General features: G+C 37.4%; 56 protein-coding genes, 1 pseudogene and 5 riboswitches. Of the genes and pseudogenes, 6 read left to right on the top strand and 51 right to left on the bottom strand.

Annotated elements, in window-relative coordinates:
• Window positions 1–88 precede the first annotated feature (88 nt).
• The 13 genes and pseudogenes from DFR79_RS10825 to DFR79_RS10770 form a co-directional block, all read right to left on the bottom strand.
• Window positions 89–424, bottom strand: a pseudogene (locus DFR79_RS10825) (aldehyde ferredoxin oxidoreductase N-terminal domain-containing protein); the annotation flags it as partial.
• 9 nt (window positions 425–433) lie between these two features.
• Window positions 434–552: riboswitch (molybdenum cofactor riboswitch) on the bottom strand.
• 73 nt (window positions 553–625) lie between these two features.
• Window positions 626–1927, bottom strand: a complete 1302-nt coding sequence (locus DFR79_RS10820; RefSeq protein ID WP_133515508.1) for a radical SAM protein — start codon at window positions 1925–1927, stop codon at window positions 626–628.
• Between the two features lie 62 nt (window positions 1928–1989).
• Window positions 1990–3321 (bottom strand): DUF438 domain-containing protein, encoded by a 1332-nt coding sequence (locus DFR79_RS16245; RefSeq protein WP_133515507.1) that lies wholly within the window; start codon window positions 3319–3321, stop codon window positions 1990–1992.
• A gap of 176 nt (window positions 3322–3497) precedes the next feature.
• Window positions 3498–4301 (bottom strand): hydroxyethylthiazole kinase, encoded by an 804-nt coding sequence (thiM, locus tag DFR79_RS10810; RefSeq protein WP_208107535.1) that lies wholly within the window; start codon window positions 4299–4301, stop codon window positions 3498–3500.
• Window positions 4247–4951: a thiamine phosphate synthase gene (thiE, locus tag DFR79_RS10805; protein ID WP_133515506.1), complete on the bottom strand. Its 705-nt coding sequence runs from the start codon at window positions 4949–4951 to the stop codon at window positions 4247–4249. The genes thiM and thiE overlap by 55 nt, the downstream gene beginning before the upstream one ends.
• 29 nt (window positions 4952–4980) lie before the next feature.
• Complete coding sequence (gene thiD / locus DFR79_RS10800) at window positions 4981–5820, bottom strand: bifunctional hydroxymethylpyrimidine kinase/phosphomethylpyrimidine kinase (RefSeq protein ID WP_133515505.1); 840 nt, start codon at window positions 5818–5820, stop codon at window positions 4981–4983.
• A gap of 62 nt (window positions 5821–5882) precedes the next feature.
• Window positions 5883–6380, bottom strand: coding sequence for an energy coupling factor transporter S component ThiW (thiW, locus tag DFR79_RS10795; RefSeq protein WP_133515504.1), 498 nt, complete (start codon window positions 6378–6380; stop codon window positions 5883–5885).
• 125 nt (window positions 6381–6505) lie between these two features.
• The gene (gene thiC, locus DFR79_RS10790; RefSeq protein WP_133515503.1) at window positions 6506–7792 is read right to left on the bottom strand and encodes a phosphomethylpyrimidine synthase ThiC; all 1287 of its coding nucleotides are present in this window, start codon (window positions 7790–7792) and stop codon (window positions 6506–6508) included.
• Window positions 7793–7962: 170 nt separating this feature from the next.
• A riboswitch (TPP riboswitch) is annotated at window positions 7963–8064 on the bottom strand.
• Between the two features lie 16 nt (window positions 8065–8080).
• Window positions 8081–8611, bottom strand: a complete 531-nt coding sequence (thiT, locus tag DFR79_RS10785; RefSeq protein WP_133515502.1) for an energy-coupled thiamine transporter ThiT — start codon at window positions 8609–8611, stop codon at window positions 8081–8083.
• 43 nt (window positions 8612–8654) lie between these two features.
• Window positions 8655–8759: riboswitch (TPP riboswitch) on the bottom strand.
• A gap of 64 nt (window positions 8760–8823) precedes the next feature.
• On the bottom strand, window positions 8824–8967 hold the full coding sequence (locus DFR79_RS16135; RefSeq protein WP_166638035.1) for a hypothetical protein: 144 nt from the start codon (window positions 8965–8967) through the stop codon (window positions 8824–8826).
• 89 nt (window positions 8968–9056) lie between these two features.
• The gene (locus DFR79_RS10780) at window positions 9057–9458 is read right to left on the bottom strand and encodes an SHOCT-like domain-containing protein (RefSeq protein ID WP_133515501.1); all 402 of its coding nucleotides are present in this window, start codon (window positions 9456–9458) and stop codon (window positions 9057–9059) included.
• A gap of 94 nt (window positions 9459–9552) precedes the next feature.
• The gene (locus tag DFR79_RS10775) at window positions 9553–9927 is read right to left on the bottom strand and encodes a DUF2089 domain-containing protein (protein WP_133515500.1); all 375 of its coding nucleotides are present in this window, start codon (window positions 9925–9927) and stop codon (window positions 9553–9555) included.
• A 230-nt stretch (window positions 9928–10157) separates the two neighbouring features.
• A complete protein-coding gene (locus DFR79_RS10770) occupies window positions 10158–12086 on the bottom strand; it encodes an SLC13 family permease (protein ID WP_133515499.1) in 1929 nt (642 codons plus the stop codon).
• A gap of 227 nt (window positions 12087–12313) precedes the next feature.
• Between DFR79_RS10770 and DFR79_RS10765 the strand changes: the two genes are divergently transcribed.
• On the top strand, window positions 12314–14068 hold the full coding sequence (locus tag DFR79_RS10765; protein WP_243727779.1) for a SulP family inorganic anion transporter: 1755 nt from the start codon (window positions 12314–12316) through the stop codon (window positions 14066–14068).
• Between the two features lie 137 nt (window positions 14069–14205).
• Here the strand turns inward: DFR79_RS10765 and hydE are convergent, their stop codons facing one another.
• The 4 genes from hydE to DFR79_RS10745 all read right to left on the bottom strand — a co-directional run bounded on the left by hydE (window position 14206) and on the right by DFR79_RS10745 (window position 18770).
• Window positions 14206–15249: a [FeFe] hydrogenase H-cluster radical SAM maturase HydE gene (gene hydE, locus DFR79_RS10760; protein WP_133515498.1), complete on the bottom strand. Its 1044-nt coding sequence runs from the start codon at window positions 15247–15249 to the stop codon at window positions 14206–14208.
• Window positions 15250–16536 (bottom strand): [FeFe] hydrogenase H-cluster maturation GTPase HydF, encoded by a 1287-nt coding sequence (gene hydF / locus DFR79_RS10755; protein WP_133515497.1) that lies wholly within the window; start codon window positions 16534–16536, stop codon window positions 15250–15252.
• A gap of 390 nt (window positions 16537–16926) precedes the next feature.
• Window positions 16927–18375 (bottom strand): [FeFe] hydrogenase H-cluster radical SAM maturase HydG, encoded by a 1449-nt coding sequence (hydG, locus tag DFR79_RS10750; RefSeq protein WP_133515496.1) that lies wholly within the window; start codon window positions 18373–18375, stop codon window positions 16927–16929.
• Between the two features lie 137 nt (window positions 18376–18512).
• Window positions 18513–18770 carry a TM1266 family iron-only hydrogenase system putative regulator gene (locus DFR79_RS10745; RefSeq protein WP_133515495.1) on the bottom strand — a complete coding sequence of 86 codons (258 nt, stop codon included), beginning with the start codon at window positions 18768–18770 and terminating at the stop codon, window positions 18513–18515.
• Window positions 18771–19250: 480 nt separating this feature from the next.
• On the opposite strand from DFR79_RS10745, the gene DFR79_RS10740 reads away from it, so the two are divergent.
• From DFR79_RS10740 to DFR79_RS10730, 3 genes are all read left to right on the top strand, one after another.
• Window positions 19251–20210: a TAXI family TRAP transporter solute-binding subunit gene (locus tag DFR79_RS10740; protein ID WP_133515494.1), complete on the top strand. Its 960-nt coding sequence runs from the start codon at window positions 19251–19253 to the stop codon at window positions 20208–20210.
• Between the two features lie 132 nt (window positions 20211–20342).
• Complete coding sequence (locus DFR79_RS10735; protein ID WP_133515493.1) at window positions 20343–20846, top strand: DUF1850 domain-containing protein; 504 nt, start codon at window positions 20343–20345, stop codon at window positions 20844–20846.
• Between the two features lies 1 nt (window position 20847).
• Window positions 20848–22782 (top strand): TRAP transporter permease, encoded by a 1935-nt coding sequence (locus DFR79_RS10730; protein WP_133515492.1) that lies wholly within the window; start codon window positions 20848–20850, stop codon window positions 22780–22782.
• 68 nt (window positions 22783–22850) lie between these two features.
• Here DFR79_RS10730 and DFR79_RS10725 read toward each other — a convergent pair whose 3' ends face one another.
• The 29 genes from DFR79_RS10725 to DFR79_RS10585 form a co-directional block, all read right to left on the bottom strand.
• Window positions 22851–23477, bottom strand: a complete 627-nt coding sequence (locus tag DFR79_RS10725) for a ThuA domain-containing protein (protein WP_133515491.1) — start codon at window positions 23475–23477, stop codon at window positions 22851–22853.
• A gap of 84 nt (window positions 23478–23561) precedes the next feature.
• A complete protein-coding gene (locus DFR79_RS10720) occupies window positions 23562–24776 on the bottom strand; it encodes a pyridoxal phosphate-dependent aminotransferase (RefSeq protein WP_133515490.1) in 1215 nt (404 codons plus the stop codon).
• Between the two features lie 49 nt (window positions 24777–24825).
• Window positions 24826–25737: a diguanylate cyclase domain-containing protein gene (locus DFR79_RS10715; RefSeq protein WP_133515489.1), complete on the bottom strand. Its 912-nt coding sequence runs from the start codon at window positions 25735–25737 to the stop codon at window positions 24826–24828.
• 77 nt (window positions 25738–25814) lie between these two features.
• Window positions 25815–27011 (bottom strand): M20 metallopeptidase family protein, encoded by a 1197-nt coding sequence (locus DFR79_RS10710; protein ID WP_133515488.1) that lies wholly within the window; start codon window positions 27009–27011, stop codon window positions 25815–25817.
• A 13-nt stretch (window positions 27012–27024) separates the two neighbouring features.
• Window positions 27025–28710: a methyl-accepting chemotaxis protein gene (locus DFR79_RS10705; protein WP_133515487.1), complete on the bottom strand. Its 1686-nt coding sequence runs from the start codon at window positions 28708–28710 to the stop codon at window positions 27025–27027.
• Window positions 28711–28773: 63 nt separating this feature from the next.
• On the bottom strand, window positions 28774–29202 hold the full coding sequence (locus DFR79_RS10700) for an ATP-binding protein (protein ID WP_133515486.1): 429 nt from the start codon (window positions 29200–29202) through the stop codon (window positions 28774–28776).
• A gap of 31 nt (window positions 29203–29233) precedes the next feature.
• Window positions 29234–29587 carry an STAS domain-containing protein gene (locus DFR79_RS10695; RefSeq protein WP_133515485.1) on the bottom strand — a complete coding sequence of 118 codons (354 nt, stop codon included), beginning with the start codon at window positions 29585–29587 and terminating at the stop codon, window positions 29234–29236.
• 88 nt (window positions 29588–29675) lie between these two features.
• Window positions 29676–31019, bottom strand: coding sequence for a PP2C family protein-serine/threonine phosphatase (locus DFR79_RS10690; protein WP_166638034.1), 1344 nt, complete (start codon window positions 31017–31019; stop codon window positions 29676–29678).
• 106 nt (window positions 31020–31125) lie between these two features.
• The gene (locus DFR79_RS10685) at window positions 31126–31437 is read right to left on the bottom strand and encodes an STAS domain-containing protein (RefSeq protein ID WP_133515483.1); all 312 of its coding nucleotides are present in this window, start codon (window positions 31435–31437) and stop codon (window positions 31126–31128) included.
• Window positions 31438–31504: 67 nt separating this feature from the next.
• Window positions 31505–31705 (bottom strand): ferritin family protein, encoded by a 201-nt coding sequence (locus DFR79_RS10680; protein ID WP_133515482.1) that lies wholly within the window; start codon window positions 31703–31705, stop codon window positions 31505–31507.
• A gap of 183 nt (window positions 31706–31888) precedes the next feature.
• The gene (locus DFR79_RS10675; protein ID WP_133515481.1) at window positions 31889–33430 is read right to left on the bottom strand and encodes a complex I subunit 5 family protein; all 1542 of its coding nucleotides are present in this window, start codon (window positions 33428–33430) and stop codon (window positions 31889–31891) included.
• 3 nt (window positions 33431–33433) lie between these two features.
• On the bottom strand, window positions 33434–34966 hold the full coding sequence (locus tag DFR79_RS10670) for a complex I subunit 5 family protein (protein ID WP_133515480.1): 1533 nt from the start codon (window positions 34964–34966) through the stop codon (window positions 33434–33436).
• 3 nt (window positions 34967–34969) lie between these two features.
• Window positions 34970–36505 carry a complex I subunit 5 family protein gene (locus DFR79_RS10665; protein ID WP_133515479.1) on the bottom strand — a complete coding sequence of 512 codons (1536 nt, stop codon included), beginning with the start codon at window positions 36503–36505 and terminating at the stop codon, window positions 34970–34972.
• Window positions 36505–36840, bottom strand: a complete 336-nt coding sequence (locus DFR79_RS10660) for a sodium:proton antiporter (RefSeq protein WP_133515478.1) — start codon at window positions 36838–36840, stop codon at window positions 36505–36507. Before DFR79_RS10660 ends, DFR79_RS10665 begins: the two co-directional genes overlap by 1 nt.
• The gene (gene mbhE / locus DFR79_RS10655) at window positions 36840–37568 is read right to left on the bottom strand and encodes a hydrogen gas-evolving membrane-bound hydrogenase subunit E (protein WP_243727781.1); all 729 of its coding nucleotides are present in this window, start codon (window positions 37566–37568) and stop codon (window positions 36840–36842) included. The genes DFR79_RS10660 and mbhE overlap by 1 nt, the downstream gene beginning before the upstream one ends.
• Window positions 37569–37581: 13 nt before the next feature.
• Window positions 37582–37824 carry a Na(+)/H(+) antiporter subunit B gene (locus DFR79_RS10650; protein ID WP_133515476.1) on the bottom strand — a complete coding sequence of 81 codons (243 nt, stop codon included), beginning with the start codon at window positions 37822–37824 and terminating at the stop codon, window positions 37582–37584.
• A complete protein-coding gene (gene mnhG / locus DFR79_RS10645) occupies window positions 37824–38165 on the bottom strand; it encodes a monovalent cation/H(+) antiporter subunit G (protein ID WP_133515475.1) in 342 nt (113 codons plus the stop codon). The genes DFR79_RS10650 and mnhG overlap by 1 nt, the downstream gene beginning before the upstream one ends.
• The gene (locus tag DFR79_RS10640; RefSeq protein WP_133515474.1) at window positions 38165–38422 is read right to left on the bottom strand and encodes a monovalent cation/H+ antiporter complex subunit F; all 258 of its coding nucleotides are present in this window, start codon (window positions 38420–38422) and stop codon (window positions 38165–38167) included. Before DFR79_RS10640 ends, mnhG begins: the two co-directional genes overlap by 1 nt.
• Complete coding sequence (locus DFR79_RS10635; protein WP_133515473.1) at window positions 38419–38925, bottom strand: Na+/H+ antiporter subunit E; 507 nt, start codon at window positions 38923–38925, stop codon at window positions 38419–38421. The genes DFR79_RS10640 and DFR79_RS10635 overlap by 4 nt, the downstream gene beginning before the upstream one ends.
• Window positions 38926–38942: 17 nt before the next feature.
• Window positions 38943–40109 carry an iron-containing alcohol dehydrogenase gene (locus DFR79_RS10630; RefSeq protein ID WP_133515472.1) on the bottom strand — a complete coding sequence of 389 codons (1167 nt, stop codon included), beginning with the start codon at window positions 40107–40109 and terminating at the stop codon, window positions 38943–38945.
• 162 nt (window positions 40110–40271) lie between these two features.
• A complete protein-coding gene (locus DFR79_RS10625; RefSeq protein ID WP_133515471.1) occupies window positions 40272–41285 on the bottom strand; it encodes a glycerophosphodiester phosphodiesterase family protein in 1014 nt (337 codons plus the stop codon).
• Window positions 41286–41323: 38 nt separating this feature from the next.
• Window positions 41324–43216 carry an LTA synthase family protein gene (locus DFR79_RS10620; protein WP_243727778.1) on the bottom strand — a complete coding sequence of 631 codons (1893 nt, stop codon included), beginning with the start codon at window positions 43214–43216 and terminating at the stop codon, window positions 41324–41326.
• 192 nt (window positions 43217–43408) lie between these two features.
• Window positions 43409–44689 (bottom strand): nickel-dependent lactate racemase, encoded by a 1281-nt coding sequence (gene larA, locus DFR79_RS10615; protein WP_133515470.1) that lies wholly within the window; start codon window positions 44687–44689, stop codon window positions 43409–43411.
• An 82-nt stretch (window positions 44690–44771) separates the two neighbouring features.
• Window positions 44772–46190 carry an FAD-binding oxidoreductase gene (locus DFR79_RS10610; protein WP_133515469.1) on the bottom strand — a complete coding sequence of 473 codons (1419 nt, stop codon included), beginning with the start codon at window positions 46188–46190 and terminating at the stop codon, window positions 44772–44774.
• Window positions 46190–47188, bottom strand: coding sequence for an electron transfer flavoprotein subunit alpha/FixB family protein (locus DFR79_RS10605; RefSeq protein WP_133515468.1), 999 nt, complete (start codon window positions 47186–47188; stop codon window positions 46190–46192). The genes DFR79_RS10610 and DFR79_RS10605 overlap by 1 nt, the downstream gene beginning before the upstream one ends.
• Before the next feature lie 12 nt (window positions 47189–47200).
• Window positions 47201–48037: an electron transfer flavoprotein subunit beta/FixA family protein gene (locus DFR79_RS10600; RefSeq protein WP_133515467.1), complete on the bottom strand. Its 837-nt coding sequence runs from the start codon at window positions 48035–48037 to the stop codon at window positions 47201–47203.
• Between the two features lie 34 nt (window positions 48038–48071).
• Window positions 48072–49742, bottom strand: coding sequence for an L-lactate permease (locus tag DFR79_RS10595; RefSeq protein WP_133515466.1), 1671 nt, complete (start codon window positions 49740–49742; stop codon window positions 48072–48074).
• A gap of 574 nt (window positions 49743–50316) precedes the next feature.
• Window positions 50317–51027, bottom strand: coding sequence for a FadR/GntR family transcriptional regulator (locus DFR79_RS10590; protein WP_133515465.1), 711 nt, complete (start codon window positions 51025–51027; stop codon window positions 50317–50319).
• A gap of 17 nt (window positions 51028–51044) precedes the next feature.
• Window positions 51045–51863, bottom strand: coding sequence for an MBL fold metallo-hydrolase (locus DFR79_RS10585; RefSeq protein ID WP_133515464.1), 819 nt, complete (start codon window positions 51861–51863; stop codon window positions 51045–51047).
• Window positions 51864–52028: 165 nt separating this feature from the next.
• Here DFR79_RS10585 and DFR79_RS10580 point away from each other — a divergent pair, with 165 nt between their 5' ends.
• Together DFR79_RS10580 and DFR79_RS10575 are read left to right on the top strand one after the other, a co-directional pair.
• Window positions 52029–53165, top strand: a complete 1137-nt coding sequence (locus DFR79_RS10580; RefSeq protein ID WP_133515463.1) for an MBL fold metallo-hydrolase — start codon at window positions 52029–52031, stop codon at window positions 53163–53165.
• Between the two features lie 57 nt (window positions 53166–53222).
• Entirely contained in the window at window positions 53223–53441 is a 219-nt protein-coding gene (locus tag DFR79_RS10575) for a DUF3006 domain-containing protein (RefSeq protein WP_133515462.1), read from the top strand.
• A gap of 43 nt (window positions 53442–53484) precedes the next feature.
• Here DFR79_RS10575 and DFR79_RS10570 read toward each other — a convergent pair whose 3' ends face one another.
• From DFR79_RS10570 to DFR79_RS10550, 5 genes are all read right to left on the bottom strand, one after another.
• Entirely contained in the window at window positions 53485–54003 is a 519-nt protein-coding gene (locus DFR79_RS10570; protein ID WP_133515461.1) for a hypothetical protein, read from the bottom strand.
• A gap of 11 nt (window positions 54004–54014) precedes the next feature.
• Window positions 54015–54090, bottom strand: a riboswitch (cyclic di-GMP riboswitch).
• A 270-nt stretch (window positions 54091–54360) separates the two neighbouring features.
• A complete protein-coding gene (locus tag DFR79_RS10565) occupies window positions 54361–55134 on the bottom strand; it encodes a CsgG/HfaB family protein (RefSeq protein ID WP_243727777.1) in 774 nt (257 codons plus the stop codon).
• Window positions 55135–55162: 28 nt separating this feature from the next.
• Window positions 55163–55579 (bottom strand): curli assembly protein CsgF, encoded by a 417-nt coding sequence (locus DFR79_RS10560; RefSeq protein WP_133515459.1) that lies wholly within the window; start codon window positions 55577–55579, stop codon window positions 55163–55165.
• A gap of 42 nt (window positions 55580–55621) precedes the next feature.
• Window positions 55622–56152: a hypothetical protein gene (locus DFR79_RS10555; protein WP_133515458.1), complete on the bottom strand. Its 531-nt coding sequence runs from the start codon at window positions 56150–56152 to the stop codon at window positions 55622–55624.
• 208 nt (window positions 56153–56360) lie between these two features.
• Complete coding sequence (locus tag DFR79_RS10550) at window positions 56361–57011, bottom strand: hypothetical protein (protein ID WP_133515457.1); 651 nt, start codon at window positions 57009–57011, stop codon at window positions 56361–56363.
• A 32-nt stretch (window positions 57012–57043) separates the two neighbouring features.
• Window positions 57044–57130, bottom strand: a riboswitch (cyclic di-GMP riboswitch).
• Between the last annotated feature and the right edge of the window lie 92 nt (window positions 57131–57222).

The following is a 57222-nucleotide window of genomic DNA, read 5'->3' as shown; positions in this document are numbered from 1 at the left end:
GAATGGATGCCCAGGTTTGAAGGCTTTGTTTTAGCAATATTTTTGTAAATTTAGTTCGTTTTGAATTATTTTAGACTTTTCGCAGTGCAATCATAATATCATTTCCACTAAATCTTAATTCCGCTCCAAAAAATCCACCAGAGTTACTGCTGGCAATAGTCCCTGTGAGAGGCCCTTTGGTGACAACCATATAGCGGCCACCGGTAGAAGCTGCTGTTCCAGTTAAAAGTCCAGTCGCATAAATCAGCTTATTCTCCGGACTTAATGGATCAACTTTTGGATCAATTTCATCATATAGAATTTTTGATGCTAAACCTCTACCCCCAAGATAGTTTTTAACATTTTCACCTGTAATTGTTTCTCGCTTAATTTCTTCCTTTGTTAAGTCTACTCGCAAAACCTGATACTCATAAATTTTACCCATTAATTATACCTCCTTTAAAATTACTCTTCTTTCCAAGCACGGGAGGCTGAGTCATTTCTTCCTCAACCCGGCGGTCCAGTCACCATAGAAAATTCCACAGGCAAAAGGACTCGAAGGTATATTATTAATATTCAGTATTTAGAGCTCAATTCCTGCTTAATTTTTAGAAAATTATTTATTTTTAGATTAAATTTTAATTAATTAAGGACACTGGATGACTCCTCGAGCCCAGAGACAGTCTCCACAGACCGGGAATTCGTTGCCGTGGCAGTCTTCTTCGTTTTCTTTAGACATCTCACAGCCAGAACACTGAGTACAGTCTGAAAAAGGAAATTCCTTAACTTTTTTGCGAAAATCCTTAAATTGCTCCTTATTCCAGATTTCTGAGAGAGATTCTTCCGTTATTTTTCCCAGAGAATATTTATTGATATGTTTTTCTCGTTCTCTAATATAGAGGTCATAGCTGTGCATTAAAGCTATACAGGGGCTGACCTCTCCCTGCCAGTTGACTGCAATTGAGCCATCTTCTACAAATTTACAGTAACCACGATGCGGATTAAATGGAACCTGGGTTGTGCTGATCGAACTTGACTTTCCTCCCACTGCAGATAGATCACGGATAATATCTTCTCTCAAATCAGTTGGCGGCAGATAAATCTCCGGCCTGTGTTCAGTTCTTATTTCAGGTTGAGAGCGGCTGATAGAAAAAGAATAAAGTATCTCATCTGTCATATCTTCAGTATAGGGCAGTAAATTTGTTAGAAAAATAAATGAGGCTCCCATCCTGAAGGCAAGTTTGCGCAGGTCCTTAAGTTCATCCACATTGGATTTCATTATTACATATTCAATTCCAATCTCACACTCTTTCTGTTTTTTATTCCGCAGACTGCGAAAGTTCTGTACATTTTCAATTACAGTTTTTAAATCTGCACCGGAACGAATATCAGCCATAGTTTCCGGAGAAGTCCCATCTACAGAAACGACCAGGCTGTCCAGGCCGGCTTCAAGTAGGGCTTCTGCTTTTTCCTGATCCAGCAAAAGACCGTTGGTAATTATCTGAGTTTTCACTCCCAGCCGGGAAGCCAGCCCAATCATTTCTGCAATCCGAGGATGAAAAAGCGGTTCTCCAATTCCCCAGAAAGAAATTTTCTCCAGCCCCTTAAAATCTTTAAGCTCCTCTATTAATTTCGAATAAGCTTCCATCTCCATAAATCCCATCTCTTCATCCCAGGAATGCCGGACACAGGTTTTACAGTTCAGGTTGCAGTCACTCGTTGGTTCAATATAAATTCTTGTCAGTCTGGGATCAGCTCTTTCGATATAGATCCCATCCTGATTAAATTGAAGCTTAACTTCAGTCCCGGATTCAAGACCTATTTTTTCTTTTAATTCTTCCGGCAGTTCAAGCTTACCATCTTTTAATTTAAGTTCCACTGTTTCCGGGAGTTCTCCCGTTAAACCAGCACTGCGCCAGAACTGTGGATTATTGATTAAAAACTGCATAATTTGCCCCTTCCCGCTGCTTTCATTATTTTAAAATTCTACTGAGGACTTTATTCTTATTTTTATTCCCAGTCAAGCAGCCTCTGTTCACCTTCCAATTCTCTAAGTTCAGTTAAATCCTGACTGACTTCGATTGTGCCCCGATAATTTCCATTATCATCTCTTAAAGCATAATACTCAATTAAAACAAATTTACCTTTCATTTGAATCCAGAAACGGGCTTTATCTTTCTCTCCTTCTTTAAAAGCAGTTAGAATTTTTTCCACAATATGAACACTTTCCGGTGGATGACAGTTCTGAACTGTCCTGCCGATAATAGCTTTAGAGCGGGGAAAAAATCTCTCTTCCGGGTTGGAGAAAAATTTAACCCGGTCATTCTGATCAACGTATGTGATATCAAGCGGCAGCTTATTAATCATCATTTTTAATTCTTCCAGACTCAAATGACCTGTCCCCAGACCCAGCATCACACCTTCTAAAGGAATTCCCCCGGTCACAGTATCTGATTCCATTTCCGGCAGGGAACCCGGATGAGTATAATTAGAATCTTCCCCGGGATGGGATCCAGAATGAGCCTGCTGACCTGAACTTTTCTTTTTCGAATCTGAGTTTTTAGCTTTTTTAGTTAAAATATTTTTTTCTGGTGGGTCAATATAGACATAGCCCATCTGCAGACTCTGCTGCTGAATCTGTTTCCATTCTTTTAAAGTTAAGGTTTCCACTGCTACCGGAAACACTACATTTTCTTCTTTAAAAATCATTCTGTACATTAACATTAAAATTTCACCAAGGAGCTGTCTGATCTCCAGATTAAAATTTTCTCTGTCGCTGAGCAAATTTAGCAGTTTCTTTAAGTTTTTGCGGATATCATCATGCAGAGACCACATAACTTTTAAGGGCCGATAATTTTCCCATTCTTTCTCCAGATAGGGAAAGAGTATATTCTCCTTTCTAACAAAATGCTTATCAAATTCCTGCAGCTGAACGGTCAGACTGCGTAAATTCTCGATTTCTTCCTCTTTTACCGCTTCTGAATCAAATTCTATCTTTTTAATATTGTCTTTGAATTTCCGCAGCAGTTTTTCCAGTTCTCTATTTTCCTGCATTAAATAATAGAGGGGATGGCCTTCCTCTGGCTTATCCCACTCATATTTTTCCAGCTGTGGATTTAAAACATTCATTATTTTCTCTATATCATCTTTGATCTCAGCCGGTTTGATACCTTTTTTAATCTGCAAATCCTCCATGGCAATCATGTCATGGGGAGTTACATTTTCTATTGCTTCCTGATATTTATCTATCAGTTCTTTTCCATTTTTACCGGCCATCATTCCCAGCGAAAATTCCAGCAGCTGCTGGACTCTCTGTTCATTATTATTTATAAATTCGGACATCAAATCAGCCTCCAGTTAATTAGTTTTAATTTTTAGTTAATTTTATTTTATCTTTTCTGCTATCTTTTTGCAATGGCTGATGTGCTTTTAGACAGAAAAAAACCAGCCCTGGACCGGGACTGGCTTAGTTTGAAAAAGTTATAATGGAAATAAATAATATGTTGGAAATAATAAGACTACCTTAATAAATAAATCTGGTCCATAAATTCAATTTTGAATCTGGCAGGAGTGGCTTCTTTTTTTGCTGCTTTTTCGCCGGCAAGAGAATAATAATAGACTGCTGTTTTGGCTGCCTCAAATAAAGATAAACTTGAGCTGCCGGCAGCTGCAGTAAAGACTGCCAGGGTTGAGCCCAGCATACAGCCGGTGCCTACAACTTCTCCCAACAGTGGATGGCCTCGATCAACTTCTGTAAGCTGACTACCATCAGAAATTAAATCAACTTCTGAACTTACCACAACTACTGCCCCCAGCTTCCGGGCCAGCTCCCCTGCACTTTTTCCAATATCGCTATATTCACCAATTGATTCTACACCCTTGACCTCAGCAGCTTTCCCGGCCAGAAAAGAAATTTCTCCTTTATTACCCTTAATCAGGTCAATATTCAGCTCCGATAATATTTTCTGAGCTGCTTCAGTTCTAAATTTCGTTGCTCCAACTCCAACCGGATCTAAAATGATGGGAATTTCCAGTTCATTTGCTCTCCTGCCTGCTTTCAGCATCGAATCAAGCTGCCGGGAAGAAATTGTACCCAGATTTAAAACTAAAGCTGCTGCATTTTCTACCATCTGAGCTGACTCCTCTGCTGCCGGGGCCATCACCGGCAGAGCTCCCCAGTTCAAAGTTAGATTAGCACAGTCATTAACAGTTACATTATTGGTAATATGATGAATCAGGGGCTTTTCTGCTTTAATGATTTTTTTAATTAGTTTCCAGTTCTGAGAAAATTCTGCTGCAGTTTTATCATTTTCTGCTGACAATTTACTGCCCTCCTTTTTGATTTTGCTTCTCTAATAATCTTTTTAAATTCTCGGGTTTCATTTTCTATTCTTTCCGCCCTGGTCAGAGCTGTGATTACCGAAATACAGTCAGCACCACTTTTAATTACCTGAGTCGCATTATCTTTAGTCAGGCCTCCAATTGCTATCAGCGGTAAATCAGTCCTCTGTCTGATTTCGGCCAACCTCTGCAGACCAATTCCATTTTTATCTGAATTGAGCTGCTTGGATTTAGTTTTAAAAATTGCTCCCACACCCAGATAATCTGCTCCCTCAGCCTCAGCTGCTGTGATTTCCTGATTCTGCCAGGCAGAAAGGCCAATAATCTTATCCGGCCCTAAAATTCTGCGGGCAGATCGCAGAGGCAGGTCGCTCTGCCCCAGATGAACCCCATCTGCATCTAAGGCCTGGGTCAGATCAAGCCGGTCATTGACTATAAAGGTAATTCCGTGCCGGACACAGATTTTTTTAATCTGCTGTCCCAGCTGGAATTTCTCCCGCAGGTTTAAATTTTTCTCCCGCAGCTGAATTACATCTACCCCTGCAGCTGCTGCTTCTCTAACTACTTCAAGACTTTTTCTGCCGGCTGATAAACTCTCTTCCGTAATTAAGTAGAGATCCCAGTTTAGCATTTTATCTTTCCTCCTATGGTGTTATTCTGCTAGACAAATTTAAGAGAACTGCTGATTGGTTCTTCCTGCTGCTTTTCAAGCTGCCAGAGATGGTTAACCGGGCTATTACCCTGACCAACAGGAAAGTGATTTTTGATGGCCCCGGTAATAAATTCCTTTGCTTTGCCCACTGCTTTTTCCATCTCCATTCCTCGAGCCAGATTAGAAGCAATTGCAGCCGAAAGTGTACAGCCAGTACCGTGAGTATTCTTTGTTGGGATATATTCTGCTTCAAATTCAATAAACTGACTGCCGTCATAAAGTAAATCAACAGCTTTTTCTGTGAGCTCTGCTTTACTGCTGTGGCCGCCCTTAATCAGTACATAGCTGCTGCCGTATTTGATCAATTCTTCAGCCAGATAATGAGAATCAACAGCTTCCTCTGGAGCGACTCCTGCCAGCACCCGTGCTTCATGCAGGTTAGGTGTAATAATTTCTGCCAGTGGAAAAAGTTTTTCCCGATAGGTCGTTACTGCCTCTGCTTCTAAAAGCAGATCTCCACTGGTGGCTACCATAACCGGATCCACTACCAGATTAGGCAGAGAAAATTCTTTGATCTTTAAAGCTACCTCTGCAATAATTTTACTGTTGGCCAGCATCCCGGTTTTTAAAGCGGAAAATTCTATATCTCTTAAAACAGAATCCAGCTGGGAAGCAACCGCCTGTGCCGAAAGGGTTTTGACATCCTGAACCCCCAGCGTATTCTGAGCTGTGACTGCAGTAATTACAGAGGCTCCATAAACCTGATGGACAGTCATTGTTTTTAAATCGGCCTGAATCCCGGCTCCTCCTCCCGAATCAGAACCGGCAATTGTCAAAACCTTTTTCAAATTAATCAGCTCCTTTTACTGCTATTTCAATCTTCTAATCTAAAAAAACAATTTCTACTTTTTTAGTTTAAATCTTCAATAAATGATAGTTTATCTGCTTTTTCTACTGCTTTTAAGAATAAATAGGCGATTACCGCTCCTCCGGCTGCACTCAAAGAAAAGGGAATGACAAAGAAAAAGACTGCCGAACTGCTGCCCATCAAAAAACGGGCAATCGGATAGGCGGCCACTGCTCCCAGAAGCCCTGTTCCAACTAACTCTCCTGCCAGGGCCCAGCGCTGATCTTTAAACTTTTGATAAAGCAGTCCGGCAATTAGGGCCCCGATCATACTGCCCGGAAAAGCCAGCAGAGAACCAGTGCCCAGCATATTTCTGAGCAGAGAAATTGCAAAAGCATTCCAGACTGCATAGGCCGGCCCCAGTAAAACAGCAGATAAAATGTTAATTAAATGCTGAACCGGAAAAGCTTTGGCCACTCCCACCGGAATGTAAATCAAGTGTCCTGTCATTGTTCCCAGAGCAATTAAAAGTGCAGAAAAGGTCAGTTTTTTATTATCCATTTTAATCATCCTTTCAGAATTAATTTAATATTTTCTTTGATAATTAGTTTTATAGTTAGTTTTGGTCGCCGCCAATCTTCTTTAATTTTTACTTGAATTCTACTAAATTACAATTTAAAAATTATTTAACTAAGCTGCTGATCCACTATTTTCATTGCACAGTAGGAACCACACATTGTACAGGCATCTTCGGCTTTTAAAGACTGATTATGTTCTTTTCTCGATTCTCTCAATTTTTCTGGAGCCAGAGCCAGTTCAATCTGTTTTTCCCAGTCCAATTTCTTTCTGGCTGCTGCCATCTGATTATCTCTCTCTTTTGCTCCCTTAACTCCTTTTGCAATATCTGCTGCATGGGCTGCAATTTTGCAGGCAATTACTCCTTCCCGCACATCATCAATATCCGGAAGACCAATATGTTCGGCTGGAGTTACATAACAGAGAAAATCTGCTCCCGCCGCTGCCGCTGCCGCACCACCAATTGCAGCTGTAATATGATCATAACCGGCTGCAATATCTGTAACCAGAGGTCCCAGCACATAAAAAGGAGCTTCCTTACAGAGTTCTTTCTGCAGTTTAATATTTGTTTCAATCTGATCATAGGGCACATGGCCCGGACCCTCTACCATTACCTGAACATCTGCTTCTCTGGCTCTATCCACCAGCTCTCCCAGCACTAAAAGTTCATGGATCTGAGCTCTATCTGTTGCATCTGCCAGGCTGCCAGGACGGAGAGCATCACCAAGACTTAAAGTTACATCATTTTTATAGCAGATTTCTAATAAGCGGTCATAGTACTCAAAAAGTGGATTTTCCTGATCATTATGCAGCATCCAGGCTGCCATAAAGGAACCACCACGGCTGACAATATCAGTTACCCTGCCTTCAGCTGCCAGATGCCGGAGAGTTTCCAGTGTCAGACCACAGTGAACAGTAATAAAATCGACTCCCTCTTCCACCTGTTTCTCAATCACTCCAAATAATTTTTCCACTTCCATTTCAATTATTCCCCGGCCGGACTTTACGGTTTCTACAGCTGCCTGATAAATAGGTACTGTTCCCACCGGCAGTTTGGAATTATCTAAAATAGCCTTTCTGGTTTCTTTAATCTTATCTCCGGTTGAGAGATCCATAACCGCATCTGCACCAGCTGCAGCTGCTGCCTTTAATTTTTCTAATTCATTTTCAATCTGATTACAGTCTTCAGAGGTTCCAAAATTAGCATTAACCTTTGTTTTTAAACCCTTTCCAAAAGCTACAGCTTCCAGATTACTGTGATTTATATTTGCCGGAATCACAATTTCTCCTGCTGCCACTTTTTCTCTAATATATTCTGCACTTACCCCTTCCGCCGCTGCTGCCTGCTTCATCTCTGCACTTATCTCACCTTTTTTTGCTCTTGTTACCTGAGTCATAATTGTCAGCTCCTCTTATTTTGAATTGTTTTTTATTTTAATTGTTCTTAATTTGAAATTTTACTACTAAATGATTATTTTAAATCCTCAATTTTAAATTCTCTAAAATACAAAAAACACAGCCCCCAACTAAGGAAACTGTGTTTAATAACTTAAGCAATTATTAAAATAATCACTGCTGCACAACTCCCTTCGCTGGTATTATCCAGATCAGGTCCTGAGGGTCAAAGCATCTGCTTTCTCTCAGCCGTAAGGCTCCCCTGTAAATATTTAATTGTATCGATTGCATTATTTGTTTTCTAAGGCCTTCATTACAATTATCAGTACAATATAGGTAACTATAGTAGTCGGAATCAAAAATGTCGCATTATAAACTGTGGAATAAACCCAGACATTCTGTCCTTCTGGTGCATAACTGCTGAAAAAGATTACTCCTGACAAGATGTGAACAATTAACCTTAATGCCGAGGCCACTACCACCGCCCAGAACATTTTAAGAGGCTGAATAATTTCATCTTTTCTGATCTTAAACATTCCTGCTACTCCTAAAACCATATAGGGCAGAGGATAATCCATAATCAGCTGAACTGGATGAATAATATAAGCTCCAAACATCAGCTGCAGCAGTCCATAGGCCAGACCACCAAACATTCCTGCACCCAGACCCCAGCGAAAAGCAATTACAAAGATCGGCAGCATTTCTAAACTAACCGAACCACCCTGAGGCATCCGCCAGAGCTTGAGGAAATTAAGCACAACTGCCAGAGCAACAGCCACCCCAATTTCGGCCATCATTCTTGTTGAAAATTTATTTTGCATAATAAAAACCCTCCTGATTTGTGAGGAGCAAACCGGAGGGTTTAATGTCTTTATATCGCCTACCTACGCCTGCATTACCAGGTTCAGGTTAATGGGTCGATGATTGCTCATCCTCTCAGCCTCCAGTTTGGCTCCCCAGTCTTTAATTTTTTTAAATCTAGTCATATCGAAATCTCTATCTAGCTGTATTATACAATAGTAGTTTAAATTAATCAAATGAAATCTTGATATTTTTTCCTTAGCTCTAAAAAAACCTGCTTACCATCTAATAATTCTGCACCATTTTTTATTTCATTTTCTGCTTCAGCTAGTTTTTGATATAAATCTAGTTTAATTTCTTCTTTAGTTTGAGGCATAATATCATCCTCTCGTACTCATAATTTAAATTAATTATATAATTTAATTATCATTAAGGCAATTTTTATTCGGAAATTTTAAAAAAAGACTACTCAACCCGAATTATCACAGTTTCATTTTCATCATCAACTCTTAAAATTTCTTTTTCTTCCGAAAGGTCATCAATAGTTTTGGTCAGCGAATCTAAATCAATATCCTTTGCCGCCATTTTATCTTTTGCCGACTGAGGCACAAAATTCAAAAGGCTTTTTGCAATTCCAAGTGGTAAAGACATATTCACCTTATCTTTTCCAGCTTCATTAACAATTATTCTTAAGTGTCTTTTCTTTCCAGCCTGCCCAATTGCACCTTCATTTCTGCTTTTTAACTGAACAGCTGTTGACTGCCCGGACTCTTCTTCACCTAAAGCAGCCAGTAATTTCTCAGTTTCTTCAGCATTAATCTTACCATCCTGCAGCATTTCTAAAATTCTCATTTTCTCTTCTTTCATCATTTTCAACTCCCTTTTAATTTTAATAGTTTATATTTTTAATTAAGACACAGCTTAAACAATACAAAATCATCGCTCAAAATCAAAATTCAACTTAAATCTCTTTTAATTTCTGAGCTGCCTCAACCGCTTCAATTTCTCCCGCTTCTAACAGATCCAGAATCTCTCTTCTTTTTTCCTGCTGTTCTTCCTCAACAAAATCATCTTCATAGCCTAAAGTCTTAATTAACTCATTCAGCTTATTTCTAACTGTGGGATAGGACATCTCGAGCTCTTTTTCCATATTTTTGATATTGCCTCTAGTTTTAATAAAAATCTTTAAAAACTGCTGCTGCTCATAATTTAATTGAAAAAGCTCATCCAGGTAAAAATCACCGCTGATTTTAGTCTGACAGTTATTACATTTTAGTTCAGTCACATTCAATTTTCCTTCACAGGTAGGACATTTAGATGGAATTGGATAACTCATTTAACTTCACCCCGCTTTCTTATTTAATATTATAAAACAAAAATTAAGATTTGTAAAGTATTTTTTAAAAAAATTAATTATATTAATAAAAAAATTAAATATATTAATTTAGGTATCAAAAAAGCTGAAGCAACCAATTTAAAGTTGATTGCTTCAGCTTTTGCAGAAAATAATTATTTTTAAAATTATTTTATTTTAGAACAGATAATATTTTAGATTATTTAAATCACTTAAAAACCCCAGATCATTCTGACCAGCAGGGGAACTATTACAGTCATCATCAGCTGCAGCGGAGCACCTGCAATAATAAAATCTCTAAATTTAAATCCACCCGAACTATAAACCATAAGATTGGTTTGATAGCCAACTGGACTGGCAAAAGCAGCACTGGCAGCAAAGGTAGTAGTAATTACAAAAGCAAAAGGATTGATACCCAGCTGTTCTGCAGTTCCCACTGCAATCGGCAGCATTAAAAGTACACTGGCATTATTACTAATCAGGTTTGTTAAAAGAGAAGTCAGCAAATAAATAACCATCAAAATAAATACCGGCGAGAGCACAGAAGTTAAATTATTTATATTAACAGCAATATAGGCAGCTGTACCTGATCTTTCAATTGCCATGCCCATTGGAATTAAACCTGAGAGCAGAAAATATACATCCCAGTCAATGGCATCAAAAAAATCATTTTTATTGATACAGCCACTAAAAGCCATCAAAAAAGCTCCACTTAAAGCAGCGATCGCAACCGGCAGTAGGCCAAGGGAAACAGTACTTATAAAAAACACAAGGATTGCCAGAGAAATATACATTTTTTTCTGATCAAATAAATTTGGATCATATTCTCGATCGATAATAAAATTATTATTTTTTCGTAATCTAGCCAGAGTTTTTTCGGTAGCCAGTAATAGCAAAAGGTCTCCTGGCTGAAAACGATAATCCTCCATTTTCTGATGAGTCAGTTCTTCCCCACGTCTTAAGGCCAGAACATTACAATTATATCTTTCCAGAAAGTTAATCTCCTTTAAAGTTTTATTGACCAGAAAGGAATGAGCAGGAACCACAACTTCCACCAGGGTTTCACCAGCCAGCGGCTGCTCAATTGCATCATCATCAACAACCATTTCCGGCAGGGTTTTCATCCCCTTGCTTCTGGTCAATTCCAGTAAAGTATCCTGTCTGGCTCTAATAATTAGATGATCTCCAACTCTGACCGTTTTTGCATTTAAGGGCTCCATAAACTGTTTGCCATTGCGTATAATTCTAATGATATCATAATCTAATTCCTTATCTTCAGTAATTTCTTCAAAACTTTTACCCACAAAGTTGCAGTCTTCTCCAACTAAAACCTCTGTCAGATAAGCTCGTACTTCGTATTCATCAGTTAAATCATCTTCAACCTCCAGTCTTGCCGGAACAAGCTTAAAACCAACTGTCAGCAGGTAAATAATACCGATAATTAAAACAATAATCCCCAGCAGCGAAAATTCAAACATCGAAAAGGGGTGCCCCAGCATTCTTTCCGAAACCTGACTTGCCAGCAGGTTAGTAGAAGTACCAATTAAAGTTACGGTTCCTCCCAGCATTGCTGCATAAGAGAGGGGAATCAATAATTTAGAGGGAGACACATTAGTTTTGCGCCCCAATTCTCTGACCATCGGAATCAGTGCAGCCACCACAGGCGTATTATTAATAATTCCTGAGGTAGAACCTGTAAAAATAGAAATCAGGGCAATCTGTCTTTTAGGATTTTTACCTGTTATCTGAGAAATTCTATCTCCCAAAAGCTGTACTGCACCACTGCGCTGAATACCGGCACTAAAAACAAACATTGCCATCACAGTGATTGTAGCCGGATTACCAAAACCAGATAGTGAGTCTTCTACAGATAATTTGCTGTACTGATTAAAAATAGTGAGAATTATTGGTACCAGTAATGCTAATAAGCTAATTGGCATCGGTTCCCAGACAAATAAAACCAGCAGGAGAGCAATTACAATTAAAATAAAAATTATACTGCTGTTCAGCTGCTTCTGAACCTTAAATTCCTCCACTGGTCCATTCATTTGTGGGTTCTGAGCAGATATATTTAAAGTAAAAATCAGTAAAATCAACATTAAAAACAAAATTATAGAATATTTCTTTTTAGTTAGAAACATTTAAGCACCTCTTTTCCTTAAATAATCATTATCCAGACTTAGATCTTTACACTTAATTTTAACAAATTTCAATTTCTTTTTCTAGGATATAGAAAAATTTGATAACTAAAATTCAGTTTGCAGATAAATTAATTTTAAAAGTTTTCAAATTCAATTGAAACTTTCATGCTGGCCTGTTAAACTAGAAGCAAAGTTTGATTATAATAAAAAAACTGAGGTGAATCACCTTGCAAATTATAAAAGATTTAATTAAAAAATATAGTGGTGATATGTTGAGTGGTTTAACTACTGCTACTATTGCACTACCGCAGAATATGGCCTATGCTTTAATTTTAGGAATCAATCCCATTTATGGTATTTACGCTTCTATTTTCTCTATGTTTACTGCTTCTATCTTTAATTTTTCCTCTTATGTAATTGTGGGCCCTACAAATATGTTGACAGTGGCTCTTTACAGTAGTTTAAGCAGCTTTCAGGGAGAAAATTATCTGCAGGTCATATTTTTAACCACCTTTTTAATCGGTCTCTTTCAATTTTTACTGGTCAGTTTTAACTTAAGTGAATTAATAAAATACATTTCCCACCCGGTGGTGGTTGGGCTTTCACACGGAGCAGCTGTATTGATTCTATTTTCTCAAATAGAAAATTTTACAGGTGTCAGTGTCAGTGGCTCAAATGTAATCACCAAAAGCTTACAGTTTATTTCAAATATCTCCGAGTTGAATTATCTTAATCTCATAGTAGGTGCTGTAACATTAATTTTAATCTTTACAATTCCTTTAATTAAAAAATCACTGCCCGAATATCTGATAACTGTTGTTTTAATGACCGTTATTACTACAGTTACCGAAATTAATCAGTCAATACCACTTGTCGGTGAAATTCCAAAACGAATTATAGACTTTAATCTTTTAAGCCTGGACTGGCATCTTATAGGTCAGGTTTATACAAAAGCTTTTTCCATTGCCCTGCTTGGGTTAATCCAGACTATGGCTGTCCTGCAGTCACTTGCTTTAAAAACAAAAGAAGAACCTAACTTTGATCGCGAATTTAGAAGTCAGGGAATTACAAATATGGTTATTTCGTTTTTTAGTGGTTTTGCTATTTCTTCTTCTTTTGCAAAAACTTTTGCCAATTTAAGTGCAGGAGCCAAACATAGAGTTTCACAATTTTTCTCTGCTATTTCTATTGTTCTATTTATTCTATTTTTCAGAACTTATCTGGCCTACATTCCAGTTTCTGTTTTAGCAGGACTTGTTATCTCGGCAGCAATTGGAATCCTGGATCTAAAAGAAGTAATCAGAAATCTTAAAACTACCAAGGGAGACGCTTTAATTTTTGGTACAACCTTTATTGCCACCATTGTCCTACCAAATATTGATCAGGCAATTTATTTCGGAGTTTTGGTCTCTTTAGTGGTAGTCTTACGAATTTCCAAAGAAGCTGATATTGATATGTTATATTATGACAAAAAAAAGGATGACGAAGGTTATCATCTACACCATGTCAAACATGAGAAAACAGCTGAATCAAACATTTCTGCCAGACAGGCACGAGTTGTTGATCTTAAAGGAGCAGTTCATTTTAGTGCGGCAGATGATTTAAAGGATCAGCTGGAAGAATTTTATGAACCGAAGACAGATTTTGTTATCAGACTGAGAAATGTTAGAAGAATTGATATTACAATCATCAAGGTGTTAGAAGAATTTGTAAACCAGGTGCAGGAAAATGGTGGAGAAATAATGCTGACCGGAGTTAATGAGCGGCTGCTTAAAATTTTCCGCAAAATCGGACTTGCAGAAAAAGTTGGGGAAGACAATATTTATTTACCAGAAACTGAATATTTTGCTGCCACTCATAAAGCCCTCGACTTAAGCCAAAATGATTCTGGAAAGGGAAAAAATTCAAAAGATAAGAATAACGATGAGAATAATGATGAGCAAAATACAGATAAAGATCAGAAAAATAAGAACAATGAATAATAAAATAATTAAATAAACAACTAAACTCCCATCACAGCTGTTAAAGTTAATTACAGCCTGAATGGGAGCTTTTTTCTTTTAAACCTTATTTAATTTTATAATTTTTTTTAATCCGATTATAATCCGATTGATTATTTTTATTTTCTCAGACTGTGTCCTTTATTTTGACTGACAAAACGGCCGAGAGAAGCAATGATTCCACCAATACACTGGCGGCAGTCTCCTGCTTCCTCATTAACACAGATTTTTTCCGGATAAATTTGATATTTTGCTCTGTACATAGAATCTGTCACATTGGGCATTACCACATTGGCTCCAGCCAGCAGAGCCTTCTGCCGTCCCTGATCATCAATTGTACCCAGGGCAGTAGTCGCCGGAATATGGGCCAGCGGCAGCAGCAGTCGACTTAAAGCAGTAAACTTTAGAGTCATTTCTACTGTTCCAGTTTTACTATCTTTAAGCGGTGTCTGCTGATGGGGAATAAATGGACCCGAGCCAATCATATCAAGCTCTAAATCCTGAGATAAAAGCAGATCTTCGGCCATAATTTCGGGAGTCTGTCCCGGTAGGTCAATTATGACCCCACTTCCAATCTGATAGCCAATTGTTTTTAAAAATTTAAGGCTTTCAATTCTATTCTCAAAACTCATTCCCGGATGATACTTTTCGTATAAAGCGCGATCTGCAATTTCATGTTTTAAGAGGTAGCGGTCAGCACCGGCTTCCCGCCAGAGTTTATAGGCAGCAAAATCTCTTTCTCCGAGGCTTAAAGTAATTGCCATCCCGGTGGTGTTTTTAATCTCTTTTATAATCTCTGTAATTTCAGCTGCCGGATATTCATCTTCTCCCGACTGCAGAACAACGGTCTGATAACCAAGTTCAGCTGCCATCTGAGCAGTTTTAATAATTTCTCCTTTTTCTAACTGATAACGCTCAAGTTTCTGATTATCTTTTCTCAAGCCGCAGTAATGACAGTTCTGTTTGCAGTAGCTTGAAAGCTCAATGATGGCTCTTAAATGAACCTCATCTCCACAGATTTCTTCCCTTTTTTGATCTGCCTGCTGCAGCAGATAATCAAGCTGATCAATATCTGCAGCCAGTAGAGCTGTAATTTCTTCTTTATTTAATTCTGCCTGATCATAGGCCTGATCAACCAGCCTTTTTATTTCAAATTGATTCAACTAAACCACCTCTTCTATTTCTTCTTGCTTGACTTCTATTTGATCCTGCTGCCAGAGCTCCAGCGCTTCTGGAAAAGGCTTTAAGGCGCGGTCCAAAATTCCATGCAGCCAGGCAATTGCAATTCCATAATTAATTACCGGAATTCCTACCTTTTTTGCTTCCTCTAACCTTGATAAAACTTCTTTGCGATTTAACATACAGCTGCCGCAGTGCAAGACCAGGGCGTATTCTTCCAGATTATCCGGAAACTCCCTGCCTGCCACATGTTCAAATTCAATTTCAGGACTGATTTGATTATGGATCCAGTTGGGAATTTTAACTGTTCCAATATCATCCTTCTGGCGGCGGTGGGTACAGGCTTCAGCTACCAGAACCTTATCACCGGCTTTCAATTTATCCATTGCCTTTGCACCCCGGACAAAAGTATTAAGATCACCTTTGTAGCGGGCAAAAAGAACAGAAAACCCTGTCATTAAAATATCTTGAGCTACCTCTTTTGATACCATTTCAAAAGCCTGAGAATCAGTAACTACAATTTTAGGCTTCTTTTTTAATTTATTGATTTCAGAGCTTACTTCCGCTTTTTTGGTCACCAGGGCTGTAGCATCATGATCTAAGATATCCCTGATGGTCTGCACCTGAGGCAGAATCAGTCTCCCTTTAGGAGCAGCACTGTCAATGGGAGTCACTAAAACTGCTACCTCTCCCGGCTCAATTAAATCTCCCATAATTGTATCCCGGCTGTGGTCCTGAGGCATTTTCTCTGCGGTTTTTTCTCTAATTAAATCTATATTGATTTCAGCTTCTGCACTGGCTTTTATAAATTCCAGCTCATGTTTTTCAAAAAATCGATCGAATTCCTCTAAAACTGGAGCCTGCTCTTTGCCTTCTGGATCCAGAAGTTCAACCTTATTTAAAACAGTTATAAAAGGAATATCTCTTTCTTTAAACTCCCTGATTAATTCAGTTTCGAACTCGCCTGCACCCTGCACAACTGAAATAACAAGCAGTGCCAGATCAGTCTTACGCATAATTTCTTTAGTCTTTTTGATTCGCATTTCTCCCAGCTCACCCTGATCATCAATCCCTGCTGTATCAATCATCATCACCGGTCCAATCGGCAGCAGTTCCATTGCCTTATAGACTGGATCAGTTGTTGTTCCCGGCTGGCTGGAAACAAGGGCCAGATTCTGATTTGTCAGTTTATTGATTAAAGAAGACTTTCCAACATTTCGCCTGCCAAAAACTGCAATATGCGGCCGATCTCCCTTTGCTGTTGAATTCATTTTTCCACTTCCTTATTTATAATAGTTTCTTAACTTGAAATTAGTTATACTGTAAATTATCATCAGTAAAATAGAAATAACTTTCTCCATCAAAATTTTAGCTTTAGATTTTAAGTTTTATTTAAATTTAAAATCGGAAAATATTTTAGCATCAAATTCTGTTCTGTGACTTAGAAAAATTAATTAGAAGAAGTTGATTATTATGATGATTAAATCTGACTGACAAACACGAGGTTTGTCACTGACCGTGCCACAGGATGTGGCAATCGGGAAGGAAGTCAGATTTAAGCTGAAACAATAATCTTACTCCCTTCTTTAATCTTAATTTGGAGCAGATCAGAATTTGATGCTTGAAATATTAACTATTCTAAAATGGTAACAACTTAAAATCTAAAGATACAAATCGTGCTCTCCATCTGAAATCGCATCAAGCTTATCAGCAATATTTTTAGCTAACTTCGGATTATCATTTTCCAGATTCTGCATCAGATCAGATAAACATTGCTTACCGTGTTTGCGGCTCTCTTCTGTTCCAAAATCCTCCAGGTATTCTTTAAAGGTTAGCATTGCATTAGGACGACAAAATTCCTGAATCTTACCCGGCTTGGCCAGATCCATAAAATCTTTTCCTGTCCGACCGAGACGATAACAGGCTGTACAGAAACTCGGAATATAGCCATCTTTAGCTATCCCGGAAATAATTTCGTCAATTGGACGCAGATCATGGAGTGAAAACTGGGCCAGTTCTTCCTTATTATTTTCCTTTTTCTCATAGCCACCTGGGGTTGTCCGGGAACCAGCAGATATCTGAGAAACCCCGTGCTCAAATAATTCATTTCTCATCTCTGTAGTTTCTCTAGTCGATAAAATCATACCTGTATAAGGAATTGCCAGTCTTAAAACTGCTACCAGTTTGCGAAAATCAGCATCTGAGACAGGATAAGGAACTTCATCAAGGGGAGTTCCCATTGCTGGGTTAAGTCTGGGAACTGAAACTGTATGAGGTCCAACTCCCCACTTTTTATCCAGATACTCAGCATGTAAAAGCATACCAATAACATCAAATTTATAATCATAAAGTCCAAACAGAGCCCCAATTCCCACATCATCAATTCCTGCTTCCTGAGCTCGATCCATTACTGAAAGCCGCCATTCATAATTACTCTTTGGTCCTGAGGGATGTAGTTTTGCATACTGTTTGCGGTTATATGTTTCCTGAAAACAGGTATAAGTTCCTATCTCAGATTCTTTTAGCTTTTTGAAATCTTCAGTGCTTAAAGGAGCAATTTCTGCATTAATTCTTCTAATTTCGCCCCCATTTTCAGTTTTGACATCATAGGCAGTTTTAATGCTTTCCACTACATAATCTAAATCAGTTACAGGAGCCTCACCAGTTAAAACCAGTAATCTTTTATGACCCTCTCTCTCTAAAGCCGCAACTTCATTTCTGATTTCAGCCTGAGTTAATTTTTTACGATCTACAAGGTGATTATCCTTGCGAAAACCACAGTAAAGACAGTCATTAACACACTGGTTGGCAAAATATAGGGGAGCAAAAATAACAAGCCGCTTACCATAAATTTCTTCCTTAACTTTTCGAGCAGCTTCCAGGAAGCGGTCAATCAACTCCTCATCCTCAACCTGCAGTAAGGTTGCTGCCTCAACTGGACTAATCCCTTTTAACTCTAACGCTTTCTCTACAATTCTATTTACTTCCTCCTGACCTGGCTCTTTCGCCTCAGCCAGAATTCCCTCAATTTTCTCATCAGTTATATAGTCACAGACTTCAGTCCGATAATCCTCTCCAAATTCCTCTTTAAAATAATTAATATTACTCATTAATATAATTCCTCCTCTTAATTTGCTTTTAAAGTGCACCTACCGTTTACCTCCCGATTTATGTCGAAAAAAGTCTAAAAATTATTCTTTTTGACATAAATCTATTTAAAACGACAAGTAAACGGTAGCTGTAAGATTTACTCAACCTCCACTGATGTCAAAGCCGATTTTAAATTTACTCCCGGCAGATTTCCTAATTGACCTGTCATTGCTCCAATCTCATCCGGGGTTCCCTCTACAATCAAAGAAATCATTGATAGACCATGTTCAGCTGAAGGAATTCCCATCCTGCCGATAATACAGTCAGCATTTTTACTTAAAATTTTATTAATGCGATCACTTACCTTTTCTCTTTTTTCTACAACAACTGCTACTGAGCCAATTCTTTTTTTCATTCTCGTTCCTCCATTAATTGTGATATATTTCTCTTGTACCAGGTACAAAAATGCTTTTTGATACCTGGTACCTATATATATTTACCTAAATTTAGACATAGAAAGATCCCTTCCCTGATTTTCAGAAATTATCCTTAAATTCAGGAAGTGCTAAAATATGATCTCCTTTCAGACAGGTGGCCCCGGCTGATCAGATATTAACTTTGATAATATTATAACTCATTTTGACTCTTTGTTCAAGTTTTCACTAAAAAAATATTAATTTTTTTATTTTTTTGGGATTGTGAGTTTATAAGACATTTGTATACTATAATCCCCGGATATAAGCTTTAATTGTCTTTAAATGCTGTAACAGATTCTTGCTTTTTGACTTTAGATATAGTAAAATTAGATAGGAACACTTTAATCTCAAAAAAATATATATTAAAGTGTTAAAGCATTAAATTTTTTTTACAACAAGAAGGGAGAAGATATAAGAATATGTTAAAAAAGAAAAACTCATTAGTTATTTTAACTGCTGTTATTGTTTTTAGTCTTTTAATTAGTGGAATGGCAGCTGCACAGGATACTACTTTCCTCTCAATCGCAACCGGAGGTACCTCAGGTACTTATTATCCAATTGGTGGTGCAATTGCAAAAGTCCTCAACGAGAATGTAGAGAATATCAATGCCTCTGCTCAATCTACTGGAGCTTCTGTAACAAATACTCGTCTAATTTATAATCAACAGGTTGAATTAGCAATTCTTCAGAATGATATTGCCAGCTATGCTGTAAATGGTCAAAATCAATTTGCAGATAGTCAGGTTAATAATATGAGAGGTATTGCTGTTTTATATCCAGAAGTTATTCAGATTATTGTTCGGGATGAGTCTGGAATAGATAGTATTAAAGACCTGAAAGGTAAAAGTGTAGCTGTCGGTGCTCCTGGTAGTGGTGCTGAAGCAAATGCCAGCCAGATTTTAAAACACTTTGGTTTAACTTATGAAGACATTGAAGAAGATTATCTATCCTTTGGAGAAGCAGCAAGTAGACTTAAAAACAGACAGATTGATGCCGCATTTTTAACAGCCGGTATTCCAACTGCAGCTGTGATGGATGTTGCAGCAACTCAGGATATTTCACTGCTTAACTTTAGTGACTCAGATATTGAATCATTAAATGAAGCTTATCCATATCTAACCGGTGTAACTGTTCCAGCAGGAACCTATAATGGTTTAGAAAAGGATGTTCAGACTGTGGCATTAAAAGCTATTCTTGTTGCAGATGCAGCGTTAAGTGAAGATGTTGTTTATAATATTACCAAAGCCATTTTCGAAAACAGAGATACTTTAATTGCAGCTCATGATAGAGCCAAAGATATTAAACTAGAAAGTGCTCTGGATGGAATGACAGTTAAACTTCATCCTGGTGCTCAAAAATATTATGATGAGGTAAAGTAATCAGATTTTAGAATAGGCTTAAATTATAATAAATCAATGATTTAAATTATTGGACTAAATTAATATTAAGCCTCTAAAATCTATCTAGAAGGAGGAAAACCGGGTATTGAAAAATACCCGGCTCTCATTTTTATGAATAAAAATAAAGTATTTAAATTTTTTTTGTTTGGATTATTGCTTTTTATTATAGTATTTTCACTCTTTGTTTTTAAAGTTAATACTCTGCAGCTTATTGATTATAAAGCAGATAAAATCATCTGGGAAGAAAAAGTAAAAGCTGGTGATAATTTTGTGATTAAGTATCAGCACTCAGTTGCCAGAACCCCTGTACTTGAATTCTTTGAAATCAAAGATGGAAAAATATTATTAACAGGAACAGAATATCAGTCTTATGGAGCTGGTCTCCCCACCTCTGCTGAACAGGGAGATTATATAGTAGAAAATGACAGATTTTATATTAAAAATATAGATCAGTTTCTACCAGAAATTATGCTCAGAGTCAGTGATTATGCAGAACATGAATTTATTTTCAACCAGGAGAGTTTCAAACTATACAAAAATTTAAAAACAGGAACTCTACTGCAGATTAAGACTGAAAAAATTAGCTATTTTACATTTATCTTAAGGAGGTTTTAAAATGGCTGAAAAAGAACATTTAAAAGAAGATGAATTATTAAAAAAATATGATCCCAGTGCAGATTACAGACATTATACTGGACTGGCAGCAATCTTAGTTTCTACAATTGCAATAACTTTATCTTTATTTCACCTATATACAGCTGGTTTTGGAATACTGCTGGCCTTAAAACAGCGGGCGGTTCATCTGGGCTTTATTTTCACCCTTATTTTTCTTTTATATCCAGCAGTAAAAGATAAAAAGGAAAGTAAGTTTATACTGGCCCTTGATTTAATTTTAGCTCTAGGAAGTATTGCTATTTCTTCCTATATTATATTTAATTATGTAGAACTTGTTCACAGAGCTGGAATGTACACTCAGGTTGATCAGATGATGGCAATACTGGCAATTATCATTGTTCTGGAGGGAACTCGAAGAGCTTTAGGTCCAGAATTACCTGTCATTGCAATTCTATTTTTAATTTATGCTCATTATGGCCAACAAATGCCTGGAATGCTGGCCCATCGCGGTTATTCCTGGTCCCGAATTGCAAGTCATATGTATTTTACTACTGAAGGTATTTTCGGAATTCCGCTGGGAGTATCAGCAACTTATATTTTCTTATTTTTACTCCTGGGTGCCTTTGCCAAACGAACAGGGCTTGGTGATTTATTTATTGATCTTTCTCTTTCTCTTACAGGAAGGACGACCGGAGGCCCGGCTAAAGCTGCAGTTGTATCAAGTGGTTTAATGGGTTCTATTTCTGGAAGTTCAGTAGCAAATACAGTAACCACTGGATCTTTTACTATTCCTTTAATGAAGAGAGTTGGTTATAATTCTCAATTTGCAGCTGCTGTAGAGGCCGCAGCATCTACAGGTGGACAAATAATGCCGCCAATCATGGGGGCTGCTGCCTTTATCATGGCCGAATTTATTGGAGTACCCTATGTCACAATCGCCAGAGCCGCTATTTTACCAGCAATTTTGTATTACATAACAGTTGGATTAATGGTTCACTTTGAGGCAAAAAAACAGGGCCTCGTGGGAATGACAGAAGATCTGATCCCAAAGTTTTTAACTGTTTTAAAAAATAGAGGTCATATGATAGCTCCTTTGATTATTATTTTCTATTATTTATTCAGAGGTTATACACCTTTAAGGGCTGCTTTTCTTGGTATTTTGGTCTCTTTTGCCTTAAGTTTCTTCAAAAAAGATACCCGGATGAACTTACAGGATCTACTTGATACCTTGAGAGAAGGAGCAATTTCTGCTCTGGGAGTTGCTGCAGCCTGTGCCTCAGTTGGCTTTATAGTTGGAGTCACAACTCTAACCGGCCTTGGACTTAAGTTTACAAGTCTAACTGTCGCTCTTGCTAATGGAAATCTCTTTCTGGCTCTCTTTTTTACTATGGTTGCCTGTACTATTCTGGGAACTGGTTTACCTACAACAGCTACTTATATTGTGCTGGCAACAATGGCTGCTCCTGCTTTAACTCAGCTGGGAGTACCAATTTTAGCAGCCCATCTGTTTGTACTTTATTTTGGTGTGGTAGCTGATCTGACACCGCCAGCAGCATTAGCTGCTTATGCAGGTGCGGGTATTTCGGGCTCCGATCCATTTAAAACTGGACTGACGGCGGTTAAACTTGCAGTTGCCGGTTTTGTGGTTCCTTTTGTCTTTGCCTATTCTCCTTCCCTGCTGTTGATAGATACTACAGTGGTTCAGGTAATTTTAATTACCGGAAGTTCGATTCTGGGAGTATTCTCGCTGGCAGCGGCAGTGTTGGGTTATCTAAACCGAAAGACTACTATTATAGAAAGATTGCTGCTGTTAGGAAGTGCCTATGGTCTCTTAATTCCGGGCTGGGAGTCCGATATCCTGGGGATTTTACTTCTGGGGATCGTCTTATATCTGCAGTTTAAAAATAAGGAAGATTTTAAGCCAAAAACTGCCTAAACCAGTAAATATTAAATTCACACAAAAAAAGCCCTCTGAAGTTAAATTACTTCAAGAGGGTTTTAACTTTATAATTCTAAAATATTATTAATTAATTTCTGCATCATTTCTTCTTCAAATACTTCCAGAGTGTGGCCCGGGGTCAGAACAATCACCTTTCCCTTTTTGTAGTTTTTACACCAGCCGGCTGTGCTCTCTCCAAATTGATCGCTTTCAGCTTTTAAAAAGATTTCAACTTCTGGATCCACATCCATAAAGTACTGTTCATCTGTAATTTCGAAGTCCTTAATTCCCTGAGTCAGCGAATTATCAGCAGCAGCTTTTACTGTTATTTGAGGATGTTCCTCCGGATGTTGAATAAAATGTCCTCCAGCAATTTCTCTAAAAAGTCCATCCTTGGGGTAACTTGCTGTCCCGGAATGAACTAAAAATAATTTTCCACCCTCTGCTAAAAACTGGTCAATTTTCTTTTCGTGATATTGATCAAGCCAGTAAGCCTCATCCTCTGGATCATTTATTTTACCCCAGGTTGCTAAAATCAAAACATCATATTTCATTAAACCTTCCCAGTCTACTTCCTGATGATTACTGTAAATATCAAGCTGATAATTATTTTTAATTATCATTTTCAAAGCCTGTTTTAAATAGTCGGAAGGATGATAATAGTCTCCGACCAGGGCCAGTACCTTTTTCATCTGTCAGCCTCCTTTTCGATTGAACTAACTCTCATTTTTAACTAAAAATCAAAATATTATTCTATAATCAAAATATCAAAATGATTACTGTTGATAGGTACTTAAAAATTTCTTCAGCCGCCCAATAGCAATTTTCAAATCTTCCTCCGGTGGTAAAAAGACCAGTCTGAAGTGATCCGGTTTTGGCCAGTTAAAGCCGCTCCCCGGAACCAAAAGCACCTTCTCCTGAGTTAAAAAATCAAGAATAAAACGTTCATCATTGGTAATATTAAACCTCTCGGTATCGATTTTTGGAAAAAGATACAAACCTGCCTCTGGTTTAACACAGCTAATTCCCGGTATATCTGTCAGCAGCTGATGGGCCAGATCACGCTGTTCTTTAAGCCGACCACCCGGCAGTACCAGATCATCAATACTCTGATATCCCCCCAGAGAAGTCTGAATAGCATATTGAGAAGGTACATTACTGCAGAGCCGCATAGAAGACAGCATATTTAAACCTTCAATATAACTTTCGGCATGATATTTTTGGCCGCTGAGCATCATCCAGCCAGCTCTAAATCCAGGAACTCGATGTGATTTAGAAAGTCCACTAAAGGTAACTACCAGCACATCCTCAGTCAGAGTAGCAATTGAAGTGTGCTCGGCCCCATTATAGGTTATTTTTTCGTAAATCTCATCACTGTAGATTATCAGCTCATTTTCTTTGGCAATCTCAATAATTCCTTCTAAAATTTCCTCCGGATAATTAGCTCCAGTTGGATTATTTGGATTAATAACCACAATTGCCCTGGTGTTCTCATTAACTTTAGCTCTAATATCATCCAGATCAGGGTACCATTTTGACTGTTCATCACAGATATAGTGTACAGCCTTACCACCGGCAAGATTAACCGAAGCTGTCCAGAGAGGATAATCAGGTGTTGGAATTAAAACCTCATCTCCATTATCCAGCAGCCCCTGCATAGCCATTGTAATTAATTCACTAACCCCATTCCCGATATAAATATCATCAATCTCCACATCCATAATTCCTTTTTTCTGATAATACTGCATCACTGCTTTTCGGGCAGGAAAAATCCCTTTCGATTCACAGTATCCCTGCGAATTTTTCAAATTATACATCACATCATGGATAATCTCATCCGGGGCATTAAAACCAAAAGGAGCTGTGTTTCCAATATTCAACTTATAAATATTATAGCCCTCTTCTTCTAATCGAGTAGCCTCATCCAGCACTGGTCCTCGAATGTCATAACAAACTTTTTGCAACTTAAGTGATTTTTTAATATAATCCATATTTAAGCCTCCATTTTACTTAATACTCGCTGCTCACTGGTAACTCTTTTCAGTCATAATAAATCTTTTTTCTTTTATTATTATACATTATTTTATCCGCTTTTTTAAATACCTGATCAAGATTCTGCTCTTTTTTTGTTTTAACAGCAAATCCAAGGGACAACTTGAGCGGTTCTACCAGCTCCTGCTGCTGATTATATTTCCTCAAATTAGTTTTAATCCGCTGATAGATCTTATCAGCAGCCTCAAAACCTGTTTCCGGCAGAATAATTGCAAACTCATCTCCACCAATTCTGGCAGCTATATCTTCATCCCGGCCTGACTCTTTTAAAACTTCTGCTGTCCCCTTAATGTACTGATCTCCCATCTTATGACCATAATTATCATTAATAAGTTTCAATTTGTCCATATCAGCCACCATCAGAGTAATCGGGATTCGGCGTGAAGTAGATAGTCTGCCAAGTTCATTCTCAAAATATCTTCTGTTATATAATCCTGTCATTTCATCATGGAAGGATAAATACTCGACTTCATTCAGCAATTCTTTTAGCTCAGCATTGGTTTTTTCGAGCTTTCTCTGGGTCTCATTAAGTTTTAAATGAGTATTAACCCTCGCCAGAACAACTTCTTTTTGAAAAGGTTTAACTATATAATCAACTGCTCCCGCCTTAAAACCCTTAACAATATCCTCACTTTTATCCAGACCGCTGATAAAAATAATTGGAATACCTTTAGTTTCCGGATCAGCCTTTAAACGGCGGCAGACTTCAAAACCATCAATTTCGGGCATCATGATATCGAGCAGTATCAGGTCAGGTTTTTTCATATTCACAAATTCTAAAGCCATTATTCCACTTCTGGCTAAAGCAATCCTGTATGACTTTTCTTTTAATATATCACTTAAGACCTGAATATTCAATTTGCTGTCATCAACTATTAAAATAGTTTTATCACTGTTCATTATACTATCTCCTCTTCCAGCACTACTGCTTTACCCTATCCTGGTTCTGAATAAATTACTGTATCTCCTATTTTAATTTAAGAATTTAAAAAATCTACAGCTGCCTGAGCCATTACAGCAACACCATCTTTTAAAACCGAATCATTAAACTTAAAATCAGACTGATGATGATTTATTATCTCACCCTCCGGAGCAATTCCCAGGTAATAAAAAGCTGCTGGAACTTCTCTGCCGAAATAGGAAAAATCTTCTCCTCCCATTTCCGCCTTTTCTTTTTCTCGAACCCTGCTTTTACCCAGTATTTTTTTCGCTGCTCCGGCTACAATTTCTGTCATCTCAGAATCATTAACTACCGGGGGATAACCAAAAATATAATTAAATTCGTAATCTGCATCATAAATATCACAGATATTTTTAATTACCTTTTCTATATTTTCTGCCAGCTGCTGCCGGATATCACTTTTTAAAGAGCGAACTGTGGCCTTCAGTACTGCCTGATCAGGAATTACATTATGGGTGCTGCCTGCTTCAAAATTGCAGACAGAAATAACTGCCGACTCCAGGGGATCAATCCGCCGGCTGACAATTGTCTGCAGAGCAGAAATAATTTCAGCGCCGATTGGAATTGGATCAATAGTATTCTGCGGTCGAGCTGCATGACCACCTCTCCCAATTATTTTTAAATCAAAACGGTCAGGTGAGGCCATAAAGGGACCACTTTTATACTCTACAACTCCCTCAGGACTGCTTCCCCAGAGATGCAGACCGACTGCTGCATCCACATCTGGATTTTTGAGTACTCCCTCTTTGATCATTCCTTCAGCCCCACCTGAAGTCTCCTCCCCCGGTTGAAAAAGAAATTTTAGATTACCATTAAAATCGGCAGCAATTTCTTTGAGTACAACTGCAGTTCCAATTAAAATCGCAGTATGTCCATCATGGCCGCAGGCATGCATAATTCCTTCCTTTTTTGATTTAAACTTAAGCTCATTTTTTTCTTCTACCGGCAGGGCATCCATATCAGCCCTGATTAAAAGAGTTTTTGCTGCAGAATCACTGCTGTTTTTAAAAGTAGCGGTGACTCCAGTCCCAAAGATATTTTCTCTTACTTCAAATCCTAATTTTTTCATTTCTGCAGCTGCCAGAGCTGCCGTTTTATTTTCGGAAAAAGACAGCTCCGGATTTTGATGAATCTGATGTCTGATTTTAATAACAAATTCCTCAACTGCTGCTGCTTTTTCTTTTATTTTCTGACTGAGATCAGGTTGCTTCAACTTACTTCACCTCTTATTTAACTTCAAAATTTTTGATAAGTGACTGTAAATGTTTGGCCATGTTTTCCAGTTCATCTGCAGAAGCTGATATTTCTTCTACTGTAGCACTCTGTTCTTCCGCTAGAGCAGAAACTTCCTCTGCACTGGCAGAATTATTTTCTATTGCACTCCCTACAGAATCCACAGCATTATTGATTGTATCAATAATATCGTCAAGATGGTCTGCAAATTGATGCATTTCTTTTACTTTTTTATTTGTTTTTTCGGAAGCAGTAACCATTTGATCCAGGGAATCACCAGCTTCGGTAATAATCCGGATCTGCTTATTAACCTCTTCAATATTGGTATCCATCGAATTAACAGTTGCTGTAGTTTCTGACTGGATATCCTCAATTAAAGAACTAATCTGAGTTGTTACCTCAGAAGATTCTTCGGCCAGCTCTCTAACTTCTTCGGCTACCACAGAAAATCCTCTTCCTTTTTCTCCAGCCCGGGCTGCCTCAATTGCTGCATTTAAAGCCAGCAGATTGGTCTGAGAAGAAATACCTTCTATCATTGCTACCATTTGACCAATTTCCTGAGAACGCTTACCCAGTTTTTCAATAGCCTCAGTCGCAAAGTTTACAGTCTCACTGACCACATCCAGCTGACTGATTGCCTGGCGGATAGCTTTTTGACCCATTTCTGCAGATTCTGCAGACTCATCTGCCATCTTTAAACTTTCTTCGGTGTTGGCTTTTAAAGTTTTACCTTCCTGATTAAGCTGATTGGCTACATTCTTAACCTCAGCTATTTCATTTCCAATCTCTGAGCTGCTCTCTGCAACTTCAGTAATACTGCGGGCAATCTCTTCAGAACCGCGACCTGTATCTTCTGAGACCACATTTAAATCTTTAACTGCTGTTACAACAGCATCTGCATTATCATCAATATTATTAACCAGATTACGTAAGGTATCAATCATCTTATTAAAAGCATTTACCAGTGTTCCCAACTCATCGGTTTTCTTTGACTGCACTTTATTCCTTAAGTCACCTGCTGCTACTTTATCAGCCTGCTCAACCAGCTTATTAATTGGACCAACTGTAGTCCTGGTCAAGATCCAGGCAATTAAGGCTGATAATAAGAGGGTGATTATGCTCGCTGAATAGAAAATGGTATCTGATAATTCCATCATTTCTTCTTTTGCAGCTTTCAGCTCCTCAATTTCAGTTTCTGCTAAATGGATCATTTCTCCCAGATTTTCTCGCACCAGATTTAAATTTGGTTTAATCTCTTCCTTAAAGACCCGCCTCGCTTCTTCCTGCTGACCACTGGTAAAAAGTGCTACAACTTCCTGACCATATTTATGCAGCTCAGTATGGGGTTCCTCCAGTGCCTGATAGGGTTCTTCTAAATATTCTGGTGGAGTAATATTATAATACCACTGGCCTAAATTACATTCGGTATGATCACCCAGCTCAGGTACTGAACCCCCAACCATCATCTCATAAAGACTGATCATCCAGAGATGATGATCAATCTCCAGCTGAGCAAGTTCCAATTGAAAATCCTGCATCTCCATTATCTCTTCTTCCATCTCAATTACCTGATGTGAATAATAATATTCAACATAGCTTGCTGCAGCAAATAAAATAATAATGACTAAAAAAGACAGAACAAATTTTGCAAACATAGATCCCTTAATTTTTTTAAACAATATTTTCCCCCCGTTTGATAATCCAGTTGCGTCAAATTTAATTGTTTTATAAATTTTTTTCCACTATAATTTAAAAACTGCTGTTATTTTATTTCCAGCAGAATTAAACTTTATTTGATCTGAAACCTGATTAATCATTTTTAGACCTCTACCCTTTTCTTCAAATTTGGGCATCGTTTCTAAATCACAATTTTTCCAGTCAAATCCAGGCCCCGGATCTTTTACCTTGAGCACCACTTTTTCTCTACTCACCTTAAGCTCAAGCTTAATCTTTAAAACTTCTAGATCCCTGCTATCATCAGCGGCCAGAGTACATCCATGTTCAATTGCATTTGCCAGCATTTCGCGAGCAGCAATTTCCAGACTAAACTCTATTTCCTCAGCCGCAACAGCTGAATTATTGAGCACGGAAAATATTTTTTCTAAAATCGAAGAGATTTCCTCCGCTCTACAGCCCATTTCAAAACTTTTTTCCACTATTGAACTCTGCATTTAATGCACCTCAGCCCTGATAGTTTATAAATTAAACCTGATCTTCCTGCATCGCCTCTTCGACTCCAGCATAAACCGGAATAATTTCTCTCAATTTAGTGACATCAAAAACTCTCTTTATTTTTTCATTTGCTTCTGCTACAGCCAGGGCTCCATTTCTGTTACGCATAAACTTAAACAGAGATAAAATAACTCCCACTCCAGAACTATCGAGATAAGGAACACTGCCAAGATCAATAACCAGACTGTTGACTTTTTCATTTTTAGAAAGCATCTGTTTTGCTTCTTCTTTTAACTGATTTGAATTATCAAAAATAACTTCTCCCTCAAACTTCAAAACAGCTTTATTGTTTTCTACCAGCATTTTTAATGAGTCTTTTAACAATTTAAACACCCCAATTTATATTTTGTTTTTATTAGTCCAGGCAAATTGACTGCTTTAAGTATTAAAAACTTAACCTTAAATTATTAATTTAAGTTTCCTCTTTAACTAACATTAAATACATCCTGCTATTGGAAGCAGTATGGCTAAAATAAATTTCCTGATCATTAAATAAAATCTCCGCTTCCCCATTTTGAGATCTATTTAGATCTTTTTCCGCAATTGAAATTAAATCCGGATAAGAATTCAAAATTGAGTCCCAGCCGTTTTTATCATTTAAGTGTTCCAGACTGAACATTAAAAGCTGCTGATTATTGAGAGCTTTAATCTTGAGTTCAAGCTCTGAATTTTCCAATAGATTAGTTATAATCTCTTTTAATGTCTGAAAATGTAAGTGATCAGACCACAAATTCTGATTTAAAAACTCTTTAATTTCAGCTGCCTCTAAATTAATATTTTCCTGGTCCAGAATACAATTAATAATCTCTCCGGCAGGCCTTTCCATTAACAAAAATGTAAGATCATCTTTTCCGGGATTATCATTTGTAAACTTATAAAAATCACTGCGGATTAAATCTTTTAAAAATGGTGCTGGCAAAAATTTATACTTTTTTAAGAGCCCCTGCAGCTGCTGAAAATACTGCTGATCACCATTACTCTGTTCCAGCAGACCATCTGTAGAAAGAATTAAGGTATTATTTTTTTCAAAATTAACAGTCTGTTCCCGGCGGCTATCTTTGAGAGCACCCAGGGCTGCAGAAATAGGAAGGCCCCCAATATTTATTTCCTCAATCCGATCCTCCTGATCCAGTTTATAGATTGGATATTGAAAACCACCACTGCTGTAATTTAAGGTGCTTTTTTTAGTATCAAGAACAGCAATAAATAAACAGACCAGATAATCATCCGGAAAACCTTCATTTTGATAACGCTGATCAATATAATTCATCAATTTGCTGGTTGATATTTTCTCCCCCGGACTGTGCCGCAGTTTAAAATAATTTTCAATACTGTCATTGACAAAAATTGATAAAAGTGTACTGTCAATTCCATGACCGGAAACATCGAAAAAATAAAGTAAATATTGATCAAAAAAAGAATCCAGAGCTCCATGATCTATTTTGAAAAAATTATAATAATCTCCACCAATATATTCAGCCGGTTGATAGTAATCACTGATAAAATAATCATCTGGTTCAGCCAGTTTATCAGGCAGCATTCGCCGATGAATGTTTCTGGCCTTTTTTAGTTTTGATTTAATATCAGCTTCCAGTTCATTTATTTTATTTTGCTGTTCTTTTAACTTTAAGTTCTTAATTTCTCCCCGGGACTCCAGTTTTCGAAAGTCTTTTTTAGAAATCATAATTTTAACTGCCAGTACTATAATTAAAGCTGTCATTAAAAATAGAAGCAGCAGCATTAATGATAAATTCATAAGGTTCATCCTTCTGGAATCATTATATTTTAAAAATTAGGTTCTAATAACCTTAAGTATATAATTTTAAGCTCCAAAAATCAATCTTTAGCCGAAATTGACTAAATTAAGACTCAATTTCTATCACCTTATTTAAATGAATCATCTCAAACATATTTTTTATATAATCACTTTTTACATTTCTAATAATTAAAGTTCCATCTTTTTCTTTTAACTTTTTCTGAAAGAGCAGTAGTTTACCCAGGCCTGAACTATCAATACTCTCAACCTCAGAAAAATCTAATATAACCTGCTTATAATCCTGTTCAAATACCTGCAGCAGTTCCTCTTTTAATTGCTGAGAGTTCGAAAAATCTATCTCCCCTTCAGGACTAATTACAACCTCATTGCTGTCAATCACAGTTATTTTACTTTCCATTTTTTTATCCCCCATATTTTTAATTCATATTTAGTCTGTCTCAAAATACTAGCCCCCAATAAATAATTTAATTATCCTTTAAATGATCTTTTAAAGCTTCATACCGTGAACGCAGGAGTTTCTCATGTCCTATTTCATCTTTAATCAGCTGTTCAAAAAGAGCTTTTGCCTTTTCATCAGCGGTCTGCTCTTTTAAATTCTGATATTTTTTTTGAGCTGCAATCTCATCATCTATAGCTTCTAATATTCCTTCTAACACTGGATCCATTTATACCACTCCTTATTTAGTTCTACTATTTAATATTTTACATAACTGTTATAATACCTGTTTTTTCGACAAAAAACCCTAAATTAAACCAATAACAATTAACTGTGTTTAAGTTTAAATTTAGTGGATCATTAAATATTTGCTTTTAACCCGGTAAGTTCATAAATAAAGTGATTTTTAAAATTAAAAATAACTGTAGATCTGCTGCCAGAGTAAGAGCAGAGTCATAAAAATTGGAATCCATAACAACTGTATTGTAAAGTCCTGATAAACAAAATCATGCACCCTTTTAGAAGCATTAAAAATTGCATTATAAAAAAATGTTTCAAATATTTTCTCAGTATCAAATTTAACACTTTTGCGGCTTAAGCCATATAAAAAGTTTAAAAATAGCTGCAGGTAATTTTCCAGCGAAAGATCTCCTCTCGCTTCAACCTTAAAGCCGCTGTGATTGTAAAATAAATAAGCTGAAATCCCCAGATAAATCAGAGTATCCCGCAGCCCAGTTAAAAGGTGAAAATCCTTTTCCACCAGACTGGATAAAACTTCTCCCGGCATCTCCGGCCAGAAACCAACAATAATAATCCCCAGCATTCCTATCAGGAGCGCCAGAACATCCTGAGTATAAATTTGATAGTGATTAAAACCCTGTTTTAAATCAGCAAAAAAAGTGCTGTAGTCCTGGTCCTTAATAAAAATCCAGTAGAGAACTCTGCCTGCATAGAGAAAACTTAAAAGTCCCAGCAGAAAGAAAACTGCCGCTGTCAGCAAACCAGGAGTTTGAGCAGATTTAATTAAATATTTACTATTATACCCGGCTGTAAAAACTACAGCTGCCAGAGAAGCAAAGCTCAAAATTGTAGCCGCTGAGGTGAGTGGTCGGCGGCTGACAGCATCCTTAAAATCATAAATAATCCTGGTGCCATATTCCTTCTGCCAGATACCACTGCTGATAAAAAGCGTAGTTTTGGCAAATCCATGGGCAATTATATGCAGTACCGCTCCATAAAAAGCATATTGACCACCGGTACCAATTGCCAGAGCAATAAAACCCAGCTGACTGACTGTGGAATAAGCCAGCATAATTTTTAAATCAGCAGAACGCAGAGCCTGCCAGCCGGCATAAACTATCATTGCCAGACCCAGCAGGAAGAGAAAGGTATTTCCAGTTTCCATCGGAATAATTTTCAGCAAAAATATGTATCCCAGTTTAACAACCCAGCCGGATAAAATTGCACTAACCGGGGCCGGAGCCTCTGAGTGAATCGGAGGCAGCCAGAAATGAAATAAAAAGAGACCACTTTTCATTCCGATACCCATAATTAATAAAAACTGCAGTGGAACAGAATCAATTACTCCAATCTCTGTATAACCAAAGGCATTGGCCGCCAGGGCACCAAAAAGCAAAATACTGCTGCCGCTGAACTGAATTACAAAATACTGGCGAACCAGCTTCCAGTCACTCCAGGCCAGCATAAAGGTGGTGGCCAGAGTTACCATCTCCCAGGCAAAAAGGAAGAAAAACCAGTCCCTAGTTAAAACTACAACCAGTGTACTTAAGAGATAAACTACAGTCAGGGCATAATACCAGAACTTATTTTCTCTAATATAATTCCAGGCCGCCAGAGCTGTCATCAGGGTCAAGATTACTCCTACTGCAGCCAGCAGCGGAAAAAAACTATCAAATTGAAAACTTGCCAAAAACTGCTGCCAGATAACAGCCATAGTTTAACCTCCCAGCACTAATTCTATGTATTTTTCTACATCCATGACGCTTTTGATTGACATTCTAAGTGGTAGATCAAAAAATCTAAAGCCAAGACCAAAACCTACAATAATTGCTGTATAGGCATACGTAATAAAACTTACTATTTTCTCTCTGTATAAAACTGATAAAAGTGGTCTGCTGAAAATCTCCTCTTTTAAATCAGCTTCAGTTAATTTAACCTCTTCAAAGCCCTTGGCTATGTAGCGCAAATAATAAATAACCGCTGTCAGACTGCCAAAAATAACTATAAATGCTCCAAAATAGCTGCCTGACTCTAAAAAAGCCATTAATACATACCATTTACTGGCAAAACCGAGCAGAGGCGGCATTCCAATCATACTTAATAAAAGTAAGATAAAAGCAATAAATACTGACCTGTTTCTAATTCCCACTCCTTTAAAGTCACGATAAGCATGTGAACGGGTATACTGCAGCAGATAACCACAGGCTACAAAAAGTCCAGCCTTCATAAACATGTGGCTGATAATGTGCAGCAGGCCTCCATAAAAACCGGCATCAGTATTCAGCATAATTACAGCCAGAATCATTCCGATATGTCCAATACTCGAATAACCTAATAATCGTTTAATATTATTAGACTGCAGAGCAAATAGATGGCCCAGAAAGGAGGAAACCAGGGCCAGATTAAGAAGCAGTATATCTAAATTTAAAGATACCAGTGTCTCAAAACCAATTACAGTCCAGAAGATCCTGATAAAAATATAGAGATAAACCTTTGATAACACTCCTGATAAAACAGCGGTAACCGGTGATGGTGCGGTATCATAACTTTTAGGCAGCCAGAACAGAAAAGGGAAAATACCCATTTTGATTAAAATTGCTGTCAGAAAAATAGCTGAAATAAAAAGTTGAATCCCACTTTTCAGGGAAGCAAAATTCCGGGAAATATCTGCCATATTTAAAGTTCCCAGATTGAAATAAATCAGAAGTACTCCCAGAAAAAAAAGTAAACCTGCCAGGACATTATAAATCAAATATTTAATTGCGGCCGCACTTGCTTCCTGACTTCTTTTAAAACCAATCAGAGCCCCGGAGGTTATAGTCAGCATTTCGATAAAAACATAAATATTGAAAATATCTGCAGTTAAAACAACCCCCATCGAAGCAGCTGTTATTAAAAAGTAAAGCACATAATATTTCCCCTCATGATGTCCAATATAACCAATAGAATAAATAACTATCAGAAAAAGACTCAAAGCCGTAATTACAGCAAATAATAGACTGAGACCATCCATTGCCAGAGAAATGCCAATTGGCGGCTGCCAGCCCCCGAGATAATACTGCAGGAAAAAATCTCCCTTTTTAAGGCTCTGAAAATTATTTATGATAATACTTATAATTAAATATGATTCCAGTAAAATTCCAAGCAGTACAAAAAAGCGCCTTAATTTAGCATTAATTAAATCAATAAAAGGAATCAAAAAGGCTGTAGCCAGAGGAACTAAAATCAAAAATAAAATTTTAATATCCATTAATCAACCTCCCAGAACAAGCTCTATATACTTCTGCGGATTTAATAGTTCAAAAATTGCAGTATTAATCGGCATTTCAAAAAATTGATAGCTCAGACCAAAGATAATAATCAGCAGGGTAAAAAGATAAATAACATTTTTCATGATATTTGTAGATTTAAAAAAGACTTTTAAAGAAACAAGTTCTTCCCGCAGAGTTTTGTTTTCAGTTTTTACGGTCTCATAGGCCTGAGAAATATAACGCAGATAATAAATAAGAGCAATTATACTGCCGGCTCCAACTACAAAGGCACCAAAATAATGACGGGCTTCTAAAAAAGCAAGCAGTACAAACCACTTACTAACAAAACCAATCAGAGGCGGCATTCCAATTGTTCCCAGACAGATAATTATAAAAGCAATAAAGACCAGCCTGTTTTTATGACCAATTCCCTTTAGATCATCTATATGATGAGAAAGTGTTGTTCTGAGCAGATAACCACTGCTTAAAAAAAGTCCAGACTTCATCATCATGTGCGCAATAATGTGCAGCAGTCCTCCATAAAAAGCTGCTTCTGTATTCAGCATTAACACTGCTAAAATCATACCAATATGACCGATACTGGAATAGGCAAGCATTTTCTTTAATTCATCTGCCTGCAGGGCAAAAACATGACCAATCAAACTGGAGACTAATGCCAGATCCAGCACAAAAGCACTCAAATGCAATTCTACTAAAAAATCAAAGGCGATCATCGTCCAGAATAAACGCATAAATATGTAAAGATAAACCTTTAAGAGTACTCCCGAAAGCAGAGCACTGATCGGTGCCGGACAGGCACTGTGTGCCCGGGGCAGCCAGAAATGGATGGGGAAAATTCCCAGCTTAATCAATAAAGCCAGTAAAAAGAAAATAATAATTGTTAACTGCATTGGGGTAGAAATCAGAGCAAAAGAATCAGCTACTGCGGCCATCTTAAGGGTTCCCAGATTGAAATAAATAAGGATAATCGAAATAAAGAAAAATACACCACCTGTGATTCCATAAAAGAAATACTGCAGGGCAGCTCTGGTTGTCTTCTCTGTTTTTTTAAATGATATTAACGGAGTTGTAAAAACCGTAATAGCCTCAATAAATAAATACAATGTAAAAAGATCAGCAGTTAAAATACTGCCCTGAATCGAGGCTAAAACAAGAAAAAAGAGGGCAAAATATCTACTTTCCTTATCTCTAATATACTGAGTTGAAAAAATAACTATTAAAAATACAGCCGCTGTCACAATTAAAGAAAATAAAAGGCTCAGATTATCCATGGCAAAATTAATTACAAAAGGTGTATTACTATAACCAGTGGTAAACTGAAGAAAAAACTCAGAACTTTTGACTGCTTCAAAATTAAGCAAAAACAAAGAAAAAACTAAACAGAGCTCTATTCCGGCCCCCGTAACTGCCAGAATATTTCGAGTCCGCTGCTTAAAAGAAGAGCTAAAGGCCATAATCACCGCAATCACTGCAGGCAGAACAATCAATAAAACAAGTTCTATATTCATCCAGCTCATCAGTCATTCAGCCCCTCTATTTTTTCTCTATCAATAGTACCACTAAATTTATTTAATTCTATAATCAAGGTTAAAAGCAGAGCAGCTGTACTGGCCCCAATTACAATCCCGGTTAAGGTCAATGCCTGAGGTACTGGATCATTAAACTTTGTTACTTCTTCTCCCAGTTTGTGGATAGAAACTTCTCCTCCAACATCCGAAAAAGAAATAACCCAGAAAAAAACGGCTGCCTCCATTATATTGAGACCAATTACATTTTTAATTAGATTTGTTTTCATAACCAGAGCGTAAAAGCCCAGCATAAAGAGGATGATAAAAATTAAATTATTGAACATTAAAAATCCTCCTCAAAAGTTTTCTGGATCATACTGTAGAAAATAATAGCCAGTCCCGCACCAACTTTAAAGCCTACTCCAATATTAATATAGGGAATACTACCGGCAGAAATCAGAGTCCCGGTTTCTGCAGTTAAAAAGCCCAAATTTTGTAAAAAAGCACCTTCCATCAAAATCCCGGCCAGACCCAGACCTAAAAAGGTCAGAGCTCCCCCTGTCTCCAGAGCAGTCTTGGTCTGGGGACTGTAGCGGCGGTAATCAAAAGCACTACCATAAACAATACTAAAAATAATAGAAATAGCAGCCAGAATTACTCCTCCCTGAAAACCTCCCCCAGGTGTCAGGTGACCGTGAGACATTATATATAGTCCGAAGAGGGCAATAAAAGGAGTCATAATCCCCAGGGTTCTTTTGACAATAAAAGACAGACCTTTAGAAGAAACAGGCAGCATTTTCCGGGACAAAATAAGGACAATCCCACTGACCGCTCCAAAAATAACTGTGCTCTCTCCCAGTGAATCAAAAGCCCGATAATCATACAGAACCGCGGTAATTAAGTTAAGAGAACCTGTATCCTTAAGTCCGGATTCAATTATATAATTAGAAAGGCCCAGATTTAAACCCTGATATCCCGGCATCAGAGCAAAACTTCGATAAAGGGCCAACGCAACTCCGGCCAGTACAACTGAGACTAAAGTTTTTTTCATTAACTTATTCAAACTTTCCACCTCCGGCTGAGTTTCAGTCGGAATCTCCATGTCTTATCTGACTGATTGCACTCATAAAAATTGCTGTATTTAAGCCAGCCCCAATAACTGCTTCCGCCAGAGCTACATCGGCAGCTTTATGCAGTAAATATAGAGCTGTTAAAATCAAAGAAAAAATAGATAAAAAAATTATAGAAATCAACTCTTCATCAAAACGCACTGCCATCAAAGCTGAAAAAACTAAAAAAATAACTAAAATTATCTCCAGCACTTCCATTAAACATCTCTCCCTAAATAATCAGAATAAGCATCAATCTCATATTCCCTCGGTAGAGCAATTTCTCTTTTGTAAGAAGCTCTGGCAATAGCATGAGTTGCCATCGGATTAGAAAAGAGAAAAAAGATTCCAATCAAAATGATCTTGGCACTTAAAAAGAAATCCCAGACATAAATTGCAGTTCCCATAGTTACCAGCACCGCAGACATTGTCAGCACCACAGCCGCAGCATGCATCCGGGTATAAACATCAGGAAACCTCAGCAGACCTAATACGGTAACTACTGCAAAAGCAGCTCCGGTTCCCATTAAAAGATAGGCAGCTATTAATCTAATTGTCATTATCTATACAGCTCCCCGTGCTCAAAGTATTTAGCATAAATCAACATATCAATAAAAAGCAAAACAGCATAGGCAAGTACAATATCTATTAAAAGTGCAATATCATATTCCAGAGCGATCATCAGCATCACCAGGGACATAAAAATACCAATTGTATCAGCTCCGATCAAGCGATCTGTAATAGTTGGTCCCACCACAACTCTGTATGAAACAATAATTGAAAGTATACTAAAAAAAATTGCAAAGCCGATAATCATCTAAAAATCACCCCTACCCAGCGTTCAAAACGAGCAATTATTTTCTTTTTCAGTTCGGCCTCTTCCACTGTTTCTACATCAATCCAGTGAATATAGTAGGCACTTTCGCTTCTATCATAATCGAGAGTTAATGTTCCCGGGGTCAGTGTAATCAGGTTGGCCAGCAGACTCAAACCGGTAATATCTGTCAGTTCAGTCTTTACTTTTACGATTCCAGGATTAAAGGAAGGATTTTTTTCAAAAACATGTTTAGAAACTTTGAGAGCCGCGGTTATTGCTTCATAAAAAAATACAGGAATAAATAATAACAAAAGTGCCAGCTTACGCAGATAGTGATACCAGGGAAGTTTGCGGTGAACTTCCCTGAAAAGCATATCACTAAAGAAAAATGTTATCAGAAGTGAAGCTGCACTGCCTACTATTAAAATATCTGCTGTTATTTTTCCTGCAAAGATAAACCAGACAATTAACAAAAAGATAAAGGCAGAAAATTTCTGCAGCATTTAGGCACCTCCAGCCATTATTTTAATGCACTCTGATAAATATTTAAGACATCTTCTTTACCTAATTTAACAAAATTTCCAATTGGACCATTCTCCGTCGCTTTTTCAGCCATTTCTTCCAGCCGGTCAGCAGGAATCTCAAGCCCTTCTAAAGTCACAGGCAGACCAATAGAACTAAAGAATTCTTTTGTCCTTTTAATTCCCTGACGGGCAGTCCATTCTAAATCTTTAAAATCAGGATCCACATCCCAGACCCGCACAGCAAACTGGGCAAAACGCTCTAAGTCATGCTGATAGACATAGTTCATCCAGGCCGGGAAAACAACTGCCAGGCCAGCACCATGGGCAACATCGTAAATTCCACTTAATTCGTGCTCAATTCCATGTGAGGACCAGTCTTCTTCTCTACCTGTACCCAGTAAGTTATTATGGGCAATTGTTCCGGTCCACATGATCTCAGCTCTGGCCGCATAATCTTCATTATTTTCAAGTACTTCCGGCACATTCTTAATAATTGTTTTTAAAGCTGACTCGGATAATCTATCTGTTAATTCTACATTTTCGGTATTGGTAAAATATCTCTCCATAATGTGAGCCATAATATCAGCTGCCCCACAGGCTGTCTGATAATTCGGCAGAGTAAAGGTAAGCTCGGGATTCAAAATTGCAAACTGAGGTCTAATTAAATCAGATCCAATATCTCTTTTATACATCCCATCCATTTTAGTAACTACCGCAGATCCACTGGATTCACTTCCGGCAGCAGGAATAGTTAAAACAACTCCAATCGGCAGTGCCTCATTAATTTCTGCTTCTCCAGTAAAGAAATCCCAGACATCACCATCATAAAAATAGCCAACAGAAATTGCCTTCGCCGAGTCAATAACACTTCCTCCACCAACAGCCAAGATAAAATCTACCTTTTCCTCTCTGGCCAGTTCTATTCCTTCTTTTACCAGTGACAGTTTGGGATTAGGTTCCACTCCACCCAGTTCAACATAATCAACACCGGCTTTTTCCAGAGATTTAACCACTTTGTCATAGGTCCCATATTTTTTTATACTACCTCCACCGTAATGAAGCAGCACCTTATATCCATGTTCGGCCGTATGTTCCCCAATTTCTTTTTCTGTATCTTTACCAAAGATAATTTTAGTAATGTTTTGAAAAGTAAAATTTTCCATAATAAATAACCTCCCGTTAATGTGATTCTTAATTAAATAAAGTGTTTCTTGAAATTGAAAATAAGTTTTAAAATTTTCCCCTGAAAATGTTTTCAGCTTAGAAATAGTTACTTATTTAAATTATATCATAAACTTTTTACATAATTCCATTAATAATAGAAATTAGTTGGAATTATTTTTTTGATTTTCATCACTTTCCCCGGATTCTCCATTTTCTAAGCTTGAATCCTGATCATCTTCCATGATTTCCTCTCCTAATTCGCCTACACTTTCTCCAAATTCCTGAACTCTGTCATAAAAATTGGCCAGCAGCTTCGGTCGGTCAGTAATATAACCATCTGCACTAAACCAGGAAAATATTTTAAGCTGCCAGGAGCGGTTAATTACATAGGGAAATACAAACAGACCTCTTTTGTGAGCAGCTCCGATATACCAGGGGAAACTGACATGCCCCTTGGGTCCAATCCCATCAGCAACCTCCTCAGTTATATCAAGCCAGCCCTGCCAGCGTCTGGGAGAAACAAAATTTCTTTTAGTTAACAAAATCCGGGGAGACTCCGGTCTTAATTCTGACAGTCTCTGTAGAGCTGCCGGAGAAAATGAAAGGAAAAGGATCCGGGGAGGCCCCTTTTCTGCTTCATAAATCTCTTTTGCCTCCAGTACGGCAACAATTTGTTTTTCAATTCCCTCATATAAATAGGGACTCTTCAGCTCAAGAGCAAGCCCGATTCCCGTATTTGCAGGATCCACAAAGTCCAGTACTTCTTTTAAAGTAAGTATTGTCAGCTGACTGTAGGAATCACTGGCTCGCTGAGGATGGCTGACATTAAACCAGGCACCATAATTTAAACTCCTAAGTTCCTCTAAAGTGAAATTTTGAAGCTCATAATTATCTCTTTCAGGAAACACAGTTTTGGCATTTGTTAACCGCAGGAGATTAGTATCATGAAAAATAACCAGTTCCCCATCTTTAGTTCGCTGTAGATCAAGTTCAATATAATCAATTCCACTTTCGAGTGCAGTTTTAATTGCAGGAAGTGTTGACTCAGGAGCAGTATAGGAGGCTCCCCTGTGTGCTATTAAAACAGGATAATCAAAGTTATATTTTTCAATAATTTTCTTCCCCAGTCTGGAAGGTCGAATTAAATAATAAAATTCAAAATAAATAACAAACAATATTAATACTACAACTGAAATAATTACAAAATATTTAATTATTCCACCTCCCTGAATATTTCTCCCTGATTTATCATAAATATTTTACGCATATAATTTATTATTTCTTCTAGTTCTTCTAATTTTTCCTGAGAAATTGTTACCTTCTTCTCCTGATCTTTTAGGTGACCAACTTTAATCAAATTATCAAGTTCTTTAAGAAAAAGCTGCCCCTCTTTTAGAATATGCGGTGTTTCATGTAAAAATAGGATAGGTTCTTCTTTATCTAAAAAGAGTGAACTGCCCACAAACTGCTGGGGTAATTCCCTAAAGCCCAATAAATCAAGGATAGTAGGAGCTATATCTGTTGTTGTACCCTCACGGGAAATAATTTTATTCTCAATCTCCGGGTGACTAATCAGTAAAGGAATATGATAGGGTACCTTAATATTGCGCCAGAGGGTAAAATCTCGACCGGATTCATATTCCATCGCTTTTATTTCTGATTCGTGATCAGCATAAAGTACTAAAAGTGTATTCTCCATAATCCCTGCTGCTTCCAGTTTAGAAATAAAATTTTCTAAAGCCTGGTCTGTAAAATTAATGGATTTAAAGTAATTTTGAACCAGGTTATTATTAACTCCTGCAAAATTTTCTGCAGCTGCCCTGGGGTAAAAATCAAAAGGAGTATGACTGGTTAAAGAAATAAGATAAGCAAAAAATGGTTTCTCCTTTTGAGCAGCTTTCTTAATAATTTCGGCAGCAGAGTTAAAGAAATCATAATCATTTACCCCCAGTCCTCTTTCCTGAGGCACGGGGTATATTTTCTCCTGAAAATAGCGCTGACTGTAAAAGCGATCAAACCCTAAATCAGGATAAGCTTCTGCCCGGTTGAAAAAATTACGATCATTATTATGAAAAGCCAGAGCCTGATATCCCCTTTCTTTTAATAATAACGGCAGAGATTGAAAACTGCTTAAATCAATCTCTCGAAAAACATAACTTCGATTAACAGGATATAGTGAGGTTAAAGTTGATAAATCAGCATCAAAACTTCCATTAACCTTCTGGGCATAAAAATTTTCAAAATAAAGACTCCGGTCCTTTAAGTTATTTAAAAAAGGAGTCACTTCTTTTCCCTGCTGTTTGTAATCTATTATTTTTGCATCAAGCGATTCTACCTGGATTAATATTACATTTGTATCTTCTGGTAATGTCTGAATAGAACTGAGCTGTTTTTGCTTTTTATAATAAGGAATATCTTGTAACTCTGGTCTGGGTTTTTCCTCTTCCCGAGCAAAATAACTATAAGCTTCTATTGAATACAGGGGCAAAATTCCATAAACAGAAACAAGATAAGGACTGCCAGACTTATAAAGTTTAGCAGGACTTTCTTCTCCCATTATATAACTCCCGGCAGCTACCTGGACTAATAACAAAATCAAAATTAAAAGAGCCGAATTTTTAAGGGGCAGTGCTTTTAAAACTGACTTGCCGGGACTCCACTCATAATATAATTCTAAATCCGGCAGAGAATTAAATCCCAATATTCCAAGCAGCATCAGATCAAAGATAAAAATCACATCCCAGAATTTAAAGATATGAGTAAATAAGACTTCAAACATTGATAAGCTGCCTGTTCCTTCCCCTGATAAAATATCAATAATGCTTAAGAAATTACCAAAATAGCTATTATACCAGTAGTTTGACAGAAAGAAAATTGTAAATATCATCAAGATTAAAAACAACCTCTGCCTTATCTTTTTAGAAATAAGCAGAGGTTCTATAAGTTTTAAATAAAAAATAACAAAAAACAAATTTCGAATAATTAATGCTGTCAGAGAAGGCGCATAAAAAACCTGCAGCATCAAATAATTATATTTAATAATAAAAGCCAGGAAAAGTATCAAAGAAAATATTCTCAGATGCTTCTCCTTTTTAAATTTTAGCAATTAAACTCCTCCTGAATGTTAAAAAAATGTTAATTCTTTTCAGTTTAATCATATCAGATATTGAAGTTTATGAAAAGTAATTTTTTAACACCGAAAAAGGTACCGCCGAAAAAGGTACCGGGTACTTGGAAATTTTTTCCAAGTACCCGGTACAGATAACAGATATAGATCTTTTTAGTAATATATTTTAATTTACTGTCTCACTATTACTGAAACCCCATCAGGAATTGCTGTAATTGAAGGCTTTTTACTTTCAAGTAAGCTTTCTGCCTTCTCAACTGCTTGATCAAGATCTGCAGCCCAGTTCATCCCCATCTCTTCTACAATATTTCTTTGGGCAGGGTCAGTGACCATAATCACTTTGAATTTGAGCATAATTCTTGCTAGAATCTGGGTTTCCCACTGATCGGGAACTGTTTCTTTTCTTCCCCGGGCCAGAATCTGATCCATAATCTGCTGGACACTTGCGATGTCTTTAAAAGTTCGGTAAAATTCTTCGCCTCCATGACCGTCAGAACATTCAGCAGCGATTATGATTACTCCACCTTCTTTGCAGGTAGCCTCAGCTGCAGTCATTCCCTTAACCGACTGGTAAATATTTTGATCAAGAGGATAACCACCATTACTGGTAATTACAATATCTGCAGGTTCTGCATCAACCCCGGCCAGAGAATCAACAAATTCTGTTCCCTTAAGATGTGCTTTTTCTCTATCTCCGGCAAAGGCATTGATTACTTTCTTATCTGCATCAATGACAACATTTAAAATAAAGGCCAGTCCTGCTGCTTTTGCCGCATACAGCATATCCTGATGCATTGGGTTGCCTTCCAGATTACCTGTTCTGGCATTGGCACTATCAATAAATTCTGCACAGTGGTTGGCCAGAACTGTAGTCTTACTTGCTACACCAGGCAGCACACTTTTACGACCACCGGAAAATCCGGCAAAAAAGTGCGGCTCAATAAAACCTTCAGCAACTAATAAATCAGCTTCTACTGCTGTTTTATTTAAAAGCATATCTCCTCCTGAAGGCAGCTGACCTAAATTTACCATCTGCGATTCATCCCGGCTGTCATGCATTTCAATGTTTACACTGTCAACTATCTGATCACCATACTTATCCCGCAGTTCCTCATCAGTTGAAGCTCGATGAAAACCAGTTGCAACCAAAATAGTTATTTCTGCTTCCGGAGCTGTCTTCCTTATTTTGTCTATCAGGACCGGCATTGTGATATGGCTGGGCACAGGTCTGGTATGGTCACTGGAGATAATTACAATCTCATTTTTACCAGGGGTCAGCTCTGATAATCTTTTACTGGCAACTGGATTCTCCACTGCTTCTTTAACAATTTCAGTCTCAGATTTTTCTGCTTTAAACTGATGGGCCCGGGATACTAAAACTCCCTGCAGCCGCTCAGCTTCTACTTCAAGTTCTAACTCCCCTCTTCCAAAAGGAAATTTAATCTGCTTCATTATAAAATTCACTTCCTTTTTCATTGGCTCCGGGTACTTGGGAAATGGAATTATTTCCCAAGTACCCGGTACCCTTTGATTTTTACTCTAAATCAAATATCTTACCGGGGTTCATAATATTATTTGGATCAAAAGCTTTTTTGATACCACGCATTAAATTAAGTTCAGCCGGATCCAGCATCATTTCCATATACTTTTTACGCTTGGAGCCGATACCGTGTTCACCACTTAAGGCACCACCGAGTTCTTTAGTAGCCTGATAAAGTTCAACCAGAGCCTCTTCTTCAATCTCATACCATTCTTCCATTGAGTGATCTGGATTTTTAACTAAAGTTGCATGTAAGTTACCATCACCCGCATGGCCGTAGCAGGGAATCTGAATATCATATTTTTTAGAAATCTGATCAAGATAGGGCATTAATTTAGGTATATTAGCTGTTGGAACCACAATATCCTCCAGACTCTGATGCGGACTGACCACTTTAAAGGCTTCCGCAATATTCCGGCGCACACTCCAGATCCGCTCCCGGGTGGTGTGGTTATCTGCCACATAAACCTCAATTGCATCATTATCCAGGCAGAGTTCACCAATTGTCTCACTATCTGCATTAACTACATCTTCCTTATTTCCATCAACCTCTATTAAAAGCATAGCACCTGCTTCCTGATAGGGCAAATGCTCATTTAAATATTCACAGGAAGTCTTAACCGAAAGCTTATCCATAAATTCGATACTGGTCGGGATAATTCTTCCTTCTGTCATAATCTTGGGTACTGTAGAAATCGCTGCTGCCTCATCCTTAAAGAGTGCTAAAAGTCCTACCCTCTGAGTTGGTTTGGGCAGCAGTTTGATGATTGCCTTAGTTACTATCCCTAATGTACCCTCGGAACCTACAATCAGCTGTTTTAAGTCATAACCGGTTACATCTTTAACTCGCTTACCACCGAGCTGAACAATATCTCCCGTTGGAGTTACAACTTCCAGTCCCATTACATAGCGGCCGGTAACACCATATTTAACAGCTTTACCTCCACCCGCATTTTCGGCAATATTACCACCGAGAAAACAGGTTTCTACACTCATTGGATAACCGGCAAAAAAGAGACCACTTTCCTCCAGCATTTCGTTAACACTATTGGTAATTACACCAGGTTCTAAGACCATCATCAGATTATCATAATCTATTTCTATAACCTCATCCATATTCTCCACTGAAACTACAATCCCACCGTGATCGGGAATAGCTCCCCCGGAAAGTCCACTGCGGGCACCGGATGGAGTTACCGGAATCAGTTCTCTATTAGCCAGCTTCATCACTGCTGCAATTTCTTCAGCTGTATTTGGTGTTAAAACAACCTCAGGCATGTGTGCATACTGTTCGGCCGGGGTTTCATCATGAGAATAAGCTTCAATTTTTTCCTCATCAGTCATTACGTTTTTTTCGCCAACAATTTCTCTTAATTCTGCTAAAATTTCCTCAGTTACAGGATTATATTTCATTATTTAACCTCCTCAGCCAGCTGCTTGTTCAGTTCAGGCACAATTTCAAAAAGATCTCCCACGATTCCAAAATCTGATACCTTAAAGATATCTGCATCAGGATCTGCATTAATTGCAATAATATTTTCGGAAGTTTTCATTCCAGCCAGATGCTGAATAGCTCCGGAAATTCCAATTGCAAAATAGAGTTTAGGGGTAACTGTTTTCCCACTTAATCCTACCTGATAGGGATAGCTGATCCAGTCTCTGTCAACTGCATCCCGGGAAGCACCAACTGCTCCTTCAAAATAGCCGGCAAGCTCTCTAATCATAGCAAAGTTTTCACCTTTTTTCATTCCCTTACCTCCAGCTGCAACTACATCTGCATCCTGAATATTAACTGCATCCTCTTCATTTTTGCGGAAGCCCAGCTTTTTAACTCGACCATCCAGGAGTGAGCTGTCAAGTTTAAGATGTACTATCTCACCTGTCCGACTTTCATCTTTTTCGGCAGGTTTGGTTGAATGTGGTCTGACAGTCGCCATCTGTGGCCTGTGGTTAGGTGATTTAATTGTGGCCAGAATATTACCACCGATCGCCGGTCTGGTCTGCAGTAAATTACCTGTATCTTCTTCAATGTCTAATTCAGTACAGTCAGCTGTCAGGCCGGCACTGGTTTTAATTGCTACATAGGGCATCACCGTTCTCCCCATCGAAGTTGCTGCTGCCAGAATGATCTCCGGCTTATATTCTGCTATTAAATCCTGCAGAACATTACTGTAGTTTTCAACAATAAAATCTTTTAAAGCGGGAGCATTCATTAATAATACCTTGTCGGCTCCACTTTTAATCAATTCTTCTGCCTGCTGATCTGTAATCTGATCACCCAGAATAACTGAAACCAGTTCTTCCTCCAATTTATCTGCTAATTTGCGCCCTCTGCTTAATAACTCAAATGATACTTCTTTAATTTCCCCATCTCTTGCTTCTCCAAGAGTCCAGACACCTTTGTACTCCATTTATATACCCTCCTATACTAATTCTTTTGCTTTTAAGTAGTCAATTAACTTAGATACTGCCTTTTCTACCTTACCATCTTCTCTGACATCGATGATTGTTCCACCTCTGGTCACCTTGGGGTGGTCAATGTTGACCACTCTGGTCGGTGAACCCTGCAGGCCAAGAAATTCTTCTTTTAGATCAAGGTTTTCTAAATTCCACTGTGGAATTTCAACCTTGCGTGAGCGCTGCTTTCCTCTCAGGGTTGGCAGACGGGGAAATGAAATTTCCTTAACAACTGTCAGTAAAGCCGGCAGCGGCAGCTCAAGTTTTTCGTAGCCGTCTTCGACCATTCTCTCAACTATAATCGAATTCTGTTCCACAGTAGTATAATTCACTTCTTCCTCTTCAACTAAATTAACATCAACTACCTTTGAGGTATAGGTGGAAAGTGTCAGGTCAAGCCAGGATGCGATACCCGGGCCAACCTGGCCGGTATCTCCATCTGTCGCTCTTTCTCCTGCTAAAATTAAATCAAAATCACCAATTTCGCGGATTGCTTCCGATAAGGCATACGAGGTGGCCCAGGTATCGGAACCGGCAAACTCTCTTCCGGAAAGCAAAATACCATCATCACAGCCCATGGCAATTGCTTCTTTTAAAGCTTTGTCAGCACTTGGGGGCCCCATTGTAATCACCGTAATTTTACCACCATATTCTTCTTTCAGCTGAATCCCTGTTTCAATTGCATAAAGGTCAAGCGGATTAATAATACTTTCTACCCCTTCTCGTTTCATTGTCCCTGTCTCTTCATCCATTTTTACATTACTTGTCTCTGGAACCTGTTTAATTGGAATAACTATATTCAATTTCTTTACCTCCCTGTGTAAAATTCATTTTAGACTAAAATATACCCGGCATAAAGACAGTTGTAATTATCCAGGCCAGTACTCCGGCGGTTAAACCATAGAAAAGTGCAACCGGCAGGTTTTTGCGGATAATAAGTCCCTCTTTCCCGACCAGTCCAACTGTTGTCGCTGCTGCTACCACATTATGAATACAGATCATATTACCTGCTGCTCCTCCAAGTGCCTGTAAAGCAAGAATTGGAGTTACTGCTGTACCTGAGGCCACTGCTGTTCCATACTGAAAAGGACCAAACATAATATCCGAAGTAGTATTACTTCCCGATATAAAGGCTCCTAAAATACCAACAAGTGGGGCCACCAGATACCAGACAGAACCCATGGTAGCTGCTGCAAATTCGGCCATCACAATCAACATCGAATTTTCCCCAGTTGCTCCACCAGAGTTCATCATAATATAAACCATACCAAGAGCAAAGAAAAGCGCTATCGCAGCCGGCCTAATCATCTTAAATGTTTCCTTCCAGGCTTCTTTTGTTTTATCACTGTCCAGTCCATGTAAAGCCGGAATTAAGAGAGCAACAAAGATAAAGGGAAAGACTCCCGGATTATAAAATGGAGTAATTACTTTACCGATACCTGTTCCAAAAATATTGGTCCAGCCAAATGTCCAGCTTTTTAGCAGTGGTGCTAAATTAAAGAACTCCAGTCTACCAACTAAGAGAATTAATCCAATTAAAGCATATGGTAACCAGGCTTTAAAAGTGCTAACCCCTTTTTGGGCGGCGTCTACATCCTGCTCACCTGCTTTGATTTCACCTTCCCAGTCTTCTCCCCACTGGTCATGGGCAGGAAAATCCCATTTATCCTTCGGTACTAAAAACCCTTTTGATACTGCAAAAATAAAGAGGGGCAGGGCGATTAAAGATCCCAGTAAAGAAGGGAGTTCTGGCCCCACAAAATAGGCTATTGAAAACTGAAAAACTGTAAATACAAAACCACCAAATAAGGCTAAAGGTAAAACTTCAAATCCTTTTTTAAATGAACCATCTACAATTTTGGTCATTAATAAAACAATAATTAACGGTATAAATGAACCAACTAAAAAATGTAATAGGGCAGAAAAAGCACCGATGTTGTGTAAAAACTGAGTAAATCCAATTGAGTTTCCCATCGACTGGATTGGAAATTCAATTAAATTCTCTAGAGCAGCAAATCCTCCCCAGATAGGAACTCCAACAGCCCCAAACGTTACAGCAGTACTATCTGCAATCAGGGCAGAAGTTGCTGCGATTAATGGTGGAAAACCCATTCCAACTAAAAGTGGTGCTGCCACTGCTGCAGGTGTCCCAAAACCTGCTGCTCCTTCGAAAAATGAGCCCATTAACCAGGCAATAATTATTACCTGTACTCTTCTATCAACTGAAATTGAAGTCATAGAATGAGAAATGCCATATACTCCTCCACTTTTTTTCATTAACTGTAAAATAAGTAGAGCCCCAAAAACTATAAGTAAAATACTAAATGCATTGATTACTCCCCCAATTGTGGCTGCAGATAACCATTTAACAGGCATTCCCCAGCCTACGGCAGCTATAATTAAAGCACTGAGCCAGCCAAAAGGCATTGCCTTACTTGCAGGCCACATGTAACCAATCATTAAAACACCAACAATGATAATAGGTAAAGCAGCTAAAAGAGCTAACATAAATTCCTCCTTATAATAGTTGTCTATCACAATTAACAGTTTAGATAAAGAAGGATGTTCTAATAAAAATTATCAGCAATAAGAATTTTCTCCACCTCCAAATTTCTCATTTAGCAAATTGTTTGATGGTCAGACCATCAGTACTCTATTATCTTATTTCAACACTTAAAGCATTATACCTGCCTTCATTTCGCACTTTTCGCAATTGTCTGATAAATAAAAATTTCACAGCATCTCCCCTGCCTCTGTTTGGGACTTCCTATTATTCATAATTATCATAAAAATTGAAATAGTTATTAAAAAGCTGTAAATTATACTCTAATTGAGTATTAACTATTTAATAACATTTAACAACCGTTAAAAAGACTAAACAATCAAATATAAGTTAATCTTTTTTATAAATACAGCAAATTTGAACAATTAAATCTTTATTTTCACATTTAAAAGCAAAAAAATCCGCCTCCACAGGCGAATTTTAGATATTTATTCAACATTTTTATTAAATTTACATTATATGCTATTAATAATTTTTATATTTTACGTCTTATTTCACTGATTTAAACAAATTAATAATTTATCCTTCGATTTCTTTATTTATTAATTTTTCTACATAATCTAAATGATTTCGCATTTCTGCTGCAGCTTTTTCCGGGTCATGATTCTTTAAAGACTTAAAAATTTGCTCATGCTGTCTGGCAAATTTAGACATAGTTTCCTCTTTGGAGACCAGTTTAGTTCTTGTATTCTTAATATGGAAATCCATTGCCTCCGAAATCGAGCGCATAAAAAACAGCAGTACTTTATTCCCACTGGCCCGGGCTATAGTATAATGAAACATCTTATCTGCTTTAATACTTTCTTCCTCATAACCGGAACTGGAAAGCAGATCATTTATATAAGACTGCATTTCCTCAATTTCTGCTGCAGTTGCTCTTTCTGCTGCCAGTTTAACACAGTCAATCTCTAAAACTCTTCGCAATTCCAACAGCTCTTCTGCTACATTATCATTTAAAAGCAAAATCAGAGAAAGTGGATTAAAAAAATCTTCATCAAAAGAGTCGCGGATAAAAGTTCCCTCGCCCGGCCTGCTTTCGATCAACCCGATCATCTCCAGAGCACTAAAGGCCTCTCTGATTGAAGCTCGACTAACCCCCAGGTCCTTTTTTAATTGTCTTTCTGAAGGCAGTTTATCCCCTTTTTTTAGTTCTCCCTCATAAATCAATTCTCTGATCTGTTCAATAATCTGTTCATAGACTTTATTATTTTTAATCTGTTTAAATTCCATTATCTTTCCTCCAAAAATTATAATTCAAATTTATCTCCCACCGAAGCTAATTGAACCACATCTCCAAGAGCCTCTTTAAATAAAACTGCTGCCTGGCGGCCTGTACAGTGCATTGGCACCAGCAAATCCAGATCAAGCTCTTTAAAATATTCTATCAGCCCATTGATTTCTTTTCTACCTGCTCTCTTAAGATGCATTCCTCCAAAAACAGCTGCAATTTTTTTATCGCCTACAGCTCCTCTAATCTCGTCAATTATATTTTTAACACCCTTATGACTGCAGCCGAGTAGAATTACAATTCCACTTTCAGTTTCAATATATATGGAAGTATCATCATCAAAGGGGTCAATTTTTTCTCCCTCTTCATTAGCCACTACATATCTTTCATTCAGATAGCTGGCGCGAGGTGCAGGAATTTCTCCAGTGTTATAAACCCCGGCAGCTGCAGCAATTGTAGTTTCTGCTGCACTAAAATTACTAATATCAGATTTAGCTAAATTTATCCCAATAAATTCTAAGCCCGCATCTACTTTTTTGTATTTAGCTTGAAAAACATCACTGTGAGCAAAAACTCTAATTTCAGGATTAATTTCCAGTAATTTTTTCAATCCTCCTGTATGATCATCATGACCATGGCTTAAAAAAACAGTATCAATTTTCTTTAAATCTATACCTGACTTTAAAGCATTTGAAACCAGAACTTCACCCTGGCCGGTGTCAAACAAATATTGCTGCTCATTATATTCAAAATAAATGGATAGCCCATGTTCTGCAAGTAATTTTCTTTTTTCAACTGTATTATCTGACAGAATAGTTAGTTCTAATCTCCTGGCCATTATCTAACCTCCATTGATAATCGAGAAATTTTTCTTAATATAAGTATACATCGCTGGCAGATCTTTTTCAATTAATAAGCAGGTTTATCAGTATAAATATAGAAATAATAGAATAAGAAATAATTTTTAATTTTTTTAGAAAAATCATCATAAAGGAGAAAAATTATGAATAAAAATAAATTGGCCTTATTTTTACTGCTTCTTTCCCTAGTCTTTATTTTTAGCTTGACTACTACTGCCCAGAATTTAAAAATTCATTTTATTGATGTGGGACAGGGAGATTCAATTTTGATTGAAGAAGCCGGAGGACAAAATATTCTGGTAGATGGTGGTGACCGTGCAGACAGAATTACAGCCAGAATAATAAATTATCTCAGGGATCAAAATCTAAAAAAACTGGATTATCTGATCAGCACCCATCCTCATGCTGACCATATTGGAGGATTGGTAGACATTATCGACAGTTTTAAAGTTGGAACTGTGCTGGACAGCGGTAAAGTCCATACCTCTAAAACCTATGAGAATTATTTAATCAAAATCGATCAGGAAAATATTAATTTTGAAACTCCCCGCCGGGGTGACAAATTTAAAATCGGAGAGAGTGAACTCCACTTTTTACATCCTGATCAGAATTTAGATGATTATGATTTAAATAATTCTTCTCTGGTCTTTCTGCTTAAATTTGGGCAGCAGAATTTTTTATTTACCGGAGATATTGAAGCAGAAGTAGAAAGAAAACTGCTTGCCGAAAATCCCGAACTCAAAGTTGATTTAATTAAGGTGCCCCATCACGGAAGTAGTACTTCCAGTTTTGCCGGCTGGATAAAAAGTATTCAACCAGAAACTGCAGTAATTCAGGTCGGAGAAAATCATTACGGCCACCCTGCAGCTGAGGTTATAGCACTTTATCAAGAACAGGGGGCCCGAGTTTTCAGAAATGATTTAAATGGTAATATTGTAGTTACCGCTGACGGCAGAAATTATACTGTAAAAATTGATCAAAGTGCAGATAATAGCAAGTCCGGCACAAAAACCAGTACTGAAACTGAAAACACTTCCGCAGAGAAAATAAATTCAGAATCCAAAAATAAGGCTGATAAAGGCAGCAATTTAATTAATATTAATACTGCCAGTGCTGCAGTTTTAGACCAACTCTGGGGCATCGGACCAGCAACTGCCAAAAAAATTATAAACTACCGCCAGAAAAATGGACTTTTTAGCCAAATTGAAGAAATAAAAAAAGTTGATGGAATTGATGATGGTAAATTTGGACGCTGGTATGATAAAATTACAGTAAAATGAAATAAGTAGACGTTTGGTACCAGGTACAAATACATAAAATAAGGAAAGGATGATTTGATGAAGGTAACAGTTGATAAAATTGAAAATGGAAAGGCCAAACTTTTAATTAGACCTCAGGAAAAGATAAATTTTTTGCTGCCTGTTGAAGAACTTCCAGCTAAGACAGCAGAAGGCAGTATTTTAGAAATTAATTTTGAACTTAAAGAAGATGAAAAAAAGGCTGCCGAAAAAAGAGTCAGCAGCCTTTTAGATAAGCTTAAAAACAAAAAAAGCTGAAAAATATCAGCTCTTTTTTATTAAAATTTAATTTAATTCTGTTTTAATATAATTCCGGAGCAAGGCTGTGTCTTAAATCAAGAGCCAGATTATTAACTGCAGCTCTGGAGCTCTGGTCCAGAATAAATTTCAGATCAAAAGTTATTCTCTGCTCACCATTTTCTCCATTAAATTTAGCTGTAGTAGAATTTAAATTCTGCCATTCGGAATCACTCTGGCCGCTTTTTCTGATCATAGCATGAGAATTTAAATTTCTATTATTTAAGCGCAGATGCCAGTCAGCATTACTTAAAACTTCAATAGTCAGAGCTTCTTCTAAAACAATTTCTCTACTGCCATTATAATTATCCATTAAAAATGCATAATTAATATTGGGCTTTTCGATTATCTCAAGTCTCTGAAAAATAGGAATATTGACCTTTACTGAAACTCTGGCTTCCCGTTTGAGCTTCTGTTCTTGATCAGAAGCCGCCTCAACCAGATCAGCTGTAGCTAAAAGACTTAAAGACAAAAACAAAAAGACAAAAATCATAATACCACTAAATCTAACCTTAACTTTCATTATTTCCTCCTTTTAGCAGCCGGCTATCTCAAGTTGAGATCCTCAGCTTTGTGTCCCTACCTCACGATAAGTTTACCTTTATTAAAAAGAGCTATTAACCCTTCTATCTACCTGTATTATATCAAGATAAGTAAATTTTTGTCAAGTTATATTTTAAGGGGATTTATCTTCCCACTTTTTTGCTGTTTTCTTCTTTATCGTTAGAGAATTTCCACATTTATCACAGATTACTGGAGAATCAACCTTCTTGATACTCCTGGCTGTATAATATTTAGCTCCACAATTTTTGCATTTTAACCAGACAGGCATATTATCACCCAAACCTTTCAAAAGTTAATTCACCAAAAGAACTGTCTTTTAGAGAGTTTGAGCTAATTCAAACACAGCCTCTTCTATAATAGTCCTCACAACTAAATTAATCACTTCCTGTTTTCCTTTTCCTGTTTCAAATTCAACTATATTATTACCCATAAAAGAGAATGATTCCAGACCAATTTTTTGTCCTTTAATTTCATCCTTTAAACTGGTAGACCAAACCACTTCTCCCGTAGTCGTATCAACTAACCTGATATCGAGGGCCGTACTGGCAACCGCATATTGTTTGGTTCCCCCGGTACCAGCAATAGTAAGTCCAAAGCCCCCTGATTTTTTATCTACCTGATATTCTGTGATAGCTCCCTCAATAATATAATCTGCTCCTGATAGTTTACCAAGCGTTGGTCCTTCACCCTTAGCAAGTCTATCTTCTTTTTTAAGCTGCTGTTCATTCATGAAATTTCCAAGCCTTGTTCTATCCAGGACTTTAAACTGACGTGATCTTTTTAAGGCAGTAATCATCATGTCAGTAGCTCCCTGAGTTAAAACTCGCGAACCGTCTTCATCTACTTTCCCGGTTTTATCTGCTATACTATAAATAGCTATTCTGGGCTTTTTTTTAGGTTCTGGCAGGGAAGCTAAAAGCTGGGTAGCCGCTGTCACGTTTTTTTCTGCAGACTTAATCTGCTCGGCATTGGCCAGAATCTTATTCATTACTTTTTTTGATTCAGTCTCTACATCCTGGGCTAGTGCAAGAGTGGGGAAAAAAAGAAATAGGCAAAGAAATAGTATACTTATCTTTTTTATTAATTTCATATCTATATCCTCCCAAATTTACAGCTTACTAATTTGATGAATTACCCCAATTATTAGAATAGGTAACAATAGTACTCTCCCCGGTTATAGTATCAGTTATTTCTATAAAGACTTCTTCATTGGCTTCAGTTACTGAAATATCTAAATCACCAGCTTGAAAATTCTTTACATCACCAATATTACCTTCTTCAATTGCATCAATTATTTGACTCTGAACGGAACTATAAAGTCTACGCTCCATACTTTGTGCAAATTGATCTAGCGCATCTTCCTGGCTTTCTACAAGTCCATCCTGAGTTTTTGCCTTATTATTTGCCACCTGTCTTGCATTCGGGTTATTAAACTTTTGAAAATTCCAGCTCATATTATAATTTGCATGAGCATTAGTAAATGTTAAGCCCAGCATTATAACAAAAGCTATAGTAATAATAAATACTTTTTTCATTATTTATCACTCCCGTATAATATACTTAGTTATATTGAGTTATTAAAAACTAAATTGGAAACCGGCCACTGGTACCACCTCACTGTCACTAAAACTACCACCAGAATTGATGGCTCTTGCTTCTATAAATATATTTTCTGTAATATTCCAACCAGCAAACACCTGATAATCTGCTGTATCAGTAACTTCTCCCCCGGCACCTAAATAAATGCTGGGTGTAGGTTCAATAGTTAAAGAAAGAAAACCCGCTAACTCATCATCCTGACGCAGGTAAAATAGTTCTCCCATAAACCGCAAAGGCATGCCTCCGGGTGTGGCCAGCTGGGGAGCTACTCTGAGGCCAGTATTTATAACTGTATCTCCTTCTCCATAGGTTGTAAATACAGCAGCTAATTTATGAGTTTTAGGATCAATGACTCTTTTTTCTTTCATTAAATTTTGTGAAGCCTGGATTAACTCCAGACGTTCTTCTAACTCTTCATCTTCTTTATCTTGAGCTATAGTAATCGGAGTAAAAACTAATAATAAACTTAATGTTAAAATTATTAGTAATATTGTTTTTTTCTTAATCATTGTTTGTCCCCCTTTCAATGTGCTAACTAATTAGCTCTTTATTTATATTATAATAAAATATTTGCTTTATTTATTACATAATTTCATAGTCATCTAAAATAAAAAGTTAGTCTAAAAGTTATGAATACTGTTTTTAATATAGTTAATGAAGATAAGGGCAACCTGAAATTCAGGCTACCCTTTCTAACTCATTTTCTTTTATTAATTTCTATGGAGTATAATACTGGTTTACCAGTACATCATTATGATCTCCACTTTGAGTTATTGAAGTATTTACCATTGTACCAGTCATACCATTTACATTAGTTTGTAATAATCTAGCTTCATTACTATAACCAGTTTGATTAATTGTACCAACAGCATCATTAGAATTTATCTGTTGGATATTAGCATAATTTCTATTACCAGTCTGTCTTATCTCAGCCCAAGTTGCTCTTGAGCCATCTTTATTAATCACTGCGGTATTCCAGTTTCCACCCTGGAGCACAGTAGAGTGACCTTGGTTAGAACCACCAACATTTACAGATGCAGAGTTGTTATTTCCCCATTGATCAACTTGAATATTAACATTTCTGCTCCAACCAGCCCAGATATTTGCAGAATTGTAATCACCAGACTGTTCTAAATCTAACAACCCATGTGTTTGAATATGAGCATGAATATCTGCATTATTATGATCTCCACTCTGGTTAGCATTCAAATCTGCTACCCCTGGAAGTCCTTTTAGTTGATGTGAGATATCTAAATTATTATAATCACCGCTCTGTCCAACATCAACATCACTCGTCTGAGCACCAACCATCGCTGTCATTCCCAGTACAAATATAGATGCTAGTAAAATCACTAATGCTTTCCTCATTGTTTATCCCCCTTTATTGGATTTAAAGCTTGTCCCTATTTGGCCGGTTTCACCACTAGCTCCTCGTCATTTATTATAGGTGACCAGTTAAAATGACAATTCTTTGCTTCCAATAATGTCATCTTGCAGTTTAAACCAGTAAAATTTATCAGTTTAAATCGACCTAAATTTACTGAAATTACTGCATAATTTTCAGATTGAATTAGTAAAA

Source organism: Halanaerobium saccharolyticum (assembly GCF_004362045.1).
Lineage (GTDB): Bacteria > Bacillota > Halanaerobiia > Halanaerobiales > Halanaerobiaceae > Halanaerobium > Halanaerobium saccharolyticum_C.
This window is presented reverse-complemented; position numbering and strand designations above follow the sequence as displayed.

Bases quoted from the DNA above. Each gene is read 5' to 3' on its own strand.
- thiC (WP_133515503.1), bottom strand. From the start codon at position 7,792: ATGACTCAGGTAACAAGAGCAAAAAAAGGTGAGATAAGTGCAGAGATG.
- DFR79_RS10585 (WP_133515464.1), bottom strand. From the start codon at position 51,863: ATGGCCAGGAGATTAGAACTAACTATTCTGTCAGATAATACAGTTGAA.
- DFR79_RS10555 (WP_133515458.1), bottom strand. From the start codon at position 56,152: ATGATTAAGAAAAAAACAATATTACTAATAATTTTAACATTAAGTTTA.
- DFR79_RS10675 (WP_133515481.1), bottom strand. From the start codon at position 33,430: ATGGCTGTTATCTGGCAGCAGTTTTTGGCAAGTTTTCAATTTGATAGT.
- DFR79_RS10605 (WP_133515468.1), bottom strand. From the start codon at position 47,188: ATGGAGTACAAAGGTGTCTGGACTCTTGGAGAAGCAAGAGATGGGGAA.
- DFR79_RS10770 (WP_133515499.1), bottom strand. From the start codon at position 12,086: ATGTTTCTAACTAAAAAGAAATATTCTATAATTTTGTTTTTAATGTTG.
- DFR79_RS10725 (WP_133515491.1), bottom strand. From the start codon at position 23,477: ATGAAAAAGGTACTGGCCCTGGTCGGAGACTATTATCATCCTTCCGAC.
- thiT (WP_133515502.1), bottom strand. From the start codon at position 8,611: ATGCAAAATAAATTTTCAACAAGAATGATGGCCGAAATTGGGGTGGCT.
- DFR79_RS10745 (WP_133515495.1), bottom strand. From the start codon at position 18,770: ATGAAAAAAAGAATTGGCTCAGTAGCAGTTGTTGTAGAAAAAAGAGAA.
- DFR79_RS10610 (WP_133515469.1), bottom strand. From the start codon at position 46,190: ATGAAATATAATCCTGTAACTGAGGAAATTTTAGCAGAATTAAGAGAA.
- hydF (WP_133515497.1), bottom strand. From the start codon at position 16,536: ATGAATTCAACAGCAAAGGGAGATCGGCCGCATATTGCAGTTTTTGGC.
- thiE (WP_133515506.1), bottom strand. From the start codon at position 4,951: ATGCTAAACTGGGATCTCTACTTAATTACGGAAGAGAGTTTATCAGCC.
- DFR79_RS16135 (WP_166638035.1), bottom strand. From the start codon at position 8,967: ATGCCTCAAACTAAAGAAGAAATTAAACTAGATTTATATCAAAAACTA.
- DFR79_RS10715 (WP_133515489.1), bottom strand. From the start codon at position 25,737: ATGAACAGTGATAAAACTATTTTAATAGTTGATGACAGCAAATTGAAT.
- DFR79_RS10590 (WP_133515465.1), bottom strand. From the start codon at position 51,027: ATGGAATTTAAACAGATTAAAAATAATAAAGTCTATGAACAGATTATT.
- thiW (WP_133515504.1), bottom strand. From the start codon at position 6,380: ATGGATAATAAAAAACTGACCTTTTCTGCACTTTTAATTGCTCTGGGA.
- DFR79_RS10720 (WP_133515490.1), bottom strand. From the start codon at position 24,776: ATGGATTATATTAAAAAATCACTTAAGTTGCAAAAAGTTTGTTATGAC.
- DFR79_RS10650 (WP_133515476.1), bottom strand. From the start codon at position 37,824: ATGGAAGTGCTGGAGATAATTTTAGTTATTTTTTTAGTTTTTTCAGCT.
- DFR79_RS10575 (WP_133515462.1), top strand. From the start codon at position 53,223: ATGAAGGTAACAGTTGATAAAATTGAAAATGGAAAGGCCAAACTTTTA.
- DFR79_RS10735 (WP_133515493.1), top strand. From the start codon at position 20,343: ATGAATAAAAATAAAGTATTTAAATTTTTTTTGTTTGGATTATTGCTT.
- DFR79_RS10700 (WP_133515486.1), bottom strand. From the start codon at position 29,202: ATGCAGAGTTCAATAGTGGAAAAAAGTTTTGAAATGGGCTGTAGAGCG.
- DFR79_RS10690 (WP_166638034.1), bottom strand. From the start codon at position 31,019: ATGAATTTATCATTAATGCTGCTGCTTCTATTTTTAATGACAGCTTTA.
- DFR79_RS10775 (WP_133515500.1), bottom strand. From the start codon at position 9,927: ATGAGTTATCCAATTCCATCTAAATGTCCTACCTGTGAAGGAAAATTG.
- DFR79_RS10595 (WP_133515466.1), bottom strand. From the start codon at position 49,742: ATGTTAGCTCTTTTAGCTGCTTTACCTATTATCATTGTTGGTGTTTTA.
- DFR79_RS10730 (WP_133515492.1), top strand. From the start codon at position 20,848: ATGGCTGAAAAAGAACATTTAAAAGAAGATGAATTATTAAAAAAATAT.
- DFR79_RS10820 (WP_133515508.1), bottom strand. From the start codon at position 1,927: ATGCAGTTTTTAATCAATAATCCACAGTTCTGGCGCAGTGCTGGTTTA.
- DFR79_RS10665 (WP_133515479.1), bottom strand. From the start codon at position 36,505: ATGAGCTGGATGAATATAGAACTTGTTTTATTGATTGTTCTGCCTGCA.
- DFR79_RS16245 (WP_133515507.1), bottom strand. From the start codon at position 3,321: ATGTCCGAATTTATAAATAATAATGAACAGAGAGTCCAGCAGCTGCTG.
- DFR79_RS10740 (WP_133515494.1), top strand. From the start codon at position 19,251: ATGTTAAAAAAGAAAAACTCATTAGTTATTTTAACTGCTGTTATTGTT.
- DFR79_RS10635 (WP_133515473.1), bottom strand. From the start codon at position 38,925: ATGCTGCAGAAATTTTCTGCCTTTATCTTTTTGTTAATTGTCTGGTTT.
- DFR79_RS10580 (WP_133515463.1), top strand. From the start codon at position 52,029: ATGAATAAAAATAAATTGGCCTTATTTTTACTGCTTCTTTCCCTAGTC.
- DFR79_RS10680 (WP_133515482.1), bottom strand. From the start codon at position 31,705: ATGGATCCAGTGTTAGAAGGAATATTAGAAGCTATAGATGATGAGATT.
- DFR79_RS10570 (WP_133515461.1), bottom strand. From the start codon at position 54,003: ATGAAAGTTAAGGTTAGATTTAGTGGTATTATGATTTTTGTCTTTTTG.
- DFR79_RS10565 (WP_243727777.1), bottom strand. From the start codon at position 55,134: ATGAAATTAATAAAAAAGATAAGTATACTATTTCTTTGCCTATTTCTT.
- larA (WP_133515470.1), bottom strand. From the start codon at position 44,689: ATGAAGCAGATTAAATTTCCTTTTGGAAGAGGGGAGTTAGAACTTGAA.
- DFR79_RS10660 (WP_133515478.1), bottom strand. From the start codon at position 36,840: ATGTTCAATAATTTAATTTTTATCATCCTCTTTATGCTGGGCTTTTAC.
- DFR79_RS10560 (WP_133515459.1), bottom strand. From the start codon at position 55,579: ATGAAAAAAGTATTTATTATTACTATAGCTTTTGTTATAATGCTGGGC.
- mnhG (WP_133515475.1), bottom strand. From the start codon at position 38,165: ATGACAATTAGATTAATAGCTGCCTATCTTTTAATGGGAACCGGAGCT.
- hydG (WP_133515496.1), bottom strand. From the start codon at position 18,375: ATGAGTAATATTAATTATTTTAAAGAGGAATTTGGAGAGGATTATCGG.
- DFR79_RS10640 (WP_133515474.1), bottom strand. From the start codon at position 38,422: ATGATTATCGGCTTTGCAATTTTTTTTAGTATACTTTCAATTATTGTT.
- DFR79_RS10670 (WP_133515480.1), bottom strand. From the start codon at position 34,966: ATGGATATTAAAATTTTATTTTTGATTTTAGTTCCTCTGGCTACAGCC.
- DFR79_RS10550 (WP_133515457.1), bottom strand. From the start codon at position 57,011: ATGAGGAAAGCATTAGTGATTTTACTAGCATCTATATTTGTACTGGGA.
- DFR79_RS10780 (WP_133515501.1), bottom strand. From the start codon at position 9,458: ATGAAAGAAGAGAAAATGAGAATTTTAGAAATGCTGCAGGATGGTAAG.
- DFR79_RS10685 (WP_133515483.1), bottom strand. From the start codon at position 31,437: ATGGAAAGTAAAATAACTGTGATTGACAGCAATGAGGTTGTAATTAGT.
- DFR79_RS10630 (WP_133515472.1), bottom strand. From the start codon at position 40,109: ATGGAAAATTTTACTTTTCAAAACATTACTAAAATTATCTTTGGTAAA.